This is a genomic window from Fictibacillus sp. 7GRE50, assembly GCF_015903875.1.
Lineage (GTDB): Bacteria > Bacillota > Bacilli > Bacillales > Fictibacillaceae > Fictibacillus > Fictibacillus phosphorivorans.
Window position 1 is genome coordinate 172,770 of record NZ_JACZDW010000003.1, and the last position, 57,671, is coordinate 230,440.

Sequence of the window (57,671 nt, forward strand, 5' to 3'; positions counted from 1 at the left end):
TCTCCAAGCTTATCTGATCGGTCTAGGCTTAATTACAACAGCATTTGTTCAGTCGGTTTGGTCAACAACGTTATCGTTTGTCCTTATGTACATGTTAGGGTCACAACCATCATTAGGGATGCATGGCATCATCATTGGTATGAATGCAGGTTCCGTGCTATTGATGCTTCTTCATTACTTCTCTGTATGTAAAGCGATCGGAATCAACACGTGGTTAAGTGCACGAAATAACTATCAAGATTAAAAAAGCGCTTAAGCGGGATATGCTTCTCGCTTAAGCGCTTTAGTCTTAACTACACACTTGTTGAAATGGTTTGTGCTAAATAAGACTGAACACAGTACTGTGATTGTTCTTGTTTTTTGAAGACCCATTGTGAAGGTATTCGAGAACGAAGAAAATCGAGTTGTTCATCTGAGAGGTTCATGTCTATACCAGATTCATTCATTAAAAAGTCTTCGTTTTCTTTCAGTTTATATTTGGTCTGCAATAAGTTCAACAATCCTCTAATTGTTATAAATTTAAAGGTATAACCCGATGTAATCGCAGAAACAACAGTTTCCCGGTTTTGTTCTGCAAACTCAAAAAAGAAAGTCCAGCTTGATTCTTCTTTCCCAACATGCCGGAGTGCTTCGTAATCCTTAGTTTCAATCACTTCTAGTAGTCTTTCCCCCGAAACACCACCTGCTAATGCTGACTCCATCAACAAACCTACCGGCATCGATAACTTAACCATTCGTAACTCTCCCTCTAAAGTTCCTATTTCATTGCTGTTTCTCCATTTTTTCTAGTGACAGCTCTCCAAATTATAAAGATCAAAAGTAAAATAGCTAGTGAAAAACTCGTATACGTGAGAACGTCTATCTCACCCTTATGTCTAACACCTATTCCGATATAAGCCCAAACAAAGACGAGCGGATAAATGATATCTTTGTTTTGAATCGTAAAAAAGATCGCCAATCCCGTACCAACAATAAGCATGATCACTGTCCAAGTAACAGATGAAAGTCCAAAACCATTCCAACCGCCATACTTTAACACGACCGCTGTATTTACGATTGTTGCCACACTGATCCATCCTAGATAGACCGAGAATGGAAGTCGAACGAACGAAGACTGGTTATCTTGATTTTGGATCTTCGTATAGATCATGATGAGTGACAATAAGAGACCGATCATCACAATCCAAGATAAACCTAGAAGTTCATAATGCCAAACAAATATCCATGTACAATTTAAGATACAGTTCAAAACGAACCATAAGCCGATGCTTTTATACACGGTCTCATTTCGGTTCTTAGGCATCACTTGAATGATCACCCAGATCGTTAATAGCAAATATATGAGTCCCCATATGGAAAATACATAACCTGCTGGAGTGATCAACACATTGTACTTTGCTGATAACTCTCCGGTTGTTCTTCCATTCAAAGGTAATGCATTGGCCAAATAATTAACAAAGATTACTGCGGCGAGTGCTGCGATATTCAGAAAAGCTCTAATTGTTGCTGACATGAAGGTTCCCTCCTTTGGATATATAGTTTCATATATACCCAAATTAGAGTGGAATTATGAGGAAAAGGCAATCTAAGTTAGATTACCTTACCATTCTTAACTGCTAAATGCTTGTGTCCCAATATCCGCTTCACGTTTAAACAACCTGCTGTATACGCCATTATCAGACTTCAGCAATTCATCATGAACTCCGTCCTCGATCATTACTCCGTTTTCTATGACAATAATTCGATTGGCAGCTAAGACGGTTGAAAGTCTATGCGAAATAATAATGAGCGTTTGTTTTGATTTTCTTTTATTGATCGCTTCGTTGACTTGTACTTCTGTGATGGGATCTAAGGCAGAGCTCGCTTCATCAAGAACTAAAATAGACGCATCTTTTACAAGAGCTCTTGCTAATGAAAGCCTTTGCTTCTGTCCTCCTGATAATAGACTCCCTCTTTCTCCAACTAGCGTGTTGAGTCCATCCGGAAGAGTAAGTAAGAATTCACCGAGACCGCTGTCTTCGAGTGCACTTATCAATTCATCATCAGTTGCTTCAGGATTGGCGATTCGTAAGTTATCAGCTAAAGAACCATTTCGAAGCTGTACATCTTGTGAAACGATCGCAACTTGTGAGCGAAGCCACCCTGCATCAATTTTTGATACGTTTTTTCCGTCAATAAAGATGGCCCCACTCTCAGGCTCATACAATCGCAGTAATAGATCTACAACAGTCGATTTACCAGATCCGCTCGGCCCTACAAGTGCTACTGCTTCTCCGGATTTTACGGAAAATGATAACCCTTTTAAAACTTTATCGTCTTTTTCAGGATAACCGAATGCTATATCCCTAAATTCAATTTCCCCTTCAATTTGTTGTGGAATGAATCCTTTTTCTGTTTCAGCACTTGATACTTCTTGGCTGAGTAAAAGTTCAGAGCGATCTAATGCAGGACCGGTCCTTCTTACTGAAAGCCAGTTTCTTAACATTCTCTGCATCTCATTAGCAGCAATTGCCACAAGACCTGCAGCAGTAAGCATCTGACCAGCTGTTAATTTATCGTTCCAGATTAAGTATGCGCTAAGACCATAAACGACTGCTAATGCAAGTCCATTGTAGCTTCCGATTACCACGATGGATTGCATCCTTGCTTTTAATTCATGACGAGATTCTTTTATGAATGATTTTCTAATCTCAGCAACACTTGAAACCTCACCATCGGAAACGCCCAAAACTCGTGAAAGATGGATACCGGTTACAGACTCACGAAGTCTCTCAAGATAACGAGAAGCTTCTTTTCTGGCATTCGCCGAAGATTGTCGTGTGCGTTGACCGACAGCGTTTGATGTTAAATAAAAGATAACACCCAACACAACACTCGTAATCATTAAATAAGGATGAATCCACAAAAGTACGATGCTGTATAAAATAACACCTTGTACAGATGCCATAAAGGTTGACCCTTCCCAAGCCAAGAAATTATGGAGTGTATCCGGATCATCAGAAACACGAGCCATCATCTCACCAGATTGGTTGTTTTGATAAAAGGAAAAAGGTAAGTTTTGCAGATGTTTAAACAGTCTTAACTTTTGCCAGTTCGTTACGGTCTTCGCGACCTGGTGACAAAAATACTCATCGATAACCATCAGGATTAAATCAGCAACTGCGGCAAAGATCAATAGCCACATCAATCCCCATAATAGTTGATTGGACTCACCTGGTAGAATTTTATCCACAAGCCAACCGAGTGCAAGCGTCGGAATTAGCGCGGAAAATACTTGAGATATAGCGATAACAAACGCATCAGCAAATACCCATTTTTTATGTGGTTTTAAAAAGGCTAGAACGCGTCTGCCATCTCGATTTTTTTGTTTCAAATTCGTTTGGCTCATATCGCTCTCTCCTTTTCTAATTCACTGTATTGCGCCATATAAAGTTCGTAATATTGTCCTCGCTCTGCAAGAAGTTCATCATGAGTACCCGATTCTGCTACTACACCTTTGTCTAGGAGTACGATTCTATCTGCATCCCTAACGGTGATCAGCCGGTGTGCAATCGTGATTGTCGTTCTGCCTGGTATGAGTTCATCAAGAGCAGACTGAACGCGTTCTTCTGTTTCCCCATCGAGTGAAGAAGTTGCTTCATCAAAGATTAATAGAGCAGGATGTCGAAGAATAGCTCTTGCAAGAGCAACGCGTTGTCTTTGTCCACCAGAAAGCTTAAGTCCACGCTCACCAACAATTGTTTCATAGCCTTCTGGTAAGGCGGCTACAAAATCTGTAAGTCCTGAAGCATCACATGCCGCATCTAAATCGGCTTGTGTTGCATCTTTTCTTCCATATAATAAGTTCATCCTCAGTGTGTTGTTAAGAAGAAACGTTTCCTGAGAGACGACTCCTACTTGCTGACGAAAAGAATTTCTATTGAACTCAAACAGGTTTTGTTGGTCGATTTCAATAGAACCTGCTTCGGGTTCATAAAGACCAAGCAGCAATTGAATAAGTGTTGATTTTCCACCACCGCTCGTACCAACGATTCCAATATGCTGCCCAGCTTTCATATTCAGTGAAACGCCTTTTAACACATATTCTTCTTTACCTGGATAACGAAACCAAAGATTATCAACATCAATATCCCCACGAATCGGTTGCATGTTTGGTAGGTCATCTTCATGTTCTTTAGGTAAGTCAAAATATTCATAGATTCGTTGAAGAGCAGGGATAGCTTGCTGAATGATCAATGCGTTCTCAGCGAGTGAACGAATGGGAAAAAACATCGTAGGAATAAACCCTAAACAAGCAACAAGTGTTCCTACCGAAATGGTATTATTCCAGACCGCCATTCCTCCAACAAGCATTACTACTCCGGGTGTAGCAATATTGAATAGATTACCAAGACGCCAGTTTACTTTTCCGATCAAAGCAGCACGTATGGAATAATCCTTCCAATCTGTTAGCTTTTTATCTTGTGTATGTATTTCTCTTTCTTGTGTTTGAAAAGTACGAACTAGTCTTGTTGATTCGATGCTTTCTTGAAGGTGGTGATAAATATCTGCACGCATATCCCTCTGAACAGCACTCATTTTTCTCATAGTCGTTCCGAGTTTAAAGGATGGGTACAGATAGATAGCGAATACACAGAACATAACTATAGCTACTGGCCAGTATAGAGCAAACACTGCAATAAAGGCCGCGACCGCACTCACTACTTGTTGTACGAATCGAGGTACGACCGTATTATTTAAGTTCTGTACAGCTTCTACGTCGTGAGTGAGACGATATAGCATATCTCCACGAGGTGTAGTCGTGAAGAATGACATTGGTGTTTTATGCAACCGTCCAAATGCACGCATCTGCATATCTGTGATAACATCTAAACCGATCTGAATTTGAATAAATTCTTGTAAGGATTCAAATATCACCTTAAATAAAAACGAGAAAAGAACCCCTGCCACTAACCAACCGATCATATCCGTCATCTCATTCGGCAGAATCTCATCAACAAGCTTTCCTGCTAGTATGGGTGGGATTACCGTAAAGGCGCCACCGATCAACGAACAGATAAAAGCAAGAAGAAGTCCCCTCCAATAAGGCTTAAAGTGCTTTAATGTTTCTCTTAAAAGCTTCATATTTCATTTCCCCCTCTCGCTTTCAAGCACTTTATTTTATACTAAATTCATAAAATTTTCATTATTTTTACTTGTTATTTTTTTGAAAATATAAGAATAAATTCATTGATATTTAGTTAGAACTATATTAAACATGAAAGATTTTTATTCAAATTTAATGTTTAACCAAAAAAATAACTTATTAAAGCAAAGAAGCACTTTAATAAGTCATTCTTGTTCGTTTATTGTAGTTCTACACGTTTGAGAGGTTTTTTCGCTGGCCCTTCAACGACTGAACCATCGTATGAAAAACGCGAACCGTGACAAGGACAATCCCATGTTCGATCACCGCTGTTCCACTCTGTCTCACAACCAAGATGTGTACAAGTCGTATCTACGATATGAAGTTCTCCGTTTTGATCTCGATAAGCCCCACATCTCTCTCCGTCAACCGTTACGGCACAACCTTCATCTTTATTTAAACTTCTTGGATGTTTTGACGGTTTGTCTAACTTCCCAGAAACAAAATGCTTAGCAACATCTGCGTTTTCCTTGATAAACTGTTTAATATCAGAGGGATCAGCTTGAAATCTTTGGGGCTTGTAGAGTTCAGCGAATTCATTCTTCCTACCTAAGATATGATCTCTAATGATTAAAGCAGCAAGTGTGCCTGTCGTCATTCCCCACTTTTTGTAACCTGTAGCCACAAGAATGTGATCATGCTTATGTGTAAGCTTTCCGATGAACGGTATTTTATCTAGTGTGATTAAATCCTGAGCAGACCAGCGATAAAGTACCCTATCTAAGTTTAACGATTTTTTCGCTTCTTTTAATAAAGCCTCATAGTGCTGATGAGTCGGGATTCCTTGTCCAGTTTGATGACTTTCTCCACTAAGCAGTACAATCTTTTCTCCATCTTGTAAGATAGACCGATAGGAAAATGAGGTTTGATCTACTCCCATATACATCCCATTTGGAAATGTATCTTGTGTTTTTACAGCCAATACATATGAACGCTCTGCCATCATTCTTGTAAAATAAAAACCCATTCCATCAAAAAACGGAAAATGTGTGCAACAAGCTACAAAGTCGGCAGTAATTTTGTGTCCGTTACTTGTTTGCACAATAGCTTTTTTGTGTTTCTCTTCTATAATATCTGTTGCTGTCGTGTTTTCGTAGACCTCAACACCTAGCGACTCCATTTCTTGTAATAATGCTGCTAAATATTTTACAGGGTGAAAATGCGCTTGATTTCTCATAACAAGTGCTTTTTTATGCGGTATGTTAAATGGAATTTGTTCGACCAACTCACCATCGATCTCTAACTGTTGATAAGCATCAGCTTCTTTGTTAAGCTTTTTGATGCCTTCCTCAGTGTTTGCATATAGAAATGCATCGTGTTTCTCAAAGTTACAATGAATATTGTTTTGTTTAACAAGATTCTCAATAAACTGTTTAGCTTGTTCATTTGATTCATAATACTGACGTGCTCTTTCTAACCCTATATGTGAAATAAGGTGATCATAGATAACATCATGTTGAGAAGTGATCTTTGCTGTTGTATGACCAGTTGTTCCATTAATTACTTTACCTGCCTCAATCAGTGTAACCTTTTTGCCTTCTTTCGCTAGAAGATAAGCTGTAGTAATACCGCTTATCCCCGCTCCTACAACCACTACTTCCGTTTGATTATCTTCATTCAATACAGAGTATGTAGGTAGATTTAATTGCTGCCTCCAAATCGGTTCTGGAAACTGCGGCATGTTATTTTCATAGTTACTCATAAGATCCCTCCTGTTTAGACACGTTTTCTCACCATTATTCCCCATACATTGAAAGAACAATCAGTAGAAAATGAATAAAAGAAGGCTCTTTTTAAAAGACTTTTTTCGAATATCTTGAAGCTTTTGGAAGTAGTCGATTTCGTTCCAGGTTGCTCGCTTTCCACGGGGCAGGCGGTGAGGCACATTCGTACGTTTCACGTATAAGTGTCTCACCTGTCTAGTTGCAGTGGCTAGCACCTCGAGGTCACGTCCCTTGAACGAAAACCAACACTATAAAACCAACAAAATATAACCAAAAAGAAACAGGCTATTTAAAATAACCTGTATATCAGTAGGATAGTTACATTTAAATGTCTAACCGCTTTTCAAGTGCATAATCAAAATTTCCACTATAACTCTCTAGGGTTCCCTCTTCTAACCAAATGGTACGTTCAAAGAGTTTGTTCATAAAGTATCGATCGTGTGAGACTGATAGAATTGTTCCATTAAACTCTTCTAGTGCTAGTTCTAAGGCTTCACGTGAATCAATATCTAAATGGTTTGTCGGTTCATCGAGTATTAAGAAATTAAATCCTTCATAAACAAGCTGTGCAAGTCTGAGTCGTGTTCGTTCTCCACCGCTAAGTTCATTTCCTTTTTTATAAACGGATGCGCCGTAAAACAAAAACTTTGCTAAGTGATGCCGAGCTTCTCCTTCTTCCATCGGTACTTTTTCTCTGAAGATATCAAGTACGGATTGAGTTGATTCAGCAATAAGGCCTTTTTGAGAAAGGTAACCGATTGAAACAGACGGTCCAAGCTTTATCGTGCCGCTGCAGTTTTCAAGAGTTTGCAAGGTCTCTAGCAGTGTTGTTTTTCCAGAACCGTTTTTACCAACGAGGGCTACTTTCTCACCATATCGTATCTGCAATTCGAGATTACTTAATATGGAGCGACCTTCGATTTCTTTACTAAGCCCTTTAATTACCGCTACATCTTGGCCACTTCTTTTGTTTACTGAAAATTCGAAAGCTGCTTTTTTACGTTCCAGTTTGGGGCGTTTCATACTCTGTATTCGTTGAAGGGCTTTCTCCATGTTCCTCGCTCTTTTGAAGAATTTTTCATTTCCTGAACGTGCTCCCCAATCTCTTAGTTGTTTGATCGACTCTTTAATCTTTTTAACTTTCTTTTGCTGTTCTTCATATTTCTCAAATTCTAGAAGAAGGTTATTCTCTTTTTCTTTGACAAAACCTGAGTAACTTTGATGATATAAGGTACATTCACCATCTTCTATATCAATCGTCTTTGATGTAACTCTATCTAAAAAGTAGCGATCATGACTGATAATAATTACGGAACCCTTATATTTTTGAAGATAATTTTCTAACCAATTCATTGTTTCGATGTCAAGATGATTGGTAGGTTCGTCTAAGAGTAAAAGCTCAGGCTCTTTTAATAACAAACAAGCTAGACCCACCTTCGTTTGTTCTCCTCCACTTAGTTGCTTAAAAAGGTGTTGAGAGAGTTGAGTTAGACCTAAACCAGCCAGAACGCCATTTATCTTCGACTCAATCGCATAACCACCAAGCTCTTCAAATTCTTCTTGCAGTCTGTAGAGCTTATTCAGATTTTTGTCTAATCGGTGTGTTTGATCTGGATCACTTAACAATGCATTAACATGTTGAATTTTAAATTCGATCTCATTGATTTCTTGAAAGGCTGCAGAAACCACATCATGTACCCTCATATTCTCCGTATGCTCAGGAAGTTGTTCTAAATATCCGATTTCTGCATCCTTCCTGATGGCTATAGAACCTGAGTCCGGATGGTCAATCCCGCTTAGCAGCTTAAACAGAGTCGTTTTTCCTGAACCATTTTGTCCGACTATACCTACTCGGTCTTGTTCGTGAATTTCAAAAGATATGTTTTTTAGTATTTCATTTCCGCCATACATTTTCTTAACTTTATGAACAGTGCATATAATCATTTCATTTTCTCCTTTTAATCCAATGCCACTGCCCTTTTTTGTATACAAAAAAACCATGAGCAACATACCTGCCCATGGTTACTAACAATAAAAAAAGGATAGGGTAAGGTTACTTTGTGATGTACTTTAATGTTTTAACTGAAAATGGACAGACTCCGCCAATTTTAGAAAATACATAAGTAATTGCACGGAAAACAACCAACCAGTTAAACATTTGTACACCTTTAAGCATGCCTTACACCTCCTTTTAAAAATTTATTAAATATTCTAGTAATAGTATATGGTATTATTGCTTAATATGCAATTAGTAATAAAGTTGAGTAAAAAGAAAGGTTATTTGCTTTTTTTGTCGAAATAGTTTTAAATATTTATATTATTCTGAAAAGGGTGTGTCTTATGAAAGTAAAATCCAACTATCTAACTAAATCTAAAGTAACGTATGTAACAGAGAACATGTCAATCAGCGAAGCTCGATATACTATTATCCAATCAGGGTATCGCTGCATACCCGTTTTGGATGAATCAGAACAAAAATTTGTAGGTCTTCTTTTTAAAGAGACTACTTCTGATTATATTATTGATAATGTTGGATCAGTGAAAGACCATGTTAGTAGAATTGTAGAGGAGAAAGACGCTTTTATTCATGAGAATACAGCTTATTTCAAAGTGCTCTTCACGATTAGACGCTTACCTTTTATGGCTGTGGTCGATGATGATCATAACTTCTTAGGAATCATTACTCACTCAAAAGTAATGGATATACTAGAAGATTCTTATGGCATTAAGAAAGGTGGTTATTCTTTAACGGTTTCAACCACAGAAGGAAAAGGTTCGTTAAGAAAGCTATTTACAGCTATTCATGAAGAATACAATATTGAAGGTGTTTTTACCCAAGACGCGGGTAAGCAATTTCTTCGCAGAGTTGTTATCACTTTCAATGAAAGTGTATCGCGTGAAGAGATCGATGAACTTGTTCACCGAGTAGAAGCGAATGGATTCAAGGTGGCAGACATTGAAGATCTAAGAACATTTTCAAGTGTTCAATAATACAAAAAAACGTTCCCTTTTCATGAAAAGGGAATGTTTTTTCTTTACTTTGTAAGATCATTCAGTTGTTCAAAGAATGAAGGATACGAAACAGCTATTGCTTCACTGTTTGCAAGTGTTGTTTCACCTTCTGCTATACAAGCGGCCACACTTAACATCATTCCGATTCTGTGATCACCGTAGCTTTGTACAGATGCTCCTTGTAATGAAGACTTACCCTGGATGATCATACCATCTTCTGTTGCTTCAATATCTGCACCCATTTTCTTAAGCTCGTTCACTACGGTCTCAATTCGGTCTGTTTCTTTAACTCGAAGTTCATGTGCATCTTTTATAATCGTCGTTCCTTCCGCTTGTGTTGCGGCTAGAGCTATGATTGGAATTTCATCGATCAGTCGAGGAATAAGATCGCCTTCAATAATCGTTCCTTTTAAGGCAGAGCTTTTGATGACTAAATCTCCAAAAGGTTCTGAAGCTTCATCATTTTTATTTTGGTAAGCTATATCTGCCCCCATATTCTTCAGCACATCTAATATTCCAGTACGAGTTGGGTTTAACCCTACTTTTTTTAGTGTAATCTCACTGTTTGGAACGACCGCACCTGCCACTAAAAAGAAGGCAGCTGAAGAAATATCACCTGGTACTTCAATATGAGTTCCTTTTAACTTCTGGCCACCTGCGACCGAAACAGATAGATCATCCGTTTCGACTTCTACTCCAAACGCTTTTAGCATGCGTTCTGTATGGTCTCTCGATTTGAAGGGTTCTTTTACAGAAGTTGTTCCTTCTCCATCTAATCCTGCTAGAATAATAGCCGATTTTACTTGAGCACTAGCGATTGGAGAGGTGTAATGAATACCTCGTGTTTCGCCACCTTTAATGTGAAGTGGAACCTTGTTTCCTGAATCATTTCCATCAATCGTAGCTCCCATTTCTTTTAAAGGTTTGGTAACACGATTCATTGGTCTTTTTGCGATCGAATCATCACCTGTTAAGATCGATTCAAAAGGTGTGTTAGCAAGAATGCCTAGCATCAACCTAATCGTAGTACCCGAATTCCCTACGTACAAATCTTCTGAAGGTGGTGTTAATCCAGTAAGTCCTTTTCCTTCTACTGTTACTTTTTCACCTTCTTGTAGAATTGAAACGCCGAGTTTCTTGAAACAAGAAATAGTACTTAAGCAGTCTTCACCTGTTAAAAAACCATCAATTGTCGTCCGACCCTCTGCAATGGACCCAAACATGACTGCTCGATGTGAAATAGATTTGTCTCCAGGCACTTTAATAGATCCCTTTAGTCGTTGAATGGGTTGTAATTGTTTTGTCATAGAATAGTGCCTCCTTATAAAGTAATTTGAGTTAAATAATTCTCATTCTGTAGAATGTCTTGTGCTTGGTCTCGATCATTATCATCTTGGAAGCTCAATCGAAGTACTCCGTTGAGTCCTTCTCTTACTTCTAAAATACTCAAATTAATAATACTAATTTCTGATTGTGCCAGTAGTGCAGTAATGTGAGATAAAGCACCTACCTTATCGAGGATATCCACATATAGATCTGAAAATGGATGAATCGCACCTTTTGATCGAACAGGTAAGGAATCTCGGAATGATTTTGCACCTTCAAAGTAATCATAGAGTTCCGATTCATCTCCCTTTTCAACGAACTCAATCACCGTATCCATCTCATTTTTCCACTCATTTAAAAGTTTAAGAAGATGTGACTTATTTTGACTGACAATATCACTCCACATTTTAGGAGAGCTTGAAGCAATACGCGTAATGTCTCGAAACCCTCCTGCTGCAAGTTGCTGTATCAACGGTTTTTCCTTCGCATGATTTTGCGCAATCCTCACAAGGCTTGAGGCGACAAGATGCGGAAAGTGACTTATGATTCCAGTAAGAAAATCATGTTCATCTGGATCAGTAACGAGAAATTTTGCTCTTGTCCCTTTTAACCATGTCTTTGCTTCATCGATATCTACTTCAGTAGTTAAGGAGTTTGGTGTCAAAAAATAAAAGGCATTTTCCAACAGATGTACCTTTGCACTTTCCACTCCTGTTTTGTGCGATCCAGCCATAGGGTGACCACCAATAAAACGAATACCAGAAACGGCCATTTCCTCTGCTTTATTCATAATTGATTTTTTTGTGCTTCCAACATCCATAACTAACGCTTTAATTACAGGTGAAATGGTAGCTAGTTTCTCCATCACCTGCAACGTTGCTTCAACAGGTGTTGCAATTATAATTAGATCTGCTATTGGGGCAATCCTAGTAAAGTTTGTAACAGCTTCGTCAATCACGCCTATTTCTGCTGCCTTTACACTGTTGTCAGCATAAACGTCGTACCCATAGATTGTTGCTTCGTGTTCTTGTTTGATAGAAAGAGCGATTGAACCACCAATCAATCCAACCCCTATTAGTAAGACGTTCTTCATGTATTCATACTCCTTTTTAAATCTCTCCTATAAAAGAAGATAATTTACGCTCTAATTCTTCTGAAGTAAAAGGTGATAAATAGGGCTTACCGAAACCGTTCAGCAGCACCATTTGAATCATGCCCTTTTCAGCTTTCTTATCTTTTTTCATACGATTGATTAATGAGGAAGAAGATAAATGCTTAGGAAATGACGGATAACCTAAAGATGTTAACCACAGTTTTAGTTCTTTTCCTAAATTTTCTGTGCCCTCGTTTAGTGAAAGTGCAAATAGCATACCTAATGCAACTGCTTCACCATGAGTGATGCCTTTGTATTGAAGCTCTCCTTCTATAGCATGGCCGAGTGTATGACCAAAGTTCAAATATGCCCGAATTCCTTTTTCTTTCTCGTCTTGTGTGACGATCGCATTTTTTATTTCGATGCCTTTTATAAGAGCTTGCTGTAGACAGTCACCTTTTAGATCATCAATGGTTTTAACGTTTTCTCTTAACGAACGATATAGATTTTCATCAGCAATCAATGCGTGTTTTACGACCTCCGCAAAGCCAGATCTTTTTTCGTTAAGTGGTAAGGTAGTCAAGAAGTCTGTGGAATAGATCACCGCTTCAGGTTGATGAAATACCCCGATCATGTTCTTACCTTCAGGGTGATTGATACCCGTTTTCCCACCTACTGCACTATCATGTGCGAGTATAGAAGTCGGGATTTGAACAAAGCGAATTCCTCTCATATAGGTTCCTGCGACAAATCCAGCAAGGTCTCCGATCATACCGCCTCCAAGCGCAATAACAACAGATGACCGGTCGAGTTCTTTAGTTAGAGCAAAACTTTGGCAAGCCATATAATTCTCAAAAGACTTTTGATCATCACCAGCCTGAATTTGTATCGTTTCATGAGTGAATGCATCACCGATCACTTTTTGTACGGTTTCTAAATAGAGGGCTCCAACGTTTTCATCTGTTATGATCAATAGGTTCTTAGGTGAAGGATTCAGATTTTCAAGAACTACTTTAAGCTGATCAATTACTTTTTCACCAATAAAAACCGGGTAGTTCTTTGAAGGTGTTGTTATGTGTATCGTGTTCATTTAAAACACCCTTGCACGTTCTTGGTACTGCACGATGTTTTTCTTAATCACTTCCATGTTATCTTGTCCAAATTGATTGACTAGGGCACTTGCAAGCTCCCAAGCAACTACAGATTCTGCTACAACACTTGCTGCAGGAACTGCACAGCTGTCAGAGCGTTCAATGCTTGCGGCGAAGACTTCTTTTGTTTCAATATCCACACTGTTTAGCGGCTTGTATAGAGTAGGAATCGGCTTCATCACACCACGGACAACAACTGGCATTCCGGTCGTCATTCCTCCCTCAAAGCCTCCTGCGTTGTTTGTTCTTCTTGTATAACCACGTTCGATATCCCAAACAATCTCATCATGCACTTCACTTCCAGGTTTTCGTGCTGCTCCAAAACCAATACCGATCTCAGCACCTTTAAATGCATTGATACTCATAATAGCTGCTGCTAATTTTGCATCGAGTTTATTATCATAATGGGTGTAGCTTCCAACGCCTACTGGCATACCTTCTACGATTACTTCTACAACCCCACCGATCGAGTCTCCGTTTTCTTTTGCCGAATCGATGGCATCCATCATCGTCTTTTCAACATTTTTATCGAAACATCTAACAGGAGAGACCTCCGTTTTTTCACGAAGTTCTTCTAACGATTCATAGGAAGTATTCTCAGCTATTACACCACCTAGTTCTAACACATGTCCTCCAACTTCAACACCAAGTTCTTTAAGGACCTTTTTCGCAACAGCACCTGCTGCAACTCTTACAGTTGTTTCTCGGGCTGAAGAACGTTCTAGCACGTTTCTCATATCTCGATGATTGTATTTGATAGCACCGTTTAGATCTGCATGACCCGGTCGAGGTCTAGAGATAACACGTTTCACTTCTGCGTTGTCGTCTTCGAGAGGTTCAGCACCCATGATCTTCGTCCAATGAGTAAAGTCTTTGTTTTCAACAATGAGTGTGATCGGCGAGCCGAGCGTTACTCCGTGACGTACACCACTTACGATCTGAACCTGATCTTTCTCAATCTGCATTCGACGTCCGCGCCCATGCCCTTTTTGACGTCTAGCTAGTTCTTCGTTAATGTCTTCTGCTACTAGAGGCAAACCTGCTGGTACACCTTCAATGATTGTTGTGAGTTGAGGGCCGTGTGACTCCCCTGCTGTTAAATATCTCATGTTCTATTCCTCCCGTTTGCCTGTTTATTTATAGAAAAATCTTTGCTGAACCGTTTATCTTTGAGTCAGCCTTAGTTGTACATAACATTTCCCTTTTTTACTTATTGCACTTGTAAAAATAGTTCTGATAGTACAAAAAAATCCCTGCTAATAAGCAGGGACGAATTATCATCGCGGTACCACCCTGACAGCAAAGAATATATCTTTGCCACCTTCATTTTGTTAACGGAAATTTTTCCGGCCTTTTTCAAAGCATGCTCAAGAATTGTAATTCGTGAAAGGCTATGTACTGATTTGCACCACCATCAGCTCTCTAATAACAGGGAACCATTTCACTACTGCTGTTCTTTCATTGCGATTTGTTTTATAAAGTTATAAACAGTTTTAGCACGTTGAAGCGCTGTTGTAAAGGAAATTCATTCATTTTTCTTAAAATTTACATTACCTTCATCTATATGTCAAAAAGCTTGTAAAACAGGCTGGAAAATAATTTTTACTTTTTTTGTGTAAGTACTTGACATTCTTTTGAAATCCCTTTAAAGTTACAAACAATACTTTATGAGACACACGCTTTAAAGCGCGAAAGTGTCTATGTAACGATGTATATATATAAGCCTATGAGCGGCCGCGATATAGGAACTAATGACAGTAGTATAAATATGGGGAGGAACCACACATGTCAAACGAATTAGCAGACTTACGCAAACAGATGGATGATATTTCTTTAAAAATTTTAGAACTTTTAAATGAACGAGGTAATGTTGCACAACAAATTGGAAAGCTTAAGGAAATGCAAGGAGTTAAACGGTTTGATCCTGTAAGAGAAAGAGAGCTATTAGATCTGATTGCTTCTCATAACGATGGTCCGTTCGAAACATCAACGGTACAGCACATCTTCAAGCAAATCTTCAAAGCTAGCTTGGAGCTTCAAAAAGATGATAACCGAAAAGCATTACTCGTATCTCGTAAAAAGAAACCTGAAGATACGATCGTAAATGTAAAAGGTGAAAAGATTGGTGATGGTAATCCCCACTTCATCATGGGTCCTTGTGCGGTAGAAAGCTACGAACAAGTGAAGCAAGTAGCAGAAGTCATTGCAGAAAAAGGATTAACACTAATCCGAGGTGGCGCATTCAAACCGCGTACGTCTCCTTACGACTTCCAAGGTCTTGGACTTGAAGGATTAAAAATTCTTCGTAAAGCAGCAGATGAACATCAGCTCGCTGTTGTAAGTGAAATTCTTAATCCGAACGATATTGAGATGGCGCTAGATTATGTTGATGTGATTCAGATCGGCGCACGTAACATGCAGAATTTTGATCTATTGAAAGCAGCTGGATCTGTGAACAAACCAGTATTGCTGAAGCGTGGGTTAGCTGCGACGATTGAAGAATTCATGTACGCTGCAGAATACATCTTGGCTCAAGGTAACTCACAAGTTATTCTATGTGAACGCGGTATTCGTACTTACGAGAGAGCAACTCGTAACACACTCGATATTTCAGCGGTACCTATTCTTAAAAAAGAAACGCATCTCCCGGTAGTTGTGGACGTAACACACTCAACGGGCCGAAAAGACCTTCTCCTCCCTGCTGCTAAAGCGGCAATGGCGATCGGAGCCGATGCAGTTATGGCTGAAGTACATCCTGACCCAGCAGTAGCGCTATCAGATTCAGCACAACAGATGAACATTCCAGAATTCCATGAATTCATGGATGCTCTATTAAACAAGGAAAAAAAGAAGATTCATTCTTAATAGATAGAATAAGCCTGGCTCAATGAGTCAGGCTTATTCTTTGGTCGCTTTTTGGCTTAGCCTTCGAAATATTCTTTGTAGTATCCGCCTATTTTCCCTGTGTTATCTACTACAAAATAAAATTCCTCTGTTTCATTTTTTAGTTCATATGTTTTGCCGGCAGTTAAAGCACGGTTAACCATATATTTTTTTGCATCTGTATGTACGCATTTGATCTCGCGAATTGTTTCTCTGTTCGCCCACTCTAAATGAATCATGAAGTCTCTCTCCTTTAAGAAATTCTTTTGTTAAATCATAATGTGCCCTGCCTTATCTGTCAAATTCATTTTCTAGAGCTCCTTTCCTAGTATTTCACAGATTGTTTCGGTTAATATGATAAGGAAGATAATTATTAGAATGGAGATCTACATATATGAAAGCATTAGTTTTTGACTCATTCGGTGGTCCCGAGGTTTTAGACTATCGTGAAATTAAAAATCCAGTTATTGGTGACCAAGACATTTTGGTAGAAATGAAAGCCATTGGCTTAAACTTCGCTGATGTTTATAGAAGAAAAGGCAATTATCATCTAGAAGGAAAGCCTCCTTACATTCTAGGTTATGAAGGAGCAGGGATCGTTAAAGAAGTTGGCAGTGCTGTTAATGGTGTTTCTGTTGGAGATCGTATCGCATTCGCAGATGTACCCGCTGCAAACGCGGAACTGGTCGTTGTCCCTAATGAAAAAGCAATACCCATTCCAGAAGGTGTTTCCTTTGAAGCAGCAGCCTCTCTTTTGTTACAAGGGTTGACTGCACACTATCTGACTAGAGACAGTTTTTCGATTAAACAAGGTCATGTTGCATTGGTTCATGCTTCCGCTGGCGGTGTTGGACAGCTATTGATTCAGATCATCAAGTTGCTTGGCGGAAAGGTTATTGGTCTAACATCTTCAGAAGAAAAACGTCAGGTCGCTTTTGAAGCAGGAGCGGATTCAGTATTCTTATATAATGATAATTGGACAGAAAGCGTGTTGAGTGAAACATCTGGCAAAGGTGTAGACGTTGTTTACGAGTCAGTTGGTTCTACGATAATGGACAGTTTCGAAGTTACAAGGATTGGCGGAACCGTAGTATTCTTTGGTATGGCTGACGGCGACCCTGTGTCCATTGATCCCCGCATGCTCATGGATACTTCTAAGACGTTGACCGGAGGCGACTTGTGGAACGTTCTAACCTCTCACGAAGAACGTGTAAAACGATCAAGCGAGCTGTTTGAATGGATTAAGGATGGAGATGTAAAAATTAATGAAACATCTTTCTCTTTACGTGACGGAGCAAAAGCTCATGAATATTTGGAGAGTAGAAAGAGTACAGGGAAGATTTTGTTGATACCTTAAGTTATATAATTGAGGGCGGCTGTTGGTTACAGCTGCCTTTTTTGTGTTTTAGTTGCAAAATGCAAATAAATTAATATTTAATTATTCGTACTTTGCAAGTAAAGTTAGTTGCATTTTGCAATTAATATAAAATTTGCAAACAGTAGGTTCATATATCTACTCTTTATTAGACTAATATAATATTATATTGCGTTGATCTATTCAGGAATTGGTAGATGGTAAGTTGCTGAATTAGTAGGTCCGCTCGGGGTAAGATTCATGGATTTTAGAAGATTTTTCATACATGTAGAAGAATCGATGTGTAAAAAACGTCTTAACGTTTTGTTCTTAACTGGCTCATCAAAGATCATTGCGTAATCTTGGATCGCTTTTATATGAGCATCTTTGGACTTTACATTGCACTTAGTACAAACCCAAGTACTTCTCTCTCGTCGCATAGGAACATGATTGCAGTCTGGACAAAAGACTCCAGTAAAAAGATCTGTTTTCTTGATGTTATATGTTTTTAATACGTCTGGATTATGCTTCTCGTGTTGCTTTAATAGCTTTGAAGTAAGTTTTGAGAGGTCTTTCTTTAAGAGGATTTCTTGATGATGAATCGTTGAAAATTCTTGAATTTTGTTGGCTAGACCCTTAGCTCGAATAATATGAGCTGCTTTTTTACCATAATGCGGTGATAGTGTAATAAAAGATTTAGGATTTGTTAGAACAACGAGGGAATAAAGTGGGATTTTAGGCAACTGATTTCTTGTGAACCAGCTATCCAGATATGATTTTTGTTGTTGGACCTGGTTAACTGGATCAGGAAAAGTTTCATCTATGCCATTTTTCGTTCTTTTCATCTGATCGAAGTGATGATCAAAATATAGATCGCCTGAGAGATTTTTAACTTCGAGCAAAACGCAAAACGAAGAATGAAGAACCAGACAGTCAATCTGAAAGTAGTACTTCTTTTCTTTATCTCTTGGAAGTCGCAAGTCATGAAAAATGAGGTATGAATTCTCATCTAAATCGTGCAAAAAATAATCTAATGCCACTTCACCTCTATAACCTGCTGAATATCTAGCAAATTCAATTTGTAGTTCACCGTGTTTCAGATGATTGTGTACTAATCTTTGTAAGATGGCGTCTAATTTTAATAGTTTCAGGGGCTTGGTACGTGGTTTTTTTATCAAGGTATCACCTCTAGCTATTTTAGTACATATGTCATTCGATAAAAATTGATAAAAAACCTTTATTTTCAGCAATGGTTTGATGAATAATTTTTTGCTCGGAATTTAGGTTGTGCACAATTAAGTCTAAATTGAAAAAATTAAGTCAAAAAAGACTTTCATTAAGTCGTTTAGCCTACCAATTAAGCTGACACCAACCACAATTAAGCCGAAAATTAAAAATAAAGGCCATTCGACAAATCCAGCCAACCTTCCTTCCAAAACACTCGCTAACCTCCCACACCGCACTAACGACCTATCCTCTATTCAAACCCACCAAAAAAACACCCCCTGCAAGCAGGGGGTGTTCCATATCATCATTACGTTACTAAACATTAACCTTCTAAAAGAAGTGATTCTGGATCTTCCAGAAGTGATTTAATCGTTGTTAAGAAGCTTACCGCTTCTTTTCCATCTACAATACGGTGATCATAAGAAAGTGCGATGTACATCATTGGACGGTTTTCCATACGCTCTTTATCGATCGCTACTGGTCTCCATTGGATTGTATGCATTCCAAGGATACCAACTTGAGGTGCGTTCAAGATTGGTGTTGAAAGCATCGATCCGAAGATTCCGCCGTTCGTGATTGTAAATGATCCACCTTGAAGGTCTTCTAATGATAGCTTTTTAGAACGTGCCTTCTCAGCTAAGTTTCCGATTTCTTTTTCGATACCAGCGAAGCTTAGACGATCAGCGTTGCGAACAACTGGTACAACTAGTCCTTCTTCTGCTCCAACTGCGATTCCGATATCGTAGAACTTCTTAAGAACCATTTCATCGCCTTGAATCTCAGCATTGATGGCAGGGAACTTTTTCAGTGCTCCGACAACAGCTTTCGTGAAGAATGACATGTATCCTAGTTTAACTCCGTTTTGCTCATAGAACTTGTCCTTACGGCGAGCACGAACTTCGTTGATCGCCGTCATATCAACTTCATTAAACGTTGTAAGCATCGCTGCTGTTTGTTGAGCTTCAACTAAACGCTTAGCGATCGTTTGACGTCTGCGGGACATCTTCACGCGCTCTACAGGTTTCTCAGGATTTACCGCTTCAACAGAAGCAGCTGGTTTAGAAGCTGCTGCTGCTGGCTTAGATGCCGGAGCAGCTTTTTCTGTGCTTCCACCTTCAGCGTGACGTTTTACATCTTCCGTGCGAACGCGTCCTAGAGGATCGCGAGCATTCACTTCAGAAAGATCGATGCCTTTCTCACGAGCAAGCTTGCGAGCTGCAGGAGATGCGATCGGGCGATCAGAAGCTTTCAGTTCTTCTTCAGCCGCGTCTTTTTCAACGACGGGCTCTTGTTTTTGTTGAGTTGGAGCTGCTTTTTCGTCCGTCTTTTCTTCTGCTGCAGGTTCTGCAGACTCAGAAGCTCCGCCTTCAACGATAGAAGCGATGATATCCCCAACGGCTACAGTGTCGCCTGGTTCAACTTTGATATTTTTTAAAACGCCATCTCGCTCAGCACTGATTTCAATGTTTACTTTATCAGTTTCAAGCTCTACTAGATCTTCACCTTTAACAACTGTGTCGCCTTCTTTTTTAAGCCATTGTGCTACTGTACCTTCTGAAATTGATTCGGCTAACTCCGGAACTTTAACGTCAAACATGTTCACGGCCTCCCTCTCGCGATTGAATGTCTAGTGCTAATGATGTTTGGATGATTTGTTCTTGTTCTTTTTTATAGATGTCTGGTTCCCCACCAGCCGTACTCGAACGTTCTTGACGTCCAATATAAGAAACGTGAGCTTTTGGTGCTACAGCACGAAGTTTTGGTTCGATGTATAACCACGATCCCATGTTTTTCGGCTCTTCTTGCACCCAGATCAAGTCTTCAACGTTTGGATACTCTTTTAATAGAGCATTCATCTCTTCTTCTGGGAACGGATAGATCTGTTCAACACGAACGATATGCATCTCCGTTCTTGCTACTTGATCTTGTTCAAGAGCTTTTTCAAGATCGATCGCAATCTTACCAGAGCAAAGTAAGATTTTCTTCACTTTGTCTTTTTCTTTGCCTAGACCAGGTTGTTGTAACAATGGCATAAAGTGGTCACTTTCAAAAGCTTCCGCCATGGATGCTACTTTCGTGTCACGCAGCAAGCTCTTAGGTGTCATAACGACTAACGGACGAACTTCATCCATTGATAGAAGCTTTGCTTGACGTCGTAGCAAATGGAAGTACTGTGAAGCAGTACTTACGTTAGCAACCGTCCAGTTATTTTCTGCACCTAACTGTAAGAATCTTTCTAGACGTGCACTTGAATGCTCAGGTCCTTGACCTTCATATCCGTGAGGAAGAAGCATCACCATACCTGATTTTTGTCCCCACTTCGCACGTCCTGCTGATAAGAACTGATCGAACAGAACTTGAGCAACGTTCGCGAAATCTCCGTATTGTGCTTCCCAAATAACAAGCGTTTCAGGTGCAAATACATTATAACCGTACTCAAAACCAACAACTGATGATTCTGACAATGGACTGTTATGAATCGCAAACGAAACATCGATGTCATCCATGGCATGCAATGGAGAAAACTTCTTTCCGCTCTCACTATCGTTTAATACAAGGTGTCTTTGCGCGAATGTACCACGCTCAGAGTCTTGCCCCGTAATACGAATCGGCGTTCCATCTTTAAGGATAGAAGCGAACGCTAATGATTCAGCCATACCCCAATCGATCTTTTCCCCTTGGAATGACTTGCGTCTGCGTTCAAGGATTCTCTTGATTTTCGGATATACATTAAAGTCTTCTGGGAACTTCAGCATGTTTTCTGTAAGTTCTTGAAGATCACTAACTGAAATTGTGGTATCGATATCAGGAAGTGCTTTCGATAACGGATCAGGAAGTCTTGTGTCTTCCAATTTGAATTTTTCTTTGCGACCTTGAACTTTTTCATATTCAGTCTGATGCTTTGTTAATACATCATTTTCAATAGACTTTACTTCTTCATCAGATAGTACACCTTCGTTAACAAGCTGTTTTGCATAAACGTCACGAACGGTCGGATGACTGTTTACATGTTTATACAATCGAGGCTGTGTTGCAGATGGATCGTCCATTTCATTGTGACCGAATCGACGATATCCGATCAGATCGATCAGAACATCTTTTTGGAACTTTTTACGATATTCATAAGCAAGATGTACAGCTGCAATACATGCTTCTGGATCATCTGCATTAACGTGAATGATCGGGATCTCAAAACCTTTAGCAAGGTCACTCGCATATTTCGTCGAACGAGAATCACCGCTATCTGTTGTAAAACCTACTAAATTGTTTGCGATGATATGAAGTGTTCCACCCGTTTGATACCCTCTAAGGCGACTTAAGTTCAATGTTTCAGCAACGATTCCTTCGCCAGGAAATGCAGCATCACCATGAATAAGAATCGCAAATGCTTTAGAAGTATCTTGCACCGGATAACCTTTCTTGTCACGCGTTTCCTGAGCTGCTCTTGTATATCCTTCAACAACTGGATCAACATACTCTAAGTGACTTGGGTTATTAGCAAGTGAGATTTTAATTTTATGAGATTGATCTGTTTCAACTAATCGGCTTGCACCTAGATGGTACTTTACATCTCCCGTCCATCCGAAGTTAATTCCTCTAGAACCTTCAGAAGGAATTAGCTCCTTGTTTGGAGAATGATGAAATTCTGAGAAAATTAATTCATAAGGTTTGCCAAGAACGTGAGCAAGTACGTTCAGACGCCCACGGTGTGCCATTCCGATCAGAGCATGTTCTGCTCCGTCACGGCATCCTTCTTTAGCTGCTTCATCAAGCATCGGTACCAGCATATCAACGCCTTCGATAGAGAAACGTTTTTGCCCAACGAATGTTTTATGAAGGAATTTCTCAAATCCTTCAACTTCACTCAGGCGTGTTAAAAGGTTTTTCTTATCTTCAGCCGAAAATTTAGGATAATGTTGGCTAGTTTCAACCATGGTGTTTAACCATTGGCGCTCTTCAGTCTCATGTACATGACTGAATTCATAAGCGATTGTTTTCGTATACACTTCCTGAAGCATTTGGATGGCTTGATAGCCGTCTTTAACACTAGATGGCGCTTCTTTCCAAATAAAGGAAGGTGGTATCGCTTTCAAATCTTCTTTAGTTAAGTTAAATTCTTTCGGGTCAATATGGTGGTTGTCTTTCGGAAATTCCCCTACTGGGTATAAGTTAGCTGCTAAGTGACCGTAAGTGCGAATGTTTTCTGCTAATTTTAATGCAGCTGCTAATTTCTCGAAATCCAATCCATCAAAACTCTGTGCAGTACGTTGATTTGATACAGAGCCCTCAATAGGAGGCCCCCAAGCATCAAATTTCTCTTTGAATGAACTGTCAACAGATTCCGGATCCACACTATATTGATCATATAGTTCAAGGATGTAGGCCATATTTGGTCCACTTAGTCCCTGCCAAGGATTTTCTGATTTGGAACGTTGATGACTCATCTTTTGTTCCCTCCTGCTTCCCTTTGTAAGTATTGTGCTGTTGCTGTTAACAGGTGATTCATCATTTCTCGCCATTGAATTTTTCCCTATTTAAAGCGCTCTCAAACAATGAATGAAAAGAACCTTATCATTGATAAGGTTTCAACTGTAACAATGGTCATTGCCATTATACTATATTTTCGCAGAAAGTGAATTTTGTTTTTTACGATTTATGAGATAATTTGCCCATTTTGTTTTGCTGACCGTAAAAATAAGGAGCGCGATCCATATCAAGGTAAATGAAATGACATGAATCTGACTAAATGTTTCATGATACAAAAATACACCTAATACGAGCATGATAGTGGGAGCAATGTATTGTAGAAAACCGATCATCGTCATAGAGATCCGCTTTACACCTTGCGCAAAGCAAAGTAATGGGACTGCAGTCACAAGTCCAGCTCCCCATAAAAGTAGTGTCGTAGAAGTGCCTCCAGAAATAAATGACGCCTCCCCGTTCCATTGAAGATAGATCAAATAAATGAAAGCTAATGGATAGACAAACATCGTCTCAAATGTTAAGCCCGTTAACGAGTCAAAACTCCCAAGTTTTTTTACAAGTCCATACAGGCCGAACGAAAGAGCTAGAGAAACAGCTACCCAAGGGAACTCTCCATGTTGCCACGTTAATAGAAAAACACCACATGCGGCTAATACAAAGGATACGAGCTGCCAGCTGTTTAATTTTTCTTTCAATACAAGCATGCCCAGAATTACACTAACAAGTGGATTAATATAATAGCCTAAGCTAGCTTCAACAACATGGTCTGTATTGACGGCCCAAATATACATGACCCAATTCCCGCTTATTAATAGTGAAGCGGTAAATACAGATAGAAATTGTTTCTTATTACCAAAGAGCACTTTTACATCTCTTGTAAGAGCGTTTTTCTTATTTAATAAGAACATTACAGCGATCATTAAAAGAAAAGACCATAAGATGCGGTGTGCTAAAATCTCAACGGATCCTGCTGATTGAAGTGGTTTCCAATACAGTGGAAGGAATCCCCATATTAAATAAGAAAAAGCGGCATACCATATACCCTTCGTATGTTCATTTAATTTCATTGTCCGTTCCTCGATCCCATAATTTATATGAAGTTATAAGATTATATAACGGATTCTAGATGATTTGCTACTAAATAAACTTCGCAGCAAAATAACGGGTAACTTTACATTTTATTCGGTGTTTGAACGCCTAATAATCGTAATCCTTCTTTCAGGACGATCTGAACTGCTGCACATAACGCAAGTCGTTCCGGCGTTTCTTTAGTGTTTAATATTTTCACATTTGCATAGTAGTGATTAAATTTATGAGATAACTTTAAGACATATTTTGAAATAACAGATGGTTCTTTTCTGCGAAATGCCTGTTCAACAACTTCAGGGAATTCATTTAATACAGATATGATCTCCCAGCTTTCTGATTCGATAGACAACTCTTTCGGAACACTTCCGTTAAAATTTCCTTTATTTAATATTGTCTGTATTCGAGCAGCTGTATACTGCACATACGGCCCCGTGTCGCCCTCAAATTTAAGCATCGTATCAAGCGAGAATTCCACATCGTTTCCTTTTTCATTTTTTAAATCATGAAAAATAACCGCGCCTACCCCTACTTGTCGTGCGACATTCTGTAAATCTTGGAGTTCAGGATTTTTACTTCTAATATTTTGTTCTGCTAACTTTACTGCTTCTAAGATAACAGTTTCTAATAGTACAGTTCTTCCTTTTCGTGTACTCATCTTTTTACCATTCTGTAAAATAAGCCCGAAAGGAACATGATGCATGTGATCAGCCCAATCGTGTCCAAGCTTTTTCAATACGCGTTTCACTTGTTCAAAATGTAGAGATTGTTCGTGACCGACAACATAGAATGCCTCGTCAAAGTCATAGGTCTTCTTTCTATAGATGGCAGCAGTAATGTCACGTGTAGCATACAGAGTGGCGCCGTCCGTTTTTTTGATCAAACACGGTGGTAGATCTTCACCTACTCTTACAACCTGGGCACCATCAGAGAGTTCTAACAAATTCTCTTCTTGCAGGGCTTTTACGGAAGCTTCCATCTTATCGTTAAAGAACGCTTCACCGTTATAAGAATCGAAATGGACATCCAATAATTTATAGATGTTCTGAAATGCGTCTAAGGAAGCTTCTTTAAACCAGATCCATAATTCTTTTGCTTTGGGATCATTATCTTCTAATTTTTTAAACCACATTCTCCCTTCATCATTTAACGAAGGATCTTTTTCAGCTTCTTCATGAAAGCGAACGTAAAGTTTAGTCAGCTCTCCGATCGGATTATCTTTTACCTTATTTTCCAACCCCCACTTTAAGTACGCACAGATTAATTTACCAAATTGTGTACCCCAATCACCTATATAATTAATTTTAACTGTCGTGTACCCACATTTTTCACTGATCGCGGCTATTGAGGAACCAATTACTGTTGAACGCAAGTGTCCCATTGAGAAAGGCTTTGCAATATTAGGAGAAGAAAGATCGATAACGATTGTCTTTTCCTTACCAAAACGATGATTAGCATAGTTGTTTTTCTCCTTTAATATTTGAGTTAACAGCGATGCAGCAGCTACTTTTTTATTTAAAAAAGCATTCACGTAGCCTCCAACAACTTCTATTTTCTCAAACGCATCTTGACTCGTTCCACCAGCTAACGTTGTTGCGATTTCATTCGGAGACTTCTTATAGATCTTAGCTAATTGAAAACAAGGAAATGCTAGATCACCTTGTTGAATTTGTTTAGGTTTTTCAATAGCGGAATCAATTTCTTCGAAAGATAGTTCACTACCAATTCTTTCTTTTAAATAAGCTGCAAATACTTTTTTACCGTTCATTCTTTAACCTCCCTAAAATAAAAAAATCCGCCTCTTCTAAATTAATAGAAGAGACGGATATTAACCGCGGTACCACTCTCATTGCCTAAAGGCCACTTGACTTGTTAACGGGAAGTCCCGGTTTGCTCTACTTCGTTTTCAAGCAAACATTTCCAAAGTGCGCTTCGTCTGAAGGTTGTGCAAGGCTTACACCAATCCCTTGCTCGCTATATAACATCCTTACAGACTACTCTCTTTTTCATAAATGTTCTGACATATAGTTTTTCATATTATATGAAGGTAAAAGCAAAAAGTCAACTTATTCCTTTTTATCAAAATCCAAGTAATCTCTCATTCGTTTAATGTATCGTTTTAACCGAAATAACGTTTCCGTTCGTAAATACTTTGAGTTGAAGGCAGCTGTAACTGCTGGGACCGATACAAACACTCCATGCTCAGTTACTCTAACCGGTATTACACCTGTATAGATTGTTTCTCCACTGCTTCTATATAAAAGCTCTGTTGAAACCAGTACAATTTTTTCATTGCTTTGCTCTCCTGGCAGAACAGATTGAACTTCAAAAAGAAATTGAACACTCATAGTTTCTCCTTCACGTATATTAGTTATGTTTTATGATATAATTCATTGTCTCGAATTGACAGTTTAACTACTAAAGGAAGTATGCAGATGATACAGACATATTCGTTAAGAAGTAAATATAAAAGTTTCTTAATACTGGTGATTCCCGTATTGATCACTCAGTTAAGCTTATATGCCATGAATTTCTTAGATACGGTTATGAGCGGCCGTTCAGGTGCTGATCAACTAGCAGGTGTAGCTATCGGATCGAGTTTATGGGTTCCGATCTTCACTGGACTAAACGGTATCTTAATGGCATTAACACCTATTGTTTCACAGCTTGAAGGAGCTAAGAATACAAAAAATGTGCCCCGGTCCGTCATGCAAGCTGTTTACTTGTCGGTCGTAATTTCAGTCATCGTTGTTGTATTAGGATCAGTTGTGTTAGATTCCATTTTAGGTGCGATGTCTCTCGAAAAAGAAGTAGAAAATGTGGCAAGAGGCTATTTAATCGCATTATCGTTCGGCATCATGCCGCTGTTTTTATACGGTGCACTTCGATCTTTCATCGACGCTTTAGGTCAGACTAGAATTACGATGTTTATCACACTGATTGGATTACCCGTAAATGCTATCTTTAACTACTTATTCATATTCGGTAAAGGTGGTTTTCCCGAATTAGGTGGTGTAGGTGCTGGTGTGGCAACAGCAATAACGTATTGGGTAACTGCCATTATAACCGTTATGATCGTTGTTAACATGAACCCGTTCAGAAGATATAAACTGTTTCGAACGTTCTATAAACCTTCTTTAACTGCTTGGAAAGAACAGTTGAAGATCGGCGTTCCGATTGGTCTTGCCATCTTCTTTGAAGTAAGTATATTTGCTGCTGTTACACTTTTAATGAGTGATTTCAACACGATAACAATCGCTGCTCACCAAGCTGCACTAAACTTTGCTTCATTCTTATATATGCTGCCTTTGAGTATCTCTTTTGCACTCACGATTGCAGTTGGTTATGAAGTAGGCGCGAAACGCTTTAAGGATGCCGCGCAGTATAGCTATATAGGAATCGTTACGGCTGTTGGCTTTGCCCTAATTCTCTCTGGTCTCTTAATGGTGTTTGATGAACAAGTAGCGAGAATCTATTCAAAAGAACCAGAAGTCATTCAACTTACGACTTCGTTCTTATGGTATGCGGTGTTCTTTCAACTAGCTGACGCTATAGGCGCTCCGATTCAAGGTGCACTAAGAGGCTATAAAGATGTAAATGTCACCTTTATGCTTTCATTTATCTCATACTGGGTGCTCGGTCTACCGGTGGGATACTACCTAGCTAATTTTACGTCGCTTGGTGCATATGGGTATTGGATCGGATTGATATCTGGTCTTTCAGCTGGCGCAATCATTTTATTTGCTCGATTAAAATATATACAATCACATTCTTATTCCTCTTCTGAACAAAAATAAACCAGCCCAAGGCTGGTTTATTTTTGTTCGAACAGAGTGAGGTATTCTCCATATCCTTTTTCTTTTAGTTCGTTCTTAGGAATAAAACGAAGTGCTGCAGAATTGATACAATATCTTAATCCACCTTGATCTCGTGGACCATCTGTGAATACATGTCCTAAGTGAGAATCTGCATCCTTACTTCTCACTTCCGTCCTGATCATACCGTGAGATAAATCTTCCTTTTCTTCGACAGTAGATGAACGAACAGGTTTTGTAAAACTAGGCCAGCCACAGCTGCTATCAAATTTGTCTAAAGAACTGAAAAGAGGCTCCCCAGAAACGATATCCACGTAGATCCCTTCTTCTGTATGGTTCCAAAATTCATTTTGAAAAGGAGGTTCTGTTGCATCTTTTTGTGTAACGTTATATTGCATAGGATTAAGGGTTTTTAGTATTTCTTCTTTTTGCCCACTATCTACCCAGTGTGATTTGATAAAGGCATCTCGCCCTGAGCCTTGGCGATAGCGTTTGTAATGAAAAGGATTCTTTTTATGATAATCCTGGTGATATTCTTCAGCAGAATAAAACGTATCAGCAGGTAAAATTAAAGTTGCGATCGGCTTGTCGAATCGACCGCTCTCTTCTAATTCCTTTTTTGATTTTTCAGCGACCGTTTTTTGTTCTTCATCATGATAAAAAATGGCAGTACGGTACGAATCTCCACGATCGTAAAATTGTCCGCCAGCATCAGTAGGATCAATTTGTTTCCAAAAAACTGAGACGATTTTTTCATACGAAATGATGGATGGATCAAATGTGATTTGAACGGCTTCAAAATGGCCGGTTGTTTCACTGCAGACTTCCTTATAAGTTGGATTTTCTTTGTGACCACCTGTATAGCCTGATTCTACAGAAATGATGCCTGGCCACTCTTCAAATGGTGTGACCATACACCAAAAGCATCCTCCAGCAAAAGTAGCTTTTGCATAGTTACTCATGAGATCAATCTCCTTTTTTCATCTGTTTGTTTCATCATATAAGAATGCCCATAAAAAGCATAGAAAAAGGCTCTTACCCTTTTTTTACAATTGGACCTGATGTTACTGGTGGCATGATCGGTGCAGGAGTTGAACGTCTATTTTGTTTTCGCGTATTTTGCAAGAAGTAATACAGCCCCGCTAACACGATAGCACCACCACTCCATTGGGAAAGAGTTAGTGATTCATCAAGTAATAGGTAAGCTAACAAAGTTGCCCCAACTGGTTCACCTAAGATTGCCATTGATATCGTAGCAGCTGTTACATATTTTAATAGCCAATTGAACAATACATGTCCAAATACAGTTGGTATGATGGCAAGCAGTACAAAGATCCCCCATTCTTTCTCTGGATACCCAGTCATCGGTATAGACAAAGTCAAATTATAGATTCCAAAAACAATGACAGCAACAAAAAATACAGAAAAACTATAAAGTGTAGCAGGAAATGTTCTTAGAAGCTTTTGACCGATCAGCATATGAGCTGCAACTACAATCGTTCCTAAAATAGATAAAACATCTCCTTGAATATGTTTTATTGAGATGCCAATATCTCCCCAACCAATCATAATAGCCCCAACGATCGCAACAACCATCCCAATGATTGCTGCCTTTGAAGTTCTTTCGCGAAACGCTATGTATGCTCCTATCATTACAAAAACAGGCTGTAAAGAAAGCAGTATCGTAGAGCTTGCAACGGTAGTTAATTTCAATGATCCCATCCAAAACAAAAAATGAAGAGCTAGAAAGGTTCCTGATAAAAATAACAAAAAGCCTTCTTGCCAAGTCATTTTTTTCAAAAAACGAACTTGTTTCCAAACGAATGGAAACATCAAGATCAATGTAAATAATAATCGATACATTCCTTGAACAGAAACAGGTGCATCTGACCATTTAACAAAAATAGAAGAAAACGATATTGCGATGATCCCAATTATTAATGGAATAAATACAGGTATCTTTAGTGAATTATTATTCAAGTGGTCACCTTTCACTTTCTAGGCATATTTATGATATTATCTATAACTAATACTTTTATTTTTAAAAAAATATGTTACAGGAGGATATATATGAAAAAAAGATATATCATCTCCTTGTTTGCTTTGCTATTAGTCATAAGTGCAGCCGGGTGGTATTATTATCCGCAATATAAGATAAACCAGATCAAGAAAGAATCTGTGATCGATCAAAGTGATTCATCAGATTCGAAACAAATCACTTATCTTCAATATCTAAAGAATTCTCCAAAATCCACTTTGAATCACCTCGTGCTAGGCGATTCAGTAGCTGAAGGAAGAGGCTCTGAGCAAGGTGGTTTTGCTAACAAAGTGAATGACAACCTGCAGGACTTAACAGAAAAAACCTTTATTCTCGAAAATCAAGGTGTTTCTGGTTTTACGAGTAAAGGCTTACTGAATCAACTGGACATTCCAGCTGTTCAGCAATCTGTAGAGAAAGCAGACATCATTTCAATAAATATTGGCGGTAATGACCTCGTACAAATTGCAAAGAAACAAGGTCCACTAAAAGCTATACAAAGTTACGATGATGTTAAATCTGATTATAAGCAAAACTTAAATGATATTTTCGAAAACATCAGAAAACATAACCCTAACGCAATAATAGTGTTGAATGAACTGTATAACGTTGTTAATGCTGAACAAAAATATTACCCAGCGACGGAAAAACTATTGAATGATTGGAATTTAATCGCATACGAAACAGCACTTTCTCACAAGCCAGCTTTGGTAGTTCCCGTTAGCGATGCTCTTCAAACAGACGATATGGATAAATGGTTGTACGATTCCATCCATCCAAATGAAGAAGGATACGATCGGATCGCTGCCAAAACCGTTACAACATTTCAAAATCAATCTTATAAAGAGGCAAGATAAGGTTCAGAAGAGCTGCACAATGCAGGCAGTTCTTCTACTACCCCATTCCAATGTATAATCTGTGGTAGAAAATAAAATGTAGTTGCTTCAGATAATTTTTGCAACACACCTTCCGGATCGTGCAAAACAACGATTTTCTTATTCCCTAAAGCTATACCCAGTTCAGTATGACACCCTTTCCCACCAGGTAAGACCACGATTGTTATATCAGCTTCCATGACTGCTTCATATTCTTTTATTCCTATTTCAGCCAGATCTTCTTTCGTCTCTGCTCTATCGTTAACAGTCCAATCATATGTAAGCTGCCAATGAAGTTTATTTTGCAGATCTTTACCTAACTTTTTTACACGTTCTATATTTTGAAATCCCGAAGCCACATAAAATTTCATTCACGCTCCTCCTTTGTTTCTTATGTAAAAATCATATTACAATCCAGTGGAAATGGATACAACGACTTGCATCTATTTGTGAACATGTTAACATAGTACTTTATAAATAAGTAAAATCATTGAAAGAGGGGTTGCATGTTAAAATACAGAAATATTACTTTTATTGGTGCAGGTTCAATGGCAGAAGCAATGATATCAGGATTGATCAACAAAGCCAAAATTTCTCCTGATCGAATCATAGCCGCGAACCACACGAATGAAAACAGAAGATTAGAACTAACGAACAGATATAACATTACGACAACTTCAGTTCAAGAACTCTCATTAACGAATACAGACGTGATTATTCTTGCGGTAAAACCAAAACAAGCGGAAGAAGTTCTTCAACAACTTCGACCCGCACTTCAAGATCACCATGTCATTTTATCCGTTCTTGCCGGAATTTCAACAACGTATATAGAGGAGATCCTAAACAGATCTTTACCTATCATTCGTGTTATGCCTAATACATCGAGTATGATTGGTGAATCCATTACAGGTATTAGTGCCGGTAAGTATGTAAAAAATGAAGATTTGGATTTAGCTCAAGAATTGTCGAAAGCTATTGGCAAAGTGAAAATTATATCTGAGAAACAGATGGATGTTTTCACTGGAATAGCCGGTAGTGGACCTGCGTATTTTTATTACTTGCTTGAACATATGGAAGATGTCGCTGTAGAAAACGGACTTGATCGTGAATTAGCCCGTGATATTGCAGCTCAGACACTTTATGGTGCAAGTAAGATGGTTATGGAGTCCGATGACTCTCCAGCTGAACTAAGAAAGAAAGTGACCTCACCAAACGGCACGACTGCGGCAGGACTTGATGCACTTGCAGAAAATGGCGGTGGTGTTGCCATTGAAAAAGCCGTGGAACATGCTGCAAAACGTTCCAGATCACTTAGAAAAGAATTTGAAAAAATTCCTGTTATGTAAATAAAATTCCGGAGAGGAGCTGTCATTATTGTGGCAGCTCCTCTTTTTTTGGTTATTGACTGGTTTTTATTTTTTAAAAATAGAATGCGCTTACGGTACGTGAAATTTTATTGGGTTTGAGTGCGGAACATTTTATCACTCAATTTCAGGAAAACCTAAATCAAACAGTGAAACGGCTATGACTTGATAGCCTTTTTTGTTTGGATGAATCGTATCAAAACAGACGAGCTCACTCTCTCTTCCCATAAAGACACTGTATAGATCTGCTACTTTCACATATGGCATCTTCTCATAGCTCTTGATCAAATCGTTAAACATGTTGACCCATTGCATGGCTTTACTCCATTTAAAGTACGGGTTATACAACGTGCATATTCTGATGATAAACGGCTCTGTTGAGTTTCTTTTTAATTTATAGATCTTCTTAAAAATTTTGTTTAGATTTTTTTTGCAATTTTCTAAAGCATGATAGATCAATTCTTCTTCTTTCGTAAACATATATTTAAAAGCCGCTTGAATAAGATCGTTACCACCAGCTGTGATTAATATGATTTTAGAATCCTTAATCGACCGTTTGATCTCTTTATCGCTTAAGGAATTTAATATTTCTTCGGAAGTTGTACCCGTTACTGCGAAGTTTTTTACTAAGATGTGCTTATCAAAAGTAGTTTGTGTGAAGTTTACAAATCTTCCCACATATCCTTTGCCGAACACCGGTGCTCCTACTCCAACAGTTAAGGAATCACCGATCGCCGTTAACAGCCATTCACATGAAGTATGTTCATCAGACATAAATCCCTTATCCTCCTTTTCAAAGCACACATTTCTATTATTAAAATATGATGTGTTTTAAATTTGGACAGGGCGTTTTCATCACTTCCACGAAAGGGTTATGTCCCTTTTTCATTCGTTGAATATACATATATAGAAACTATTATGAGGTGATTTTTTTTGAAAGAGAAATCTGTAAGAATGTTTCCATATGGCGGATACGACCCTTTTACTACACCAACTGCAAAGGGATATGCAAATAGCCAAACGGTACCCGGCAGACCGCCATACGCTCCAGCAGCTCCAGCTTCTATGCCACAGCAGCAATATTCACAAGGATTAACTCAACAGCCATTCATGCCATATATGATGCCAATGATGCCACCTGGTGCGATGTCACATCCAATGATGCAAGGTATGCCATTTAACCAACAGCAGAGTCAAGGCAATCAAAATTCAATGGGTATGATGCCGAACAATCAAGGATCTGGACTTAACTTCGGAAAAATGATGGGCGGAGCAAATCAAGTGATGGGGCTTGCACAGCAAATGGGTAACATCCTTTCCTTTTTTAAATAGAAGCCTTTATCAAAGGTTTCTATTTTTTTTGAGCATCTTATAATATCGATTAAAGAGAAATACAGACTCTATTTTGTGTAGACCAGACCAATACGTCATCCATGTGGAGGGAGAAGGTTTATTCACTAACTTCATCTTCTTTAATACATACTCTTCATCATCAAACCAATTCGAACCAAGATAAGGTCCACTACAGTTGTGCTTCCATACATCTAGAAGAAATGGACTATATATTTTCGTGTTATTTTTCACTTTGAAAAAAGAGAGCTTTTCTTTAGGAAACTTATCCGGAGAAGGATAGATAGCAGTAAAACTTTTGTGATCATAATCACATCGCGATCCCGTATGAGGAATAGCATTCGCAAACCTGTGTATGTTCGTTGCAAACTGTGTTTGAAATAATGTGGAGTATAAATTTTGTCCCAACCGAATTCTTTCATCAAGGTTCTTAAAATGGTTCATGTTTCTTCCAATTGATTGTTTCAACGGCCATGTAGGAAACAATATTTGCGAAAGTTTCAGCCATTCTTGTAGACGATATGTGATAGAATTTAATAATTCTTTATATTCTTCTGTTTGAACAAGTGCTTTTTCAATATGACTTTGTTCATTAATAATCTGTGCGACAGGAAGTAAAAAGCCCTGATGTTCTTGGCGTATATAAATCTCCCAAACGCCTTCAATAAATGGAGAAATGTTGAAATGATGACTAAGATGAAACAGAGATATTCCTGTTCTTTTACTCTCTTCGTATAAAAGCAGTTGAGGATAAGCATCCTCAAAAATCATACTGTTTCCTTTTTCAAGCATGTCGTACAATTTTGTTAGAAATGTTTCTTCAAGAATGTGTGGTAAGAACTCTCCTTTAAGATCACTCATAAAATATCCAGCGTTTCTAGAAACCATATGAGCTAAAAATGACCATGAGATCTCAGGGTGTTTATTATAGAACGTTAAATAAGCTGTGGTACGTGTGACATTATTTTTGTTATAGCGTTTCGTCTCTGCTTTGATTCTTCGAACTAACTCTTTGCTATTGCTTTGAAGATTTATCTTAACTTCTCCGTGTCTTCTTTTTATTCTTTTCCATTCATCTTGTAGCAACATCCTCTGCTCTTTACTGAGTTGCCAGATTACTTTTTCTCTATGAAAAAAGGGAAAGGCATTTATGACCATTTCGAACGGGATGAGTGTTAATTTTGTAAATAACCGTTTTGATGTCATCAGCTTAACACCCTCCTTTTCTTTCAATGTATGAAAAAAGCAAACGAAAAACACCCTTTCCGTTACAAGGGTGTTTGTTCATCGACTATTTTATTTAGTTGCTACGCCACCAGATAATAAAAACTTCATGGCATCTTCAGGTTTTACATCAAGAACTTTGATCTTGTCTTTTGGTACTAAAAAAGTGAAACCTGCAATCTGAAACGTTTGAGGGATGTAAACAGCAACGTGATCTCTCAACTCATCACTTAAACTACTTACATCTTCAGTCGTAACAAAACCTACACTTTTTACATTCAGTTCCGGATATTCAATCAGCACTACTTTGGAAAAAGATCTTTTCTCTCCAAAAAGAGAGTGAATCGTATCTTTTATCACAGAATAAATCGTCTTAACAAAAGGTGTCTTCTCTAGCACGCGATCGATAAGACTAAATAACTTTCCTGATACATATTGAGTAGACATCCAACCCAAGACAGTAATCAGTACAAGCGTCGTGATAAGTCCGATGCCTGGTATATAATCTTCTTTTAGAACATCTTTTAATAAGTTACCAAGGATGCTGTCTAAAAATCCAAAAATCTTATATATCAGATAAACAGCTAACACGATCGGAAGGATAGTCAGCAGTCCATTTATAAAGTACTTGAGTATTTTTTTCATATTTTCCCCTACAATTTAAGACTAGTTAACGACAGAAGTATTCTTTTTTATCTGTCTCTTAAAGTGGTCTTGCAGTTTAAGTGTTACAGGACCAATGTCGTATGTTTGATTCTCTGAGCCTACAAGTTTGGTAACTGGTGTTACTTCCATCGTTGTACTTGTAATGAAAACCTCGTCTGCGTTTAAAAGGTCATCTACAGAGAATGCTTCTTCTAGAACGGAGATGCCATTTTCTAGTGCTAATGTAATCACGATTTGTCGAGTGATACCATTTAAGATCAGATTTGTACTTGGATGTGTTTTCAATGTTCCATTTATTACGATAAATACGTTGGATGAAGACCCTTCTGTTACTGTTCCATCTCTGTGCTGAATCGCTTCTTGACAGTCAAAATCTGCCGCTTTCCGTTTTGCCATCACATTGCCAAGTAGGTTTAAGCTTTTAATGTCACAGCGCAGCCAACGGATATCTTCTGTTAGATAAGTGCTGATTCCACTTGCTTGAGATTTCGCAATGTTTTCAAGTGAAACGGATTTTGCAAAACCTGTTACAACACTTTGCATATTTCTTTCATAAAGATGATTTCTGGGTGCGACTCCACGAGTCATCTGAATGTAGACCATTCCATTCTCAATGTTGTTCTTACTGATCAGTTCATCTGTAAGCTTTTTAAACGTAGAAACATCATAGGGCATTGCTAGTTCAAGTTTCTTTGCACTTTGTTCAAACCTCGCGAAATGCTCTTTAAACGCAAAAGGTTTTTTGTCATAAACAAATACCACTTCATAGATTCCATCTCCGAAAAGGTAGCCTCTGTCTTGGGGATCAACTGGTATCGATCCGTCTTTAATAATTTGATCATGATACAAAACGTATGAATTTTCCATGATTTTACCACCCCATCACTATAATATGTATACAGTTGAGCTTTCATCTACTTTAAATGAAAAAGTGGATGCCTTCAAGTGTCACTTTGTCAGTATTCACCGTTGCTTTGAAGATCGTTGAATTTCAATACGGGTTGCTCGATTTCCAGGTTTAAACATCATACAAGCAATCATACAAAAAACCGCTTTTATAAGCGGTTTAATTCTCATTATTGCTTTACTGTTTTAACAACTTTATGATCCTCTACTGTAACGATATATAGTTCCTTGTCCATTTCGATCAAGAAGTCATTATCATACTGTTCTTTCAACTCTTCCTCAATCTTAAAAGGTTTCTTAAAATGCTCGTCGATAACATTTAATCGATCTTTTCTTTCGTTCTCGCGATTAATAGTATCATAAACAAAATATGCTAAAAATACGATACCTAATGAGATGATGATCTTAGCCGTTTTACTCAAAGTTATGTATCCCCTTCCCCTTTATTCCAAGAACAAGTATAACCTAAAAGCGGCAAAACAAAAACACCTGGTTTCCCAGGTGCTCTACTCTTACTTCCACCACGTATCGTGAACGGACGCAGGATGGTTTCTCTTATGCATCGTCTGGATGTATCTTTTTTCAATTTTTTCTTTAGATGACGAAGAAACTTCCTTTCCTTCCAGATAGTCATCGATTTCTTCATATGTTACTCCGAGTGCTGTTTCATCAGGAATCAGCGGCTTGTCGTCTTCAAGATCAGCTGTAGGAACTTTTAAATATAGACGTTCTTCTGCGCCTAGTTCTTTTAACAGCTCTCTTCCTTGTCTTTTATTTAATCCGTACAATGGAACGAGGTCGCATGCTCCGTCACCATGTTTTGTAAAGAAGCCAGTTATCGCTTCTGCTGCATGATCTGTACCGATGACCAAACATTGATAAGCGCCTGCAATATCATATTGAACTTTCATTCTTTCGCGTGCTTTCGTGTTCCCTTTTAGAAAGTTAGAAAGTTCTTTTTCAGTTGCCTTTGTAATGGCACTCATTGAAGCATCAACGGCCGGTTTAATATCTACGGTTAAAGATACATCTGGCTCGATGAATTTTAGAGCACGCTGAGCATCTTCTTCATCTTTTTGTACGCCATATGGAAGTCTAACCGCTACAAAAGTATATGTTTCTCCCGTTTCATCCTTTAGTTCGTTCATAGCAATCTGAGCTAATTTACCAGCAAGACTTGAGTCTTGTCCACCACTGATGCCAAGAACATAACCTTTTGCACTAGATTTTTTTACATAGTCCTTTAAAAATTGAATTCTGGATTTAATCTCTTTCTTTACATCAATTTTTGGTTCCACTTTCAACTCTGAAATAATCTGTTTTTGAAGTTCCAATTCTATCGCCACCTTTTGGTCTATAATATCTTTTTTCCACTGTCTATCCACTTTTAATCAAGCTTATAGTCTTTTTCTAATGAAAACAAACAGTCCAAAGAGCGTTTTGCCCAAGGACTACCGTCCACTTCTAACTTGTCTATGTACTGATTTAAGGCATGTTTTAAAGATTCTTTGTAGGAGGGAAGTTCACCATCGTAGCTTTTGATCGTATGAACTGGCACCCATGTTTTCTCTCCATAACTTAGCGCTCTTCTTTCTTGGAAAAATGGGACATCTGCTTGTTTAGGGTTATGAAGATCACCTTGCCAAGGGTGGTGTTTTACTGCCAAAACTTCAAATAACACCATCTGGTTACGCTCTTCTCCTGCTTTTCCTATATACTGCCCGGTTTTATAACTTGCGAGTACAAGGTTTTCATTATTCATCCCTTTTTGTCTCCTTCATCGCATTGATTTCATTAGACACTACAAAGGCAAGGTCTTCATTGCCGAATAACGATAAAACTTGTAGTACAGTATCATGAGGGATATGCTCTGCTTCTTCTATCGACACAGTTTGCTCTAGCATATGCATTACATACTCATTATTACTTTGATCTGGATACGCTTTAAGATAGACACCTTTAGGATCAAGCTTATTATTCACACACCATTGAGCGTAAATGATGATCATCATACCTTCATCTTTTTGATAATTACTTATCACTTGTTCAGAAACATCGTTTGCTTTATTATTCATCTCTATCACCTCTTTAATCACTCTTTTACGCTGTTTTTGCATTCCATTTTGAATAAAAAGTCATCTATATACCGTTAACTTTAAAACAGGAAAATAAAAAAAGCCAGTATTATCACTGGCTTTGTAGCTTAAACAGTTTGTTGTTCTTTTTGTTCTGTCTCATAACGGTTACGCGGGTGATCTAAACATTCTTTCGAACAAGAACGCTTATGCTTCACTTCACACTCCGTACAGCAAACATGTTGTTTATTACATTCTGGGTTTGCACAGTTCACGTAACGGTCTTCTGTCTTTCCGCAATAATAACATGTAGCGATCACTACATCTTCTTCTGTACGGTTAACGGGAACAGAGATTCGTTCATCAAACACATAAAGTTTGCCATCCCAAAGCTTTCCTTGGACTTCATCATCTTTACCGTACGTTACGATTCCGCCTTCAAGCTGTGATACATCTTGAAAACCTTCTTGAAGAAGAAAGCCTGAGAACTTTTCACAGCGGATTCCACCTGTACAGTACGTTAACACTTTTTTATCTTTAAACTCGCTAATATTTTCGCGTACCCATTTTGGAAAGTCTCTTGAAGCTTTTACATCTGGACGGATGGCACCACGAAAGTGTCCGATCTCATATTCATAGTCGTTACGACCATCAATTACGATTACATCTTCATCTTGGAGCGCTTCGTAAAATTCTTTTGGAGATAAACGTTTACCTGATAACTGGTTCGGGTCAACATCATCTTCAAAGCGCCACGTTACTAGTTCCTTCTTATGGCGAACAAACATCTTCTTAAATGTATGTTCTTCTACTTCATCTATTTTAAAAACAATATCTTCAAATCGCGGATCCGCTTTTAGATGATCCATATAGATTTGAGTCTGTTCATACGTTCCTGACACAGTTCCATTGATTCCCTCAGGAGCAACGATGATTCTTCCTAAAAGACCTAGATCTTTACAGAACTTTAAATGTTCGTCTTTATAGCTCTCTGGATCATCGATCGGAACATACTTGTAATACAATAGTACTCTCATTTTTTCTGACACAATTAATCACCAACCTGCAACGTTAGTTTATTTTTGCGACGCCAAATAAAAAACCACCGGTCCCAATAGCCTTCCCCGTGGTGAGTACCGGTCTAACCGATATTCGAGATATTTAATTGGAAGTGGCGCGCCCACCAGGATTCGAACCCAGAATACGAGAGCCGAAATCTCGTGTGATATCCATTTCACTATAGGCGCTAATTACGTCACGAATAATATCATAAGCTTTTTCAAAGAATAAAACAAGTATTTTTTACATGAATTAAATAAACAAACCTTAATTTACCAAATGAAGCAGATCCATTTTTTCTTCTATACTCTCATAAACAGTAATGACTGGTTCTTCTGGATGCCATTTGAATACACCTTTTTCTCCATTTAAAATAGCTGGGAAATGGAGTGTAGAAGAAAAAGCATCTTCAAACCATACACCATGAGACAAAATATTTGAGATAAACATTTCAGCTTCAAGTTCCATGAATTGAATTCTTTTTTCCCAAGCAGCTTTTTCTTCTGCATTCAACTGAGGTTCGACTTGCTGAAAAGATTCATACCACAAGTCAAACTCCCTTTGTAAGTTATGCAGAGAATCAAACTCTTTTGAGAGGACTGGAAGCAATTGGTTGGCTTCTTCTAATGTATAGCGCTTCATTACATCGGACTCCTTCATCTTCTTGTTCGTATTATATCAAATGATAAATACTTTGCACACAAAAATGACAAGAAGAAAACCTTTTGGGTCACCAAAAGGTTAAACGGTAAGACATATTTCTTTCTTAGGATTCTTTAAGTCTAAATAAAAATCTCTAACTGTTTCATCTTCAAGTAATTCTGGAAAATCTCTTCTGTATTCTGAGCTGATTAATATTTGCTCAACTAAATCCACAGATCCTCTTCTAAGCAGAAGCCTTAATGTCAACCATTTATCCCGTTTTGATTTTAGATGGAACTTTGTTATAAACAACATAATTCTATCATCGCTTGTGAACGTTTTTTCCTTTTCTTTTCGTAAATTAATTTGAGATACCGTTTTCATAGAGAACACCCTCCCTTTAATTTGCGAGCTCTTAATACCATTATTATTCAGTTTTTTCTGAATTATACTTGTCCATCCTAGAAAACTAGTTTTTTTTGGACGGGTATTAATAGAAAAGCTTGCATTTGCCTCATCAATCTTAATTTGATTAAATATGTTTATAAGCAATTAACTAGGAGCTGTGTTTAATGAAAAAACATCAAAATGAAATCACACTTGGTAATTTCCATTCTATACTGTCTGAATCCGAAACATGGAGGATCGGAGGTTTCCCTCTTCCAGATGGATCCTTCCATGAGTTTAGAGAGCCTGAGGCAGTCGTTATCGTTAGAAATGACGAACTGTATGTGAGAGTAAATCCTTTCACTAAATCCCACCCTTCTGTTCAGTTCTTAGATAATGCAAAACACATGTATTATTCAAATGAACCGATCAAAGTGCCACAAGACGGAACAGTCACTTTTCAGTGGAAGATGCGTTCACGTCCGATCGGAACGAATGCAAATGACCTGTATGATGGTTTTGTTTCTGTAAACTTATTAGATTTTACGACAGGAGCAGCACTTGATTTCTTTGCAGGTAACGATAAATACGCTAGCGTCTATGCCGTACTCCCATTTCCAGGTGTCTCCGTACCTGAGACAGATAAAACAAGATACTTTTGTATCTTTAAAGAAGAACAAGAATTTAATCAAAGAGAATGGAACAAATACCAAATCACATATAATCGTTCAGGCGATGAGGTTATATTCTCTGTGAACGGAAATATTGTTCGAACCGAAAAACACGTGCCGATCAAATTCAATGAGTTCACGGTAGCATTAGGACTGATGACCGAAAAAGACCTATCTTCTGAAGGAAGTACATCCCTTCATGGTCAAGGGATTATCGGTGAATGGTCACCTATGAAAGTATTGATAAGTGAATAATACAGAAATCGGCTAAATCCTTTAAAGGTCTGCATGATGCGGGCCTTTTTTTATTTATTCTATAAATACTTTGAAAATTCCTTTTTTTGCGACAGTTTTATATAATAAGTATTGAGTAATTAAGAGAGGAAGCGGCAAAATGTCACAAAATATTGTGTTGGATTTAAATGAGATCACACTTGAAAAGGTACAGCATTATTTTGAGAACGGTGACTTAACATCAGTTGAACTGGTCATGTTTTATCTTGATCGCATCTCTAACTACGATAAACAAGGACCTATGATCAACTCCGTATTAGAGATCAACCCTGATGTATTATTCATTGCGAAAAGTTTGGATTTTGAAAGACAGAACGGCAAAGTTCGAGGACCTCTACACGGTGTTTCTGTCATCATTAAAGATAACATCGACACTGCCGATCAGATGCATACGAGTGCAGGTTCTCTGGCTTTAGAGAACCATTATGCCAAAAGTGATGCTTATGTCGTTAAGAAGTTGAGAGATGCTGGTGCAGTCATCATCGGAAAAGCAAATATGACGGAGTGGGCTAACTTCATGGCATATGATATGCCTAACGGTTTTAGTTCACGAGGAGGACAAGTACTTAATCCATATGGACCAGGAGTATTGGATGTGAGTGGATCTAGTTCAGGCTCAGCTGCTGCTGTCGCCAGTAATTTTGCTGCACTTAGCATAGGAACTGAAACTTCAGGCTCTATCCTATGTCCCGCCGGAAATAATAATATCGTTGGGATCAAACCAACTGTTGGTTTAGTCTCTCGATCAGGTATCATTCCGATTTCAATCAGTCAAGACACGGCTGGTCCCATGGCACGAAATGTTAAAGATGCTGCGATTCTCCTTGAAGCTATACAGGGAAATGATCCACTAGATGCTGCAACATTGTCCGCTCCACAGCATTGTAACTATATAGAAGGATTAGAACAAGCCACTTTAAAAGGCAAACGATTTGGTGTATCTTACGAATTTTGCATTAAGCATTTAAATCATACACAAAGGTCAGTCTTCGATGAAGCATTAAAGCTCATTGAGGATGAAGGTGGGGAAATTATTTATTTAGATCAGATCTCACCTTTAGAGAATAATGAATCAGATTATAAAGTGCTCTTACACGAGTTCAAGAGTGGTCTTAACCATTATTTACGTTCTGTTTCATCAGAGATTAAGATCTCCTCTTTATCTGATGTCATAGATTTTAATGTACAGAATAAGGAAAAGTGTTTAAAGCACAACCAAGAGCTGTTGTTAGATAGCAATATGACTGAAGGAACATTAACGAGTCCAGAATATCTTAATGCGAGATTAAACGATCTTGAGATGACGCAAAATAGAGGAATAGATCTTGTTATTAAAAAACATAACTTAACGGCTCTCATCAGTCCAAATGACGTATGGTATGCTATTCCTGCCAAAGCAGGATATCCTTCCATTTCAGTTCCTTCTGGGTTTGATGATGATGGGTTACCACTTAGTGTTATCTTTACTGGAGAAGCATACTCCGAGAAAAAATTGATACATACAGCTTATGTCTTCGAACAGATTTCTCACAAGAGAGTTCCTGTAGTATTTTAATACACACGAATGATTTAATTCGCCAACATGTTTCTTTATAACTCTCTTTTCTAAATGATTGTCGTTTTTCCTTTGTCTATTGATTGGAATGGAGATCAACTACTTCCAAAAGCGACAAAGCTTTCATAAAGATTGCCATAACAAAACAAAGGATGAGCCTTCTTGAAGAGGCTCATCCTTCTATTTTCAGCTCTTTTTTCAGTTAAAACTATACGTTATATTACCCTACTACTGCTTTTAATGCAGAGATTGCATGATCGATATCTGCATCACTAACATCATAATGCGTTGTTAACCGGATCTGACCTTCACCGAACGATACGGCAAGAACTCCCTCTTGTTTTAGTCTTTCTAAAAACTCTTCATTTCTCTGTTTTGTTTTTTCAATATTGACGATTACTATATTAGTATCAGGTCTATTCACTAATACTAGCCCGTTTATATCTTCAATGGCACCTGCTAACTTTCGTGCTTTATCATGATCTTCAGCTAATCGGTCGACCATTTTTGTTAATGAAATGATTCCACTAGCCGCTAAGAAACCAGCTTGTCTCATTCCCCCGCCTAGACGTTTTCTCCACTTACGGGCTTTTTGGATAAACTTTTTGTCTCCTGCAAGAATGGAACCCACTGGTGAGCCTAATCCTTTGGATAAACAGATTTGTACAGAATCACAGTATTGGGTAAAATCCTTCACATTCTTGTTCGTTGCAACGACAGAATTAAAAAGTCTCGCCCCATCGATGTGGACAGGAATACCTGCATCTCTAGCCACATCATAAATGCTCTTCATGTTATCTAACGAAACAACAGATCCACCTGAACGGTTATGGGTATTCTCGAGACAAATCAGCGATGTATCCGGAAAATGGATATCATCAGAACGAATCGCTTGTTTGACTAAAGCAGGATCCATCTCTCCTCGAACACCTGTTATTACTCTTGGCTGAACACCTGCTAATGCAGAGATAGCTGCTCCTTCATAAAAGAATATATGAGACTCTGATTCAACGATGATCTCATCTCCGGGTGAACATTGAGCAAGCACCGCCAATTGATTTCCTTGTGTTCCGCTTGTTACAAACAAAGCAGCTTCTTTTCCAGTGATCGCAGCGGCAAGCTTCTCAAGCTTATTGATTGTTGGATCCTCTCCATAAACATCATCACCAACTGTAGCCGTGTAGATAGCGTCTCTCATTTCTTTAGTAGGTTGTGTTAACGTGTCACTTCTAAGATCAATCATACTCCACCTCATCCGGTTTTTTCGTATCTTTTATCATTCAATCACACCATATAAAAAACTAGCATTTCGTTTAATCACAGAAAATCCCAAGTCGTTAAACTTCGTACTGCTTTTATTATCTTTCATCACGACTCGTTCGGACGCTACTCTTTTTGCTTCTTTAATGATTGTGTCGGTAAGCTCTCCGTAATCCGCACTGCTCTTTAATCCCTGTATACCAGGAGATGAGATTGTGGATTCAAACATCGGATCAAAATAGACCACATCAAAACTGTTGTCGTGCTGTTTTTTTAGAAAATCATAATGATTTTCATGTACCACATCAATTCTTCTCATCGCGTCATTCATTTCTTTAGAGTTGGACTCCCACACTTGAAGACCGCTCTTCACGACAAATGAAATGGCTCTACTACTCTCCACTCCAACTACAGCCCCTCTTCTACCCGTTACCAAACTAGCAACGATCGCATCAGATGCTAGTCCCAACGTGCAATCTAAGATTTTCATTCCCTCTTTGAGCTGCGACGCTTCTATAAAAGCATCTTTCTCTCCTCGAAGAATCTGTTTAACGCGAAACATAGAAGAATTCGGATGAAAAAAGAACGGTGTGCTGTCGTCTTTTGGATGATACGAGATTTTGTCCACTCCGATCATAAGAACATGGTCATTATATTTCCTAATGATTGAAGAGATAGAGTGGCTATCTCTATCCACAAACATCCCGTCAATCGAGACGGCAACTTCTTGCGCTTTGTTTTTTAATCGTGTTGCATTTTTACCAGCTGTCGTAATGATCATTGTTTTCACCTGTCTGTTTTATTATGTACGATTCCTATTAATCCTCTGTCTCCTATAAACCTGCAAGTAGAATCACGTATCATTTGCATATCTCATGGAACAAACCTAAAATATGGGAAGATAGAAGTATGAGGAGGCTCCAATAATGAAAAAGGGTTTATCGTTTCAAACCTTAGGAAATTTTACATACCGTTTTCGTAAGCTTATTATAACATTTTGGGTTCTAACTACCATTCTCTTAGGCTTTTATGCTGTTAAACTTCCTTCGATCTTAAGCGGCAGCGGGTTTGAAATGGATGGATCTTTCGCAAAAGTAGAAAATATTCTTCAGGATAAGTTTGATCAACCAAAATCCTCCGTGATGCTTGTCTTTGATTCTAAAAAATATGCTCCTGAAGATCCTGAGTATAAGGCTTTTGTATTGAGTTCGATCAAGAAAATGGACGGCGTCCAAGACGTTGTTGCTATTCAAAGTCCTTATGATGTTCCTGACAAAACGATTAAAGAGAACGTTTCTTTTGCTTCTGTTCAGTTTGATAAAAGTTTCGGAGACCTTAAAACGTCTATTGATCAAATAAGAGATCGGTTGCCAGAAGACAAAGATATCTCTGTTTCTTTAACAGGTGGACCCGTGATTGCTGAAGATATGAATACTGCAAGCCAACATGATCTCGCTAGAGCAGAGGCGATCGGAATACCTGCGGCTCTAATCATTCTTCTCCTCGCTTTCGGCGGTTTAATCGCAGCAGGTTTACCAATCATTGTCGGTTTGATCTCGGTTGCAAGTTCACTTGGCCTTCTCTATTTTTACGGACAGACAACCAATGTGAGCATTTTTTTACTTAATGTTGTTCCAATGATCGGTCTTGCGTTAGGAATAGACTTTGCTCTTTTACTAGTCAACCGTTTTCGTGAAGAGCTTCATCGCGGTATCGAAAAGGCTACTATAATTTCTGTACAAACGGCTGGCCGTTCTATTGCCTTCTCAGGTTTATGTGTGTTCTTAGGGCTATCCGGCATGCTGTTGATCGATATTGATATTTTTAAAACCGTTGCGATCGGGGGCATGGTTGTTGTCGTCCTCTCGGTTCTAAATGCTATTACGTTCTTACCCGCCATGTTAGCAGTTCTAGGACAGCGAGTGAACGCTTTAAAATTATTTAAGACGAAAGAGAACAGTAAATCGGTTTGGCATACCTTTGCTGCTTTTGTTATGAAACGACCTATCATCATGGCTGTAGTCGCCGCTCTTGCACTCGGTTTATCTGTTACACCCGTGAAAGACATGAAACTATCCATACCAGAAGCGGACGCACTGCCACCAGATTACGAATCAAGACTTGCGTTTGAAAAATTCGAAAAAACGTTCGGCGAAGATGAGTTATATCCCGTAACATTAGTAGCTGAATCTAAGAAATCATTTCTTACAGACGAAGGTTCACTCGTAGCTCTTGAAAAACTAACAAATGATCTTCAAAGTGAAAAAGAAGTAAATAAAACCGAATCTGTTTTTACTTACACAAATCAATTAAACGGGTCAGAGCTCTTCCAAGCCCTGCAGACCGATCAAGGTAAACAGCAGTTCTCCCCTGTTCTGAAACCTTTTATCAATGAAGATACTGCAGTTATTAAGGCTTATTTATCAGTTGATGTGACAGGTGATGATGCGAAACAGTTCGTTAAAAAATGGGAAAAAGAACATGAAGGTCTGTCCATAACAATCGGTGGAGTTACGAAGTTTAATCAGGAGATTTTTGATGAGATCATAGAAAAAGCGCCTTATGGGTTAGCTATTGTTCTTATTACGACACTCTTCATTCTCATGATCGCATTCCGATCCGTTTTTATTCCGATTAAAGCGATCTTTATGAACATGCTTAGCTTATCCGCTACATTCGGCATCCTTGTTTGGATCTTCCAAAGCGGTGTCATTATGGAACCTGTTGATATCGGACTGATGATTCCCGTCTTCACTTTTGGAATCGTTTTTGGACTCAGTATGGATTACGAAGTCTTCTTGATCTCTAGAATACAAGAGATCTATGAAGAGACAGGCGATAATGATCGTGCTACGTTACTCGGATTAACTTCCACATCTAAAATCATTACATCTGCTGCAGCAATCATGATCGTAATCACAGGATCATTTGCTTTTACAAATGTTATGCCTGTGAAACAGATTGGTATAGCGATTGCACTCGCCATATTTATTGATGCAACCATCGTGAGGATGGTCTTCGTTCCTTCGCTCATGAAACTGCTAGGAGACTGGAATTGGTGGATGCCATTCATAAAGAAAAAAGAGAAAAATAAAAGCGGCACCCTTTCTTAAGGGATGCCGTTTTTAAAAGTAATTGTGGGAAAACCGTACATTATATCCTATAATAAGATTAGCAAGTCTCATATTTAAGGGGTGTTCATATGTTTGAAATCATCATTATTCTTTTACTTTCTTATTTACTCGGCTCGATCCCCTTTGCACTCTTAGTTGGAAAAATAGGATACGGCATTGACATTAGAGAACATGGAAGCGGTAACTTAGGCGGTACGAACACATTTAGAACACTAGGAAAGAAAGCTGGATTTATTGTTTCTGCAGCAGATGTTTTAAAAGGAACACTGGCTGCGAGTCTACCGATATTGCTGGATGTTGACCTTCATCCTCTTATCGCAGGAGTACCTGCTGTAATCGGACATTGTTATCCTGTGTTCGCAAAATTCAAAGGCGGCAAAGCAGTTGCTACTTCTGGTGGCGTTTTATTATTCGCTCAACCGTTATTGTTTGTACTCGTCTTGTTCACTTTCTTTTTGACATTATACATAAGTAAATACGTTTCTCTGTCATCCATCATGGCTGGAGTTGGTTCTGTAATACTAAGTTTCTTCATAGCAGGTGATTGGCTGACTACGTATATCTTAATCGGTTTTACACTGTTCTTAGTCTATCGACATAGACAAAACATTGTACGAATCGCTAAGAAAACTGAGCCAAAAGTTAAATGGATTTAGGAATCGTTCTTTTAAAAAAGGACGGTTCTTTTTTTATTCCATATTGATCTACATGGACAAGGTTTACTTCATACCTTTTCATATGGTTTTCTGATAAAAGTCGAAAAATAGGCTCTTCTCCTAAAAAAGTACAGGCGATTTCACTAAAAACTCCGCATTTGTCCGTGTCCGTTTAGGTGTTTCGGTCATATGGTGTAATGTGACGTTGACCTAGACTTAAATATTTGGAGGGACTGAAATGGAAAATAAAAAAATGAATATGCCTTATGGTGACAATATGAACATGAACATGAAGCCGGTAGCGAACATGCCGATTCATCATGGTGATTATCATGGCGGAGGCTATGGTGGCTATGGACACGGATGCGGCTTTTTAATTATTGTTGTTCTATTCATCCTGTTGATCATTATCGGTGCTACTGCGTTTCATTGTAAAGAAGAAGAAGAATACGAATGTGACGAATCTTCATCTTCATCTTCATCCTCATCTCATTAAGTCATCATATTTTAAAAAAAGAAAGAGAGAAGCAGATCAGCTTCTCTCTTTCTTATGTTCAAAAATCCATTTATACTAGACGTAGTGATTTAACAATGCTCATCATATGCTCCGAGAAGATTCTCAAGAATCTCTTCAGGTGCATGATTTTCAATGTTATGACGATGAATAAAATGAACGACTTTTCCATCCTTTAATACAGCCATCGACGGTGAAGATGGTGGGATCTCCCCAAAAAACTCTCTCATTTGAGCTGTCGCTTCTTTATCTTGGCCAGCGAAAACCGTTACAAATTGGTCAGGTTTTACCGTATGATTGATAGATGCAACAGCGACTGGACGAGCAAGACCAGCAGCACATCCACAAACAGAGTTGATAACAACTAGTGCTGTACCTTCTGTTTCTTGCATAAAATAATTCACTTCTTCTGGTGTTTTTAATTCTTCAAATCCAGCACGTGTTAGTTCGTCTCTCATCGGCTGAGCCATCTGTTTCATATATTCTTCATAAGCATTCATATTATATATTCCTCCTGAAAACGATTCATTTACATACAATGTTATTATAACGTAAACCGTCTATCTTTTTAAAATGTTTCTGCTTATCTCATGAATCTTCTTGTTCTCTAGAATTTTCACTGTTTCGTTATGAGCGTTGAAAGCTTCTTTTATCATTGCTCTTGCAACAGCGCTTGCTTCAATAGGTTCATATTTATTAGGATATATAAAGGGTAGAGCTTTATATAATTTTTCAGCAAATCTTTCTCCCAACCTAAACTCTTCCCGATCCCCTATTAATAAAGACGGTCTAACAATCGTCAAAGTCGGAATGCTCATTGAGATCAACTGAGATTCCATGCTACCTTTTACTCGATTGTAAAAAAACGTAGAGTTTGCATGAGCACCCATAGCTGAAATTACAGAAACATGCTGTATATTTAACGTATGAGCAAGTCTTCCAAGTTTAATTGGAATATGTAGGTCTACTTCTTCAAATGCTTTCTTAGATTTTACTTTATTCATCGTCGTTCCGATACAGATGAACATAACATCCGCTTCTGTTTGTTCTAGCTCGTAATCAGCTGCTGTAAAATCAAAAATAACTTCTTTTATCTTTTCATGCTTTATATCAGATGACTTTCTAACAAGCAGAATGATCTCTTTACACATAGGATCAGTCAATAATTGCTTCACAACTTCTTTTCCTACTAATCCGCTTGAGCCTGCTATAATTACTGTTTTCTTATTCATATCATACGGTCCTTTCTGCTACTAATAAACTTATCTTACCATGAGCTGAGGTGTATATGGATGAACCATACTTATTTTATTACCGGTTACCCTGGATTTATAGCTTCAAAGCTTGTAGATGCTCTTCAAAAAAAGTACCCTTCTTCTACGTTCTATTTATTAATTCTAAAGCATGAACGTGAACTAGCTGAACGAAAATTAGCACCACAACTCGATAACGTTTTTCTGATAGAAGGAGATATAACAAAACAAGATCTCGGACTATCTTCTAACACGATCCTAGAACTTAATGAACGGATTACACATTCTGTACATCTTGCGGCTCTTTATGATCTGACCATTGCTTATGAACCTGCACATCTCTGCAATGTTATCGGTACAAAAAACGTCCTAACTTTTGTTAGTAAATGTCCTAACCTAAAGCGTTTTTGTTATTTCAGTACCGCTTACGTTTCTGGGGATGAAAAAGGATTGATCTTGGAAAATGACATAAGCATGCCTAATCGTTTTCGTAACTATTACGAACAGACAAAACACGAAGCTGAAGTGCTTGTTCGTGATATGATGGACCAACTACCGATTACAATCATCCGACCTGGTATTATTGTGGGTGATTCAAAAACAGGGGAAACTCTCAAGTTTGATGGTCCCTATTTTATGATGCAGTTTATAAAACGGCTAGCTATGTTCCCAATTCCCTATATAGGAAAAACATCTTCTAAGATCCACCTTGTTCCAGTGGATTTCATTATTGAGGCTTCTCTATTCCTCATGCACGATCGTGTAGGTGAATCCAAAACGTATCATGTGCTTAGTCCCGATTCACCCTCCATACAAAAAGCATATACTCTTTTATGCCAAGAGCTATCAGGAAAAAAGCCAAGCTGGACGTTAAACCTGAGAGTAGCTGAACGTTGCTTATCCATTTCTTACATTTCCAAGTGGCTTGGTGTTCCACTTGAAACCCTATCTTATTTTTCTCATGATGCTATATATGATACTTCACAACTCGTAAAAGACTTGGAAGGGTCAGGCATCGTTTGTCGGTCATTTGAAGAGTATGTAGGATCAATGGTTCACTATTATAAAAACAATGCTAAAGATAAAAATTTAATAAGATACTAAAAAGGGTGACGTGCTTCGTCACCCCTTTTCTTATACTGAATTATGATTCTTACTGACAACACTGGCACCAAGTGTATCTTTAAAGTGGGATAGTCCCCTTCGTGACCAGACGCTCAAAAACTTTAAAAGTGCGTTTTTGTGAACGACAAGCGTGAAGCCTCTATTGTAAGCATCCACAGCAGTAAGTAGTGCACATATATCTGTACAAACTCCTGTCAAATACAGCCCTAGTATCCCTTTTCTCTCCGTTTAATCTCCAAGTCGGTTCCAGCAAATGCGCTGTACCTCGTCTTATCTAACCATAAATTTGATTGCTTCGTCTTTTTGATTATCAACATATACTTTGTTCAATTCACCATAAGAGGAGGAAACAGTTTACTTTCAGGTTCATAACGATCGTTTCTTCGTGTATATCATTTGAGAATACAACGTAACCTTCTTCCGGCAGAAACTGCTCTTTTCACTCTATAACTCGACATTGAATCTGCTGACCGGGTCTGCCACACGTTAATTTAGCATCATTCTTTCACAAGACCCTCTGATTAACCAAGTGTTTCAATTTCTACACTACGGATACCATCAATCTTTTTCACATCATCATAAAGATCTGTAGTATACCTTTTTTCGTAGATGGAAGCTGCCATCTCCATTTTTTTGTAGTCATTCTCAAGGTCCTTAATTCGAACATTAACGATTTTCACTTTTAGTTCATTGATTTCTTTCATAACATCACTCATTATCGTATCTGGGTTGACGACTAATTTCAACTTGATGTCAATCTGCCTTAATGCTTTTGGACCGATCCATTTCATGATTAGAGGAATCAGTTCCACACTGATAAGAATTAAAAACGCACCTGCAGCAGCCTCTTTATAAAAACCAGCTCCTGCCGCAATTCCTAATCCAGATGCTCCCCATATCATAGCTGCAGTTGTTAGTCCTGAAATGACATCGTTGCTTCTTCTTAAAATAACACCGGCTCCAAGAAAACCAATCCCACTAACAATCTGAGCAGCTAAACGCATAGGATCCATGACTGTTTGGCCAGATAGAAGTGAAAATTGTCTAGCAGATTCTATGCTAACAATCGTGAGCAAACAACTGCTGATGGAGATTACAAGGCTCGTTTTAAGACCAACGGGTTTGTTCTTCAACTCCCTCTCTATACCGATAATCAACCCGAAGAATGCCGACATTCCAAGTTTTACTAAGACAAGACTCATGATGTTTACACCTCTCTCCTGTTTTTGCCCTCTTTTAATAATACGCAAATCATCCCATTAAATCCTTCTAACTTCAAGAACGATTCCCGTTGAATCATGACGTTGCTCCGTATATAATAGAAATTGATTTTATCAGAAAATAAAGATTATTCAGTAAAAGGAGGTATAGAGAACTAATTTCATTCATTTTAATAAGAGGAGGAAAAGCATTGTTACCAAAAAAACAGCAAAATTACGAACATTCAAGGTACAGTGAAATCGTTAAAACGAATCAGTTTCAGCAATTAATGGCTGAGAAAAAACGTTTCATCCTTCCAATGACCCTGTTTTTTTTACTGTTTTATTTCAGCCTTCCCATCCTAACTGCTTATACAAATGTACTGAATCAGAATGCGATCGGCGATATTACCTGGGCTTGGATCTTTGCTTTCGCTCAGTTTATCATGACGTGGGCTCTGTGTATGATTTATACAAAACGAGCGAAACGGTTTGACGAACTCGCTGAAAAAGTGATAGCCGATATGGACAAGGAGGCTTCCTCATGAATGGTACAGCATTTTCTTTGTTTCTAGGAATCGTTGCTCTTACTTTAGTCATAACCTATTTTGCTTCTAAAAAAACAAAAACAACGAGTGACTTCTACACAGCTGACGGTGGATTGACCGGGATGCAGAATGGTCTTGCAATCGCCGGAGATTATATGTCGGCCGCTTCATTCCTCGGTATTGCGGGCACGATCGCATTATCTGGGTTTGATGGCTTCTTTTATAGCATCGGTTTTCTTGTGGCATATTTGGTCGTGCTGTTCTTAGTAGCTGAGCCTCTTCGTAATCTAGGGAAGTATACGATGGCTGATATGATTGCTGCGAGGTTTAATGATAAGAAGGTTCGTGGTGTTGCGGCATTGAATACGATGGCGATCTCAACATTCTATATGGTCGCTCAATTAGTAGGTGCTGGTGCTCTTATCAAACTATTACTAGGTATTGAGTACATATATTCGGTACTTATCGTAGGAGTATTGATGACGGTTTATGTGGTATTCGGTGGTATGACAGCCACATCATGGGTACAAATCGTAAAAGCCATTCTATTGATGCTTGGTACGTTTATCATCTCTGTCATGGTGTTCGCAAAATTTGGTTTCAGCTTTACAGAAATGTTCAATCAAGTTAAAAACGCCACCCCACTAGGCGAATCGTTCTTGAACCCCGGTAATAAGTTCAAAGATCCGCTTGATACGATCTCTTTAAACTTAGCACTTGTCTTAGGAACTGCAGGTCTTCCTCATATACTTATCCGTTTCTTTACGGTAAAAGATGCTCCTACTGCTAGAAAATCGGTTGTTTACGCGACTTGGTTGATTGGCGCTTTTTACATCATGACAATCTTTTTAGGATTTGGTGCTGCAGCTTTTGTAGGACAAGATCAGATCGTAGCTGCAAATGCAGCTGGAAATATGGCAGCTCCACTGTTAGCCGAAGTACTTGGAGGAGAGTTTTTGTTTGCTTTTGTTTCTGCTGTTGCGTTCGCTACCATCCTAGCTGTCGTAGCTGGTTTGGTTTTGTCAGCAGCTTCTGCTTTTGCTCATGACTTTTATACACATATCATCAGAAAAGGTCATGCAACAGAAAAAGAACAGATGAAAGCCGCAAAATGGGCTTCAGTAGGGGTAGCGATCATCTCCATCATACTGGCATTGTTCGCACAAAAACTAAACGTCGCTTTCTTAGTCTCTCTCGCCTTTGCTGTAGCAGCTAGCGCGAATCTTCCAATCATTCTTTTAACAATTTTTTGGAAGCGCTTTAATACAGCAGGAGCCGTGACGGGAATGTTAGTAGGACTCATTAGTTCACTTGTTTTGGTTATGATCTCACCAAGTGTATGGTCTCCTGTAGAAGGAGCGGCAATTCTTACGGGGGAAGCCATCTTTCCACTTGCTAATCCAGGGATTGTTTCCATACCACTAGGGTTCTTAGGCGCTATCATCGGAACGTTGCTTACTAAACCATCAGACGTTGATAAGTTTAATGAAATTTTAGTAAAAGCAAATACAGGGTCCGGCCTTCGTAAAGGTGCTTGATGATAAAAGGCTGTTTTTGTATTCATTGTTGCTATTGAAAGTATTGATTTCCGTTTCAGATGCTCGCTTTCCGTGGGGCAGGCGTCTCGATCCTTCCACTACAATCAAAAGTCTAAGAAGTAAATAAAAAGACTTAAAAGTACAATCTATTAGAAAACGCTTTATCAAAAAAACCGGCTATTAATCAGCCGGTTTTTTGATGGATTCAGATTGTTTTGGAACAAAGGGATAAAATAAGATCCCTGATGCCAGTAAAGCGATTCCGAACAAGAAGGTTTTGATATCTGCGGTACCAGCATAGATGACCCACAACGAATAAATGGCAGCTACTGCTGCAATGATCCCATCTGTTGTTCGATTTCTTCCTGATTTTTCATACGTCTCTCCTCTCATAACGAGCTTCAACTGATAAAGAGACGCGAACAAATATGGTACTAGAAAAGCTAATGTTGCTATAAAAATCATAAAATCAAAAGCAGATGCCATCGATTGAGAAATCACAGAAAACAAGAAAAGCTGTGTGCATAGGTTCGTGATCCAAAGAGAGAAAAAGGGTGCGCCTTTTTTGTTTTCTTTCAAAAAGTTTGTTATGAACATTCGTTGCTGTGCTGCCTGAAAAGGGACTTCTGCAGAAAGTAAAACCCAACCTACAGTTGCTCCCAATAATGAGATCACTCCTAAGGCAGCCATGATCATACTTCCAGAAGGCCCGATAGCTGCCATTAACGAATCAACTAGAGGTTTTTGAGAGTTGATCAATTCCTGTTGCTGCAGTGTTCCCATAACTAGCAATGTAATACTTAGATATAAAGCAAGTGCTATTAAAAGTCCTAGGATTGTCGCTTTTTTTACATCGCTTTTCTTTTTAGCACGTGTTGCAAAAACAACTGCAGATTCTACTCCTACAAATGCCCATAATGTTGCGATTGCAGCATTATTTATCTGTGATAGAAAACCAGAAGTAACACCGCCTTCACTCTCGATCGGCTCATAAAAAGGGACGAGATTGCTGCTTTGGAACGCAAATAGACATGCTAGTATAAATAGTAAGAATCCTAAAACTTTAGCTAAAGTAGCTATAAAGTTTACCTTCCCTGCTCCCTCAATACCGTTAAGAATCAAAAAGTGAACGCTCCATAAAAGAATGGAACAGATAATAAAGGTGATGACTCCTCCTAGTTTCACAGATGTACCCATCACAGTAAATAAAATTGTTCCGTTCGTCATAACAGGGAAAAAGGTAGAAAGATAACTTGCAAACGTAGTGATGATCGCCACATTACCTGACCAATTAGCTACCCAATATCCCCAGCTTACAAGGTACCCGGCTAATAGTGATGATTGCGAATCTTGTTTGAACAAAGCTTTCGCATAGTTTTGTGGCCCTCCATTTAACTCTGGCTTTCTTAAACTCAAATTTCCGAATACAAGAGCTGTCATCAATACACCAAAACCTGTAATCACCCAGGCTGTTAATACACCAGATGGACTAGCTACTTCTGCTAATGATCGTGGCAACATGAAAATACCCGATCCTACCATATTTCCTACTACAAGCGCTGTTAAAACCCAAAAGCCCAGATTTCTTTTCAAAGTAATTCCACCTTCCTCTAGGCTTATTTTACCCAATGAAGGACATTGCAAATCCTGTTGTTATATGGATTAGAAAGGCTATATGAAAAGTAAGAATCGAAAATAAAAAAATTAGTGATAAAAAATATAAGCATATATATATAGAAAATACCCCTCAAAAAGAAAAAAAGCCTGATTATCAGGCCTTTCCCCTTAGATTTGAAGATATGTTTTTCCGTCTTCTTGAACGATTTTTTCTTCTTTCATAAGTTTACCAAGAGCTCGTTTGAATGCAGCTTTACTCATCTGAAAAGTCTCTTTGATCTCTTCTGGAGATGACTTATCTGTTAGAGGCATCTGTCCTTTGTTTTCTCTTAAATATTGATAGATGCGTTCAGAATCCTCACTATAGGCAATTTCTTTTCTAGCTCTCATCGATAAGTTCATTCTTCCATCTTCTCGAACGAACGCTACACGAGCTCCTAGCTTCTGACCAAGACGAGGCTTAACCTTTAACTCATCGTTATGAATGAATCCGATGTGCTGTGACTCAGTGAACAGAAGTACACCCGCTTCATTAATCTTATAAACATATCCTGAAGTTTGTTGATTAAACATTTCTTCTGTTGCCGCTTCTGCTTGTTCTACCATCTCTTCTTCTGTAGCTAAGTCAGCAAAGATTCGGCCTTTTTTATCTAATTTCATGCCTGAATATACACGGTCACCAAGATGCGGCCATTCATCCCATGATTCTGGAAGATCGTCTTTTGATAAGAGAATATCTTTCTTAATGCCGATATGAAGAAATACCCCTAACTTCCGATTCACACCTGCTACTTCTAGCCAAGCTAATGAATCGAGACGAACTTTTGGAATAGTTTCTGTCGCAGCAAGTCTGCCTTCGTGATCTTGATATAAAAAGACTTCTACCATGTTTCCTTCTTCATGTTTGCTCTTTGCTTCAGATCGATGTAAAAGAACTTCTTTCCCATCTTCAAGATCTAAAACATAGCCTAGATCAGAAATCCGAACAACTTTAAGTGTATACACTAAACCAGGTTTTTTTGTATCCATATTTTCATTCCTTTTTTTAAAAGATAGATAATAAAAAAGAAAAAACCTACATAGTAGGTTTTCGCCTTCTTGTTCTTAATTATTCATCCTTATTTTCTTTGGATGCTTCCAATTCCATCAGCTTTTTTACTAAAATATGCTGAGGCATATGCATCAACTGTTCAAGAGGCACGTTTAGCGCTTTTGCTAATTTCACCGCAGTATCAGCTGAAAGTTGTAATGGTTTCATATGCATCCCTCCTACAGAAGTATAGCAGTTTATAAGGCTACTTTACACTATTTCTTAAAATAGTCCTACTGCTTTCCCGTCTTCTGATACATCCATGTTGTTTGCTGCAGGTACTTTTGGAA

The 57,671-nt window shown here is 38.4% G+C and carries 58 protein-coding genes, 1 tRNA gene, 1 pseudogene and 2 other annotated features (2 of these 62 cut by a window edge); of the genes and pseudogenes, 16 read left to right on the plus strand and 44 right to left on the minus strand.

Going from position 1 to position 57,671, the window contains the following annotated elements:
• Positions 1 to 244: the 3' portion of an oligosaccharide flippase family protein gene (locus tag IHV12_RS12070; RefSeq protein WP_197127916.1), read on the plus strand. Its footprint begins 1,085 nt before the window's first position; only the last 244 of its 1,329 coding nucleotides appear in the window; its start codon lies off the left edge, out of view; it ends in the stop codon at positions 242 to 244.
• 49 nt (positions 245 to 293) lie between these two features.
• Here IHV12_RS12070 and IHV12_RS12075 read toward each other — a convergent pair whose 3' ends face one another.
• The 8 genes from IHV12_RS12075 to IHV12_RS22895 all read right to left on the minus strand — a co-directional run bounded on the left by IHV12_RS12075 (position 294) and on the right by IHV12_RS22895 (position 9,085).
• Complete coding sequence (locus IHV12_RS12075) at positions 294 to 734, minus strand: hypothetical protein (protein ID WP_197127915.1); 441 nt, start codon at positions 732 to 734, stop codon at positions 294 to 296.
• A gap of 23 nt (positions 735 to 757) precedes the next feature.
• A complete protein-coding gene (locus IHV12_RS12080) occupies positions 758 to 1,513 on the minus strand; it encodes a TspO/MBR family protein (protein ID WP_197191045.1) in 756 nt (251 codons plus the stop codon).
• A gap of 96 nt (positions 1,514 to 1,609) precedes the next feature.
• A complete protein-coding gene (locus IHV12_RS12085) occupies positions 1,610 to 3,388 on the minus strand; it encodes an ABC transporter ATP-binding protein (RefSeq protein ID WP_197191046.1) in 1,779 nt (592 codons plus the stop codon).
• Positions 3,385 to 5,124 (minus strand): ABC transporter ATP-binding protein, encoded by a 1,740-nt coding sequence (locus IHV12_RS12090; RefSeq protein ID WP_197191047.1) that lies wholly within the window; start codon positions 5,122 to 5,124, stop codon positions 3,385 to 3,387. Before IHV12_RS12090 ends, IHV12_RS12085 begins: the two co-directional genes overlap by 4 nt.
• A 221-nt stretch (positions 5,125 to 5,345) precedes the next feature.
• A complete protein-coding gene (locus tag IHV12_RS12095; protein ID WP_197191048.1) occupies positions 5,346 to 6,887 on the minus strand; it encodes an FAD-dependent oxidoreductase in 1,542 nt (513 codons plus the stop codon).
• 60 nt (positions 6,888 to 6,947) lie between these two features.
• Complete coding sequence (locus IHV12_RS12100) at positions 6,948 to 7,085, minus strand: hypothetical protein (protein ID WP_197191049.1); 138 nt, start codon at positions 7,083 to 7,085, stop codon at positions 6,948 to 6,950.
• A gap of 148 nt (positions 7,086 to 7,233) precedes the next feature.
• Positions 7,234 to 8,853, minus strand: coding sequence for a ribosomal protection-like ABC-F family protein (gene abc-f / locus IHV12_RS12105; protein ID WP_197191050.1), 1,620 nt, complete (start codon positions 8,851 to 8,853; stop codon positions 7,234 to 7,236).
• Positions 8,854 to 8,962: 109 nt separating this feature from the next.
• A complete protein-coding gene (locus IHV12_RS22895; RefSeq protein WP_255520073.1) occupies positions 8,963 to 9,085 on the minus strand; it encodes a hypothetical protein in 123 nt (40 codons plus the stop codon).
• Between the two features lie 164 nt (positions 9,086 to 9,249).
• Here IHV12_RS22895 and cbpA point away from each other — a divergent pair, with 164 nt between their 5' ends.
• Positions 9,250 to 9,900 carry a cyclic di-AMP binding protein CbpA gene (gene cbpA / locus IHV12_RS12110; RefSeq protein WP_066394129.1) on the plus strand — a complete coding sequence of 217 codons (651 nt, stop codon included), beginning with the start codon at positions 9,250 to 9,252 and terminating at the stop codon, positions 9,898 to 9,900.
• Positions 9,901 to 9,944: 44 nt separating this feature from the next.
• Here the strand turns inward: cbpA and aroA are convergent, their stop codons facing one another.
• The 4 genes from aroA to aroC are packed head-to-tail and all read right to left on the minus strand — an operon-like array spanning position 9,945 to position 14,600.
• Positions 9,945 to 11,228, minus strand: a complete 1,284-nt coding sequence (gene aroA, locus IHV12_RS12115; RefSeq protein ID WP_197191051.1) for a 3-phosphoshikimate 1-carboxyvinyltransferase — start codon at positions 11,226 to 11,228, stop codon at positions 9,945 to 9,947.
• 14 nt (positions 11,229 to 11,242) lie between these two features.
• A complete protein-coding gene (locus IHV12_RS12120) occupies positions 11,243 to 12,340 on the minus strand; it encodes a prephenate dehydrogenase (protein ID WP_197191052.1) in 1,098 nt (365 codons plus the stop codon).
• Between the two features lie 16 nt (positions 12,341 to 12,356).
• On the minus strand, positions 12,357 to 13,430 hold the full coding sequence (gene aroB / locus IHV12_RS12125; RefSeq protein WP_197191053.1) for a 3-dehydroquinate synthase: 1,074 nt from the start codon (positions 13,428 to 13,430) through the stop codon (positions 12,357 to 12,359).
• Positions 13,431 to 14,600 (minus strand): chorismate synthase, encoded by a 1,170-nt coding sequence (aroC, locus tag IHV12_RS12130; protein ID WP_197191054.1) that lies wholly within the window; start codon positions 14,598 to 14,600, stop codon positions 13,431 to 13,433.
• Positions 14,601 to 14,753: 153 nt separating this feature from the next.
• Positions 14,754 to 14,962: a binding site (T-box leader), on the minus strand.
• 314 nt (positions 14,963 to 15,276) lie between these two features.
• Here aroC and IHV12_RS12135 point away from each other — a divergent pair.
• A complete protein-coding gene (locus tag IHV12_RS12135) occupies positions 15,277 to 16,356 on the plus strand; it encodes a bifunctional 3-deoxy-7-phosphoheptulonate synthase/chorismate mutase (protein ID WP_197127905.1) in 1,080 nt (359 codons plus the stop codon).
• Between the two features lie 56 nt (positions 16,357 to 16,412).
• Here IHV12_RS12135 and IHV12_RS12140 read toward each other — a convergent pair whose 3' ends face one another.
• Positions 16,413 to 16,613 (minus strand): DUF6501 family protein, encoded by a 201-nt coding sequence (locus IHV12_RS12140; protein ID WP_144700434.1) that lies wholly within the window; start codon positions 16,611 to 16,613, stop codon positions 16,413 to 16,415.
• Between the two features lie 155 nt (positions 16,614 to 16,768).
• Here IHV12_RS12140 and IHV12_RS12145 point away from each other — a divergent pair, with 155 nt between their 5' ends.
• The gene (locus IHV12_RS12145) at positions 16,769 to 17,731 is read left to right on the plus strand and encodes a quinone oxidoreductase family protein (protein WP_197191055.1); all 963 of its coding nucleotides are present in this window, start codon (positions 16,769 to 16,771) and stop codon (positions 17,729 to 17,731) included.
• A 197-nt stretch (positions 17,732 to 17,928) separates the two neighbouring features.
• Here the strand turns inward: IHV12_RS12145 and IHV12_RS12150 are convergent, their stop codons facing one another.
• The 6 genes from IHV12_RS12150 to IHV12_RS12175 form a co-directional block, all read right to left on the minus strand.
• A complete protein-coding gene (locus IHV12_RS12150; protein ID WP_197191056.1) occupies positions 17,929 to 18,906 on the minus strand; it encodes a nuclease-related domain-containing protein in 978 nt (325 codons plus the stop codon).
• Positions 18,907 to 19,277: 371 nt separating this feature from the next.
• Positions 19,278 to 20,552 (minus strand): 2-oxoglutarate dehydrogenase complex dihydrolipoyllysine-residue succinyltransferase, encoded by a 1,275-nt coding sequence (odhB, locus tag IHV12_RS12155; protein ID WP_197191057.1) that lies wholly within the window; start codon positions 20,550 to 20,552, stop codon positions 19,278 to 19,280.
• On the minus strand, positions 20,545 to 23,400 hold the full coding sequence (locus IHV12_RS12160; protein ID WP_197127901.1) for a 2-oxoglutarate dehydrogenase E1 component: 2,856 nt from the start codon (positions 23,398 to 23,400) through the stop codon (positions 20,545 to 20,547). Before IHV12_RS12160 ends, odhB begins: the two co-directional genes overlap by 8 nt.
• 171 nt (positions 23,401 to 23,571) lie before the next feature.
• Complete coding sequence (rarD, locus tag IHV12_RS12165) at positions 23,572 to 24,507, minus strand: EamA family transporter RarD (RefSeq protein WP_197191058.1); 936 nt, start codon at positions 24,505 to 24,507, stop codon at positions 23,572 to 23,574.
• Between the two features lie 104 nt (positions 24,508 to 24,611).
• Positions 24,612 to 26,294, minus strand: coding sequence for an arginine--tRNA ligase (gene argS / locus IHV12_RS12170; RefSeq protein WP_197191059.1), 1,683 nt, complete (start codon positions 26,292 to 26,294; stop codon positions 24,612 to 24,614).
• A gap of 46 nt (positions 26,295 to 26,340) precedes the next feature.
• Positions 26,341 to 26,545 (minus strand) — a binding site (T-box leader).
• Positions 26,546 to 26,592: 47 nt separating this feature from the next.
• On the minus strand, positions 26,593 to 26,874 hold the full coding sequence (locus IHV12_RS12175) for a hypothetical protein (RefSeq protein ID WP_197127898.1): 282 nt from the start codon (positions 26,872 to 26,874) through the stop codon (positions 26,593 to 26,595).
• Positions 26,875 to 26,961: 87 nt separating this feature from the next.
• On the opposite strand from IHV12_RS12175, the gene IHV12_RS12180 reads away from it, so the two are divergent.
• Complete coding sequence (locus tag IHV12_RS12180; protein ID WP_197191060.1) at positions 26,962 to 28,323, plus strand: MATE family efflux transporter; 1,362 nt, start codon at positions 26,962 to 26,964, stop codon at positions 28,321 to 28,323.
• Positions 28,324 to 28,340: 17 nt separating this feature from the next.
• Here IHV12_RS12180 and msrA read toward each other — a convergent pair whose 3' ends face one another.
• On the minus strand, positions 28,341 to 29,303 hold the full coding sequence (msrA, locus tag IHV12_RS12185; RefSeq protein WP_197127896.1) for a peptide-methionine (S)-S-oxide reductase MsrA: 963 nt from the start codon (positions 29,301 to 29,303) through the stop codon (positions 28,341 to 28,343).
• Between the two features lie 73 nt (positions 29,304 to 29,376).
• A complete protein-coding gene (locus IHV12_RS12190; RefSeq protein WP_197191061.1) occupies positions 29,377 to 30,321 on the minus strand; it encodes a DMT family transporter in 945 nt (314 codons plus the stop codon).
• A gap of 90 nt (positions 30,322 to 30,411) precedes the next feature.
• Between IHV12_RS12190 and IHV12_RS12195 the strand changes: the two genes are divergently transcribed.
• The gene (locus IHV12_RS12195; RefSeq protein WP_197191062.1) at positions 30,412 to 31,236 is read left to right on the plus strand and encodes a GDSL-type esterase/lipase family protein; all 825 of its coding nucleotides are present in this window, start codon (positions 30,412 to 30,414) and stop codon (positions 31,234 to 31,236) included.
• Here IHV12_RS12195 and IHV12_RS12200 read toward each other — a convergent pair.
• A complete protein-coding gene (locus IHV12_RS12200; RefSeq protein ID WP_197191063.1) occupies positions 31,218 to 31,625 on the minus strand; it encodes a group-specific protein in 408 nt (135 codons plus the stop codon). The genes IHV12_RS12195 and IHV12_RS12200 overlap by 19 nt on opposite strands.
• Before the next feature lie 135 nt (positions 31,626 to 31,760).
• Here IHV12_RS12200 and proC point away from each other — a divergent pair, with 135 nt between their 5' ends.
• The gene (gene proC, locus IHV12_RS12205; RefSeq protein ID WP_197191064.1) at positions 31,761 to 32,600 is read left to right on the plus strand and encodes a pyrroline-5-carboxylate reductase; all 840 of its coding nucleotides are present in this window, start codon (positions 31,761 to 31,763) and stop codon (positions 32,598 to 32,600) included.
• A gap of 135 nt (positions 32,601 to 32,735) precedes the next feature.
• Here the strand turns inward: proC and IHV12_RS12210 are convergent, their stop codons facing one another.
• Positions 32,736 to 33,392: a GDSL-type esterase/lipase family protein gene (locus IHV12_RS12210; protein ID WP_197191065.1), complete on the minus strand. Its 657-nt coding sequence runs from the start codon at positions 33,390 to 33,392 to the stop codon at positions 32,736 to 32,738.
• Between the two features lie 159 nt (positions 33,393 to 33,551).
• Here IHV12_RS12210 and IHV12_RS12215 point away from each other — a divergent pair, with 159 nt between their 5' ends.
• Entirely contained in the window at positions 33,552 to 33,950 is a 399-nt protein-coding gene (locus IHV12_RS12215; protein WP_197191066.1) for a hypothetical protein, read from the plus strand.
• A 9-nt stretch (positions 33,951 to 33,959) separates the two neighbouring features.
• Here the strand turns inward: IHV12_RS12215 and IHV12_RS12220 are convergent, their stop codons facing one another.
• From IHV12_RS12220 to IHV12_RS12270, 11 genes are all read right to left on the minus strand, one after another.
• A complete protein-coding gene (locus tag IHV12_RS12220) occupies positions 33,960 to 35,174 on the minus strand; it encodes a DUF2515 family protein (RefSeq protein ID WP_197191067.1) in 1,215 nt (404 codons plus the stop codon).
• Between the two features lie 90 nt (positions 35,175 to 35,264).
• Positions 35,265 to 35,837, minus strand: coding sequence for a DUF502 domain-containing protein (locus IHV12_RS12225; protein WP_197191068.1), 573 nt, complete (start codon positions 35,835 to 35,837; stop codon positions 35,265 to 35,267).
• A gap of 21 nt (positions 35,838 to 35,858) precedes the next feature.
• Positions 35,859 to 36,725: a D-amino-acid transaminase gene (gene dat / locus IHV12_RS12230; RefSeq protein WP_197127887.1), complete on the minus strand. Its 867-nt coding sequence runs from the start codon at positions 36,723 to 36,725 to the stop codon at positions 35,859 to 35,861.
• A 209-nt stretch (positions 36,726 to 36,934) separates the two neighbouring features.
• On the minus strand, positions 36,935 to 37,186 hold the full coding sequence (locus tag IHV12_RS12235; RefSeq protein WP_137789510.1) for a hypothetical protein: 252 nt from the start codon (positions 37,184 to 37,186) through the stop codon (positions 36,935 to 36,937).
• A 90-nt stretch (positions 37,187 to 37,276) separates the two neighbouring features.
• A complete protein-coding gene (gene nadE, locus IHV12_RS12240; protein ID WP_197191069.1) occupies positions 37,277 to 38,098 on the minus strand; it encodes an ammonia-dependent NAD(+) synthetase in 822 nt (273 codons plus the stop codon).
• Between the two features lie 53 nt (positions 38,099 to 38,151).
• Positions 38,152 to 38,526: a kinase-associated lipoprotein B gene (locus IHV12_RS12245; RefSeq protein WP_197127885.1), complete on the minus strand. Its 375-nt coding sequence runs from the start codon at positions 38,524 to 38,526 to the stop codon at positions 38,152 to 38,154.
• The gene (locus IHV12_RS12250) at positions 38,519 to 38,839 is read right to left on the minus strand and encodes a hypothetical protein (RefSeq protein WP_197127884.1); all 321 of its coding nucleotides are present in this window, start codon (positions 38,837 to 38,839) and stop codon (positions 38,519 to 38,521) included. Before IHV12_RS12250 ends, IHV12_RS12245 begins: the two co-directional genes overlap by 8 nt.
• A gap of 128 nt (positions 38,840 to 38,967) precedes the next feature.
• On the minus strand, positions 38,968 to 39,876 hold the full coding sequence (locus IHV12_RS12255; RefSeq protein ID WP_197128236.1) for a rhodanese-related sulfurtransferase: 909 nt from the start codon (positions 39,874 to 39,876) through the stop codon (positions 38,968 to 38,970).
• Positions 39,877 to 40,011: 135 nt separating this feature from the next.
• A tRNA-Arg gene (locus IHV12_RS12260) sits at positions 40,012 to 40,086 on the minus strand.
• Between the two features lie 79 nt (positions 40,087 to 40,165).
• Positions 40,166 to 40,540 carry a DUF2203 domain-containing protein gene (locus tag IHV12_RS12265; RefSeq protein WP_197127883.1) on the minus strand — a complete coding sequence of 125 codons (375 nt, stop codon included), beginning with the start codon at positions 40,538 to 40,540 and terminating at the stop codon, positions 40,166 to 40,168.
• A gap of 99 nt (positions 40,541 to 40,639) precedes the next feature.
• On the minus strand, positions 40,640 to 40,924 hold the full coding sequence (locus tag IHV12_RS12270) for a hypothetical protein (RefSeq protein ID WP_197127882.1): 285 nt from the start codon (positions 40,922 to 40,924) through the stop codon (positions 40,640 to 40,642).
• Between the two features lie 188 nt (positions 40,925 to 41,112).
• Here IHV12_RS12270 and IHV12_RS12275 point away from each other — a divergent pair, with 188 nt between their 5' ends.
• Both IHV12_RS12275 and IHV12_RS12280 read left to right on the plus strand, forming a co-directional pair.
• Complete coding sequence (locus IHV12_RS12275; protein ID WP_197191070.1) at positions 41,113 to 41,853, plus strand: DUF6081 family protein; 741 nt, start codon at positions 41,113 to 41,115, stop codon at positions 41,851 to 41,853.
• A gap of 139 nt (positions 41,854 to 41,992) precedes the next feature.
• On the plus strand, positions 41,993 to 43,447 hold the full coding sequence (locus IHV12_RS12280) for an amidase family protein (protein WP_197191071.1): 1,455 nt from the start codon (positions 41,993 to 41,995) through the stop codon (positions 43,445 to 43,447).
• A 220-nt stretch (positions 43,448 to 43,667) separates the two neighbouring features.
• On the opposite strand, the gene ltaE is transcribed toward IHV12_RS12280, so the two are convergent.
• Positions 43,668 to 44,690: a low-specificity L-threonine aldolase gene (gene ltaE / locus IHV12_RS12285; protein ID WP_197191072.1), complete on the minus strand. Its 1,023-nt coding sequence runs from the start codon at positions 44,688 to 44,690 to the stop codon at positions 43,668 to 43,670.
• 33 nt (positions 44,691 to 44,723) lie between these two features.
• Positions 44,724 to 45,488 carry a class I SAM-dependent methyltransferase gene (locus tag IHV12_RS12290; protein WP_197191073.1) on the minus strand — a complete coding sequence of 255 codons (765 nt, stop codon included), beginning with the start codon at positions 45,486 to 45,488 and terminating at the stop codon, positions 44,724 to 44,726.
• A 145-nt stretch (positions 45,489 to 45,633) separates the two neighbouring features.
• Here IHV12_RS12290 and IHV12_RS12295 point away from each other — a divergent pair, with 145 nt between their 5' ends.
• The 3 genes and pseudogenes from IHV12_RS12295 to IHV12_RS12305 all read left to right on the plus strand — a co-directional run.
• Entirely contained in the window at positions 45,634 to 47,820 is a 2,187-nt protein-coding gene (locus tag IHV12_RS12295) for an MMPL family transporter (protein ID WP_197191074.1), read from the plus strand.
• Positions 47,821 to 47,909: 89 nt separating this feature from the next.
• Positions 47,910 to 48,497, plus strand: a complete 588-nt coding sequence (gene plsY / locus IHV12_RS12300) for a glycerol-3-phosphate 1-O-acyltransferase PlsY (protein WP_197127876.1) — start codon at positions 47,910 to 47,912, stop codon at positions 48,495 to 48,497.
• Between the two features lie 307 nt (positions 48,498 to 48,804).
• Positions 48,805 to 48,918: pseudogene (locus tag IHV12_RS12305) on the plus strand (YjcZ family sporulation protein); the annotation flags it as partial.
• A gap of 164 nt (positions 48,919 to 49,082) precedes the next feature.
• Here IHV12_RS12305 and IHV12_RS12310 read toward each other — a convergent pair.
• Together IHV12_RS12310 and IHV12_RS12315 are read right to left on the minus strand one after the other, a co-directional pair.
• A complete protein-coding gene (locus tag IHV12_RS12310; protein WP_197127875.1) occupies positions 49,083 to 49,511 on the minus strand; it encodes a BrxA/BrxB family bacilliredoxin in 429 nt (142 codons plus the stop codon).
• 60 nt (positions 49,512 to 49,571) lie between these two features.
• Positions 49,572 to 50,243 carry an NAD(P)H-binding protein gene (locus tag IHV12_RS12315; RefSeq protein WP_197191075.1) on the minus strand — a complete coding sequence of 224 codons (672 nt, stop codon included), beginning with the start codon at positions 50,241 to 50,243 and terminating at the stop codon, positions 49,572 to 49,574.
• Positions 50,244 to 50,303: 60 nt separating this feature from the next.
• On the opposite strand from IHV12_RS12315, the gene IHV12_RS12320 reads away from it, so the two are divergent.
• Positions 50,304 to 51,368 carry an SDR family oxidoreductase gene (locus tag IHV12_RS12320; RefSeq protein ID WP_197191076.1) on the plus strand — a complete coding sequence of 355 codons (1,065 nt, stop codon included), beginning with the start codon at positions 50,304 to 50,306 and terminating at the stop codon, positions 51,366 to 51,368.
• 30 nt (positions 51,369 to 51,398) lie between these two features.
• Here IHV12_RS12320 and IHV12_RS22690 read toward each other — a convergent pair whose 3' ends face one another.
• Complete coding sequence (locus tag IHV12_RS22690; protein WP_231620730.1) at positions 51,399 to 51,587, minus strand: isochorismatase family protein; 189 nt, start codon at positions 51,585 to 51,587, stop codon at positions 51,399 to 51,401.
• Between the two features lie 323 nt (positions 51,588 to 51,910).
• Positions 51,911 to 52,591, minus strand: a complete 681-nt coding sequence (locus IHV12_RS12330) for an MgtC/SapB family protein (RefSeq protein WP_197127872.1) — start codon at positions 52,589 to 52,591, stop codon at positions 51,911 to 51,913.
• Positions 52,592 to 52,800: 209 nt separating this feature from the next.
• On the opposite strand from IHV12_RS12330, the gene IHV12_RS12335 reads away from it, so the two are divergent.
• Positions 52,801 to 53,136, plus strand: a complete 336-nt coding sequence (locus IHV12_RS12335; protein WP_197191077.1) for a DUF485 domain-containing protein — start codon at positions 52,801 to 52,803, stop codon at positions 53,134 to 53,136.
• A complete protein-coding gene (locus tag IHV12_RS12340) occupies positions 53,133 to 54,674 on the plus strand; it encodes a solute symporter family protein (RefSeq protein ID WP_197127870.1) in 1,542 nt (513 codons plus the stop codon). The genes IHV12_RS12335 and IHV12_RS12340 overlap by 4 nt, the downstream gene beginning before the upstream one ends.
• Positions 54,675 to 54,854: 180 nt before the next feature.
• Here IHV12_RS12340 and IHV12_RS12345 read toward each other — a convergent pair whose 3' ends face one another.
• The 4 genes from IHV12_RS12345 to IHV12_RS12360 form a co-directional block, all read right to left on the minus strand.
• The gene (locus IHV12_RS12345) at positions 54,855 to 56,273 is read right to left on the minus strand and encodes an amino acid permease (protein WP_197191339.1); all 1,419 of its coding nucleotides are present in this window, start codon (positions 56,271 to 56,273) and stop codon (positions 54,855 to 54,857) included.
• A gap of 186 nt (positions 56,274 to 56,459) precedes the next feature.
• Entirely contained in the window at positions 56,460 to 57,320 is an 861-nt protein-coding gene (locus IHV12_RS12350; protein WP_197127869.1) for a CvfB family protein, read from the minus strand.
• Positions 57,321 to 57,399: 79 nt separating this feature from the next.
• Entirely contained in the window at positions 57,400 to 57,549 is a 150-nt protein-coding gene (locus IHV12_RS12355; RefSeq protein WP_082861366.1) for a YycC family protein, read from the minus strand.
• 54 nt (positions 57,550 to 57,603) lie between these two features.
• On the minus strand, positions 57,604 to 57,671 hold the end of the coding sequence (locus tag IHV12_RS12360) for a formate--tetrahydrofolate ligase (protein WP_197127868.1). The gene runs 1,621 nt beyond the window's last position; only the last 68 of its 1,689 coding nucleotides appear in the window; the start codon falls outside the window, past its right edge; it ends in the stop codon at positions 57,604 to 57,606.

Bases quoted from the DNA above. Each gene is read 5' to 3' on its own strand.
- aroB (WP_197191053.1), bottom strand. From the start codon at position 13,430: ATGAACACGATACACATAACAACACCTTCAAAGAACTACCCGGTTTTT.
- proC (WP_197191064.1), top strand. From the start codon at position 31,761: ATGTTAAAATACAGAAATATTACTTTTATTGGTGCAGGTTCAATGGCA.
- IHV12_RS12310 (WP_197127875.1), bottom strand. From the start codon at position 49,511: ATGAATGCTTATGAAGAATATATGAAACAGATGGCTCAGCCGATGAGA.
- IHV12_RS12145 (WP_197191055.1), top strand. From the start codon at position 16,769: ATGAAAGCATTAGTTTTTGACTCATTCGGTGGTCCCGAGGTTTTAGAC.
- IHV12_RS12250 (WP_197127884.1), bottom strand. From the start codon at position 38,839: ATGAATAATAAAGCAAACGATGTTTCTGAACAAGTGATAAGTAATTAT.
- IHV12_RS12180 (WP_197191060.1), top strand. From the start codon at position 26,962: ATGATACAGACATATTCGTTAAGAAGTAAATATAAAAGTTTCTTAATA.
- IHV12_RS12120 (WP_197191052.1), bottom strand. From the start codon at position 12,340: ATGAAGAACGTCTTACTAATAGGGGTTGGATTGATTGGTGGTTCAATC.
- IHV12_RS12350 (WP_197127869.1), bottom strand. From the start codon at position 57,320: ATGGATACAAAAAAACCTGGTTTAGTGTATACACTTAAAGTTGTTCGG.
- IHV12_RS12265 (WP_197127883.1), bottom strand. From the start codon at position 40,540: ATGAAGCGCTATACATTAGAAGAAGCCAACCAATTGCTTCCAGTCCTC.
- IHV12_RS12255 (WP_197128236.1), bottom strand. From the start codon at position 39,876: ATGAGAGTACTATTGTATTACAAGTATGTTCCGATCGATGATCCAGAG.
- IHV12_RS12200 (WP_197191063.1), bottom strand. From the start codon at position 31,625: ATGAAATTTTATGTGGCTTCGGGATTTCAAAATATAGAACGTGTAAAA.
- IHV12_RS12220 (WP_197191067.1), bottom strand. From the start codon at position 35,174: ATGACATCAAAACGGTTATTTACAAAATTAACACTCATCCCGTTCGAA.
- IHV12_RS12320 (WP_197191076.1), top strand. From the start codon at position 50,304: ATGAACCATACTTATTTTATTACCGGTTACCCTGGATTTATAGCTTCA.
- IHV12_RS12160 (WP_197127901.1), bottom strand. From the start codon at position 23,400: ATGAGTCATCAACGTTCCAAATCAGAAAATCCTTGGCAGGGACTAAGT.
- dat (WP_197127887.1), bottom strand. From the start codon at position 36,725: ATGGAAAATTCATACGTTTTGTATCATGATCAAATTATTAAAGACGGA.
- aroA (WP_197191051.1), bottom strand. From the start codon at position 11,228: ATGACAAAACAATTACAACCCATTCAACGACTAAAGGGATCTATTAAA.
- IHV12_RS12090 (WP_197191047.1), bottom strand. From the start codon at position 5,124: ATGAAGCTTTTAAGAGAAACATTAAAGCACTTTAAGCCTTATTGGAGG.
- IHV12_RS12290 (WP_197191073.1), bottom strand. From the start codon at position 45,488: ATGATCATTACGACAGCTGGTAAAAATGCAACACGATTAAAAAACAAA.
- IHV12_RS12355 (WP_082861366.1), bottom strand. From the start codon at position 57,549: ATGAAACCATTACAACTTTCAGCTGATACTGCGGTGAAATTAGCAAAA.
- aroC (WP_197191054.1), bottom strand. From the start codon at position 14,600: ATGAGATATTTAACAGCAGGGGAGTCACACGGCCCTCAACTCACAACA.
- rarD (WP_197191058.1), bottom strand. From the start codon at position 24,507: ATGAAATTAAATGAACATACGAAGGGTATATGGTATGCCGCTTTTTCT.
- IHV12_RS12075 (WP_197127915.1), bottom strand. From the start codon at position 734: ATGGTTAAGTTATCGATGCCGGTAGGTTTGTTGATGGAGTCAGCATTA.
- IHV12_RS12225 (WP_197191068.1), bottom strand. From the start codon at position 35,837: ATGAAAAAAATACTCAAGTACTTTATAAATGGACTGCTGACTATCCTT.
- IHV12_RS12270 (WP_197127882.1), bottom strand. From the start codon at position 40,924: ATGAAAACGGTATCTCAAATTAATTTACGAAAAGAAAAGGAAAAAACG.
- IHV12_RS12315 (WP_197191075.1), bottom strand. From the start codon at position 50,243: ATGAATAAGAAAACAGTAATTATAGCAGGCTCAAGCGGATTAGTAGGA.
- IHV12_RS12085 (WP_197191046.1), bottom strand. From the start codon at position 3,388: ATGAGCCAAACGAATTTGAAACAAAAAAATCGAGATGGCAGACGCGTT.
- IHV12_RS12095 (WP_197191048.1), bottom strand. From the start codon at position 6,887: ATGAGTAACTATGAAAATAACATGCCGCAGTTTCCAGAACCGATTTGG.
- IHV12_RS12175 (WP_197127898.1), bottom strand. From the start codon at position 26,874: ATGAGTGTTCAATTTCTTTTTGAAGTTCAATCTGTTCTGCCAGGAGAG.
- cbpA (WP_066394129.1), top strand. From the start codon at position 9,250: ATGAAAGTAAAATCCAACTATCTAACTAAATCTAAAGTAACGTATGTA.
- IHV12_RS12275 (WP_197191070.1), top strand. From the start codon at position 41,113: ATGAAAAAACATCAAAATGAAATCACACTTGGTAATTTCCATTCTATA.
- IHV12_RS12210 (WP_197191065.1), bottom strand. From the start codon at position 33,392: ATGTCTGATGAACATACTTCATGTGAATGGCTGTTAACGGCGATCGGT.
- IHV12_RS12195 (WP_197191062.1), top strand. From the start codon at position 30,412: ATGAAAAAAAGATATATCATCTCCTTGTTTGCTTTGCTATTAGTCATA.
- IHV12_RS12080 (WP_197191045.1), bottom strand. From the start codon at position 1,513: ATGTCAGCAACAATTAGAGCTTTTCTGAATATCGCAGCACTCGCCGCA.
- IHV12_RS12330 (WP_197127872.1), bottom strand. From the start codon at position 52,591: ATGAGTCTTGTCTTAGTAAAACTTGGAATGTCGGCATTCTTCGGGTTG.
- IHV12_RS12245 (WP_197127885.1), bottom strand. From the start codon at position 38,526: ATGAATAATGAAAACCTTGTACTCGCAAGTTATAAAACCGGGCAGTAT.
- IHV12_RS22895 (WP_255520073.1), bottom strand. From the start codon at position 9,085: ATGCTTAAAGGTGTACAAATGTTTAACTGGTTGGTTGTTTTCCGTGCA.
- odhB (WP_197191057.1), bottom strand. From the start codon at position 20,552: ATGTTTGACGTTAAAGTTCCGGAGTTAGCCGAATCAATTTCAGAAGGT.
- IHV12_RS12295 (WP_197191074.1), top strand. From the start codon at position 45,634: ATGAAAAAGGGTTTATCGTTTCAAACCTTAGGAAATTTTACATACCGT.
- IHV12_RS12135 (WP_197127905.1), top strand. From the start codon at position 15,277: ATGTCAAACGAATTAGCAGACTTACGCAAACAGATGGATGATATTTCT.
- IHV12_RS12340 (WP_197127870.1), top strand. From the start codon at position 53,133: ATGAATGGTACAGCATTTTCTTTGTTTCTAGGAATCGTTGCTCTTACT.
- ltaE (WP_197191072.1), bottom strand. From the start codon at position 44,690: ATGATTGATCTTAGAAGTGACACGTTAACACAACCTACTAAAGAAATG.
- IHV12_RS12280 (WP_197191071.1), top strand. From the start codon at position 41,993: ATGTCACAAAATATTGTGTTGGATTTAAATGAGATCACACTTGAAAAG.
- msrA (WP_197127896.1), bottom strand. From the start codon at position 29,303: ATGAGTAACTATGCAAAAGCTACTTTTGCTGGAGGATGCTTTTGGTGT.
- abc-f (WP_197191050.1), bottom strand. From the start codon at position 8,853: ATGATTATATGCACTGTTCATAAAGTTAAGAAAATGTATGGCGGAAAT.
- plsY (WP_197127876.1), top strand. From the start codon at position 47,910: ATGTTTGAAATCATCATTATTCTTTTACTTTCTTATTTACTCGGCTCG.
- argS (WP_197191059.1), bottom strand. From the start codon at position 26,294: ATGAACGGTAAAAAAGTATTTGCAGCTTATTTAAAAGAAAGAATTGGT.
- IHV12_RS12140 (WP_144700434.1), bottom strand. From the start codon at position 16,613: ATGATTCATTTAGAGTGGGCGAACAGAGAAACAATTCGCGAGATCAAA.